At 45.4% G+C, this 57,671-nt stretch carries 45 protein-coding genes and 1 riboswitch (2 of these 46 cut by a window edge); of the genes, 38 read left to right on the forward strand and 7 right to left on the reverse strand.

Annotation, left to right across the window (positions count from 1 at the left end; all coding sequences use genetic code 11):
• The 10 genes from J2T20_RS11315 to J2T20_RS11360 all read left to right on the forward strand — a co-directional run.
• A protein-coding gene (locus J2T20_RS11315) for a glycosyltransferase family 4 protein (RefSeq protein WP_307588355.1) crosses the window boundary here: on the forward strand, positions 1–909 show its 3' portion. 285 nt of this gene lie to the left of the window's left edge; 909 of the gene's 1,194 nt are visible here — the last part of the coding sequence; the start codon falls outside the window, past its left edge; the stop codon is at positions 907–909.
• Positions 903–2,042 carry a glycosyltransferase family 4 protein gene (locus tag J2T20_RS11320; protein ID WP_307588358.1) on the forward strand — a complete coding sequence of 380 codons (1,140 nt, stop codon included), beginning with the start codon at positions 903–905 and terminating at the stop codon, positions 2,040–2,042. Before J2T20_RS11315 ends, J2T20_RS11320 begins: the two co-directional genes overlap by 7 nt.
• Positions 2,043–2,138: 96 nt before the next feature.
• On the forward strand, positions 2,139–3,239 hold the full coding sequence (locus J2T20_RS11325; RefSeq protein WP_307588360.1) for a glycosyltransferase: 1,101 nt from the start codon (positions 2,139–2,141) through the stop codon (positions 3,237–3,239).
• A gap of 4 nt (positions 3,240–3,243) precedes the next feature.
• Positions 3,244–4,584, forward strand: a complete 1,341-nt coding sequence (locus tag J2T20_RS11330) for a UDP-glucose dehydrogenase family protein (RefSeq protein ID WP_307588362.1) — start codon at positions 3,244–3,246, stop codon at positions 4,582–4,584.
• Between the two features lie 390 nt (positions 4,585–4,974).
• Positions 4,975–6,348: a sugar phosphate nucleotidyltransferase gene (locus J2T20_RS11335; protein WP_307588364.1), complete on the forward strand. Its 1,374-nt coding sequence runs from the start codon at positions 4,975–4,977 to the stop codon at positions 6,346–6,348.
• Between the two features lie 137 nt (positions 6,349–6,485).
• Positions 6,486–6,566, forward strand: a riboswitch (cyclic di-GMP riboswitch).
• Between the two features lie 16 nt (positions 6,567–6,582).
• Entirely contained in the window at positions 6,583–8,832 is a 2,250-nt protein-coding gene (locus J2T20_RS11340; RefSeq protein ID WP_307588366.1) for a PA14 domain-containing protein, read from the forward strand.
• A gap of 172 nt (positions 8,833–9,004) precedes the next feature.
• Entirely contained in the window at positions 9,005–10,579 is a 1,575-nt protein-coding gene (locus J2T20_RS11345; protein WP_307588368.1) for a glycosyl hydrolase, read from the forward strand.
• A 183-nt stretch (positions 10,580–10,762) separates the two neighbouring features.
• Positions 10,763–13,300 carry a discoidin domain-containing protein gene (locus tag J2T20_RS11350; RefSeq protein ID WP_444939701.1) on the forward strand — a complete coding sequence of 846 codons (2,538 nt, stop codon included), beginning with the start codon at positions 10,763–10,765 and terminating at the stop codon, positions 13,298–13,300.
• Positions 13,301–14,074: 774 nt separating this feature from the next.
• Positions 14,075–15,514 (forward strand): potassium/proton antiporter, encoded by a 1,440-nt coding sequence (locus J2T20_RS11355; protein ID WP_307588372.1) that lies wholly within the window; start codon positions 14,075–14,077, stop codon positions 15,512–15,514.
• A gap of 180 nt (positions 15,515–15,694) precedes the next feature.
• The gene (locus tag J2T20_RS11360; RefSeq protein ID WP_307588374.1) at positions 15,695–16,150 is read left to right on the forward strand and encodes a Dps family protein; all 456 of its coding nucleotides are present in this window, start codon (positions 15,695–15,697) and stop codon (positions 16,148–16,150) included.
• 80 nt (positions 16,151–16,230) lie between these two features.
• Here the strand turns inward: J2T20_RS11360 and J2T20_RS11365 are convergent, their stop codons facing one another.
• Positions 16,231–16,938, reverse strand: coding sequence for an AIM24 family protein (locus J2T20_RS11365; RefSeq protein WP_307588376.1), 708 nt, complete (start codon positions 16,936–16,938; stop codon positions 16,231–16,233).
• A gap of 50 nt (positions 16,939–16,988) precedes the next feature.
• The gene (locus J2T20_RS11370; protein ID WP_307588378.1) at positions 16,989–17,477 is read right to left on the reverse strand and encodes a hypothetical protein; all 489 of its coding nucleotides are present in this window, start codon (positions 17,475–17,477) and stop codon (positions 16,989–16,991) included.
• Between the two features lie 158 nt (positions 17,478–17,635).
• Here J2T20_RS11370 and J2T20_RS11375 point away from each other — a divergent pair, with 158 nt between their 5' ends.
• From J2T20_RS11375 to J2T20_RS11450, 17 genes are all read left to right on the forward strand, one after another.
• Complete coding sequence (locus J2T20_RS11375) at positions 17,636–18,337, forward strand: M50 family metallopeptidase (RefSeq protein ID WP_307588379.1); 702 nt, start codon at positions 17,636–17,638, stop codon at positions 18,335–18,337.
• Positions 18,338–18,369: 32 nt separating this feature from the next.
• Positions 18,370–18,993 (forward strand): hypothetical protein, encoded by a 624-nt coding sequence (locus J2T20_RS11380; RefSeq protein ID WP_307588380.1) that lies wholly within the window; start codon positions 18,370–18,372, stop codon positions 18,991–18,993.
• A 51-nt stretch (positions 18,994–19,044) separates the two neighbouring features.
• Positions 19,045–19,428, forward strand: coding sequence for a LytTR family transcriptional regulator DNA-binding domain-containing protein (locus J2T20_RS25765; protein ID WP_373457787.1), 384 nt, complete (start codon positions 19,045–19,047; stop codon positions 19,426–19,428).
• Positions 19,429–20,175: 747 nt separating this feature from the next.
• Positions 20,176–20,889: a hypothetical protein gene (locus J2T20_RS11385; protein WP_307588381.1), complete on the forward strand. Its 714-nt coding sequence runs from the start codon at positions 20,176–20,178 to the stop codon at positions 20,887–20,889.
• A 203-nt stretch (positions 20,890–21,092) separates the two neighbouring features.
• The gene (locus J2T20_RS11390) at positions 21,093–22,058 is read left to right on the forward strand and encodes a helix-turn-helix transcriptional regulator (RefSeq protein WP_307588382.1); all 966 of its coding nucleotides are present in this window, start codon (positions 21,093–21,095) and stop codon (positions 22,056–22,058) included.
• 1,359 nt (positions 22,059–23,417) lie between these two features.
• Complete coding sequence (locus J2T20_RS11395; protein WP_307588384.1) at positions 23,418–24,407, forward strand: ABC transporter ATP-binding protein; 990 nt, start codon at positions 23,418–23,420, stop codon at positions 24,405–24,407.
• Entirely contained in the window at positions 24,404–25,399 is a 996-nt protein-coding gene (locus tag J2T20_RS11400; protein ID WP_307588385.1) for an ABC transporter ATP-binding protein, read from the forward strand. The genes J2T20_RS11395 and J2T20_RS11400 overlap by 4 nt, the downstream gene beginning before the upstream one ends.
• Before the next feature lie 91 nt (positions 25,400–25,490).
• Positions 25,491–27,158 (forward strand): ABC transporter substrate-binding protein, encoded by a 1,668-nt coding sequence (locus tag J2T20_RS11405; RefSeq protein ID WP_307588386.1) that lies wholly within the window; start codon positions 25,491–25,493, stop codon positions 27,156–27,158.
• A gap of 80 nt (positions 27,159–27,238) precedes the next feature.
• The gene (locus tag J2T20_RS11410; protein ID WP_307588387.1) at positions 27,239–28,243 is read left to right on the forward strand and encodes an ABC transporter permease; all 1,005 of its coding nucleotides are present in this window, start codon (positions 27,239–27,241) and stop codon (positions 28,241–28,243) included.
• Positions 28,244–28,254: 11 nt separating this feature from the next.
• Positions 28,255–29,154, forward strand: coding sequence for a nickel transporter permease (nikC, locus tag J2T20_RS11415; protein WP_307588389.1), 900 nt, complete (start codon positions 28,255–28,257; stop codon positions 29,152–29,154).
• 188 nt (positions 29,155–29,342) lie between these two features.
• Positions 29,343–30,140: a molybdate ABC transporter substrate-binding protein gene (modA, locus tag J2T20_RS11420; RefSeq protein ID WP_307588391.1), complete on the forward strand. Its 798-nt coding sequence runs from the start codon at positions 29,343–29,345 to the stop codon at positions 30,138–30,140.
• Positions 30,141–30,172: 32 nt separating this feature from the next.
• Positions 30,173–30,835 carry a molybdate ABC transporter permease subunit gene (gene modB / locus J2T20_RS11425; protein WP_307588392.1) on the forward strand — a complete coding sequence of 221 codons (663 nt, stop codon included), beginning with the start codon at positions 30,173–30,175 and terminating at the stop codon, positions 30,833–30,835.
• 812 nt (positions 30,836–31,647) lie between these two features.
• Complete coding sequence (locus tag J2T20_RS11430) at positions 31,648–33,021, forward strand: hypothetical protein (RefSeq protein ID WP_307588394.1); 1,374 nt, start codon at positions 31,648–31,650, stop codon at positions 33,019–33,021.
• 98 nt (positions 33,022–33,119) lie between these two features.
• Positions 33,120–34,130: a CapA family protein gene (locus J2T20_RS11435; protein WP_307588395.1), complete on the forward strand. Its 1,011-nt coding sequence runs from the start codon at positions 33,120–33,122 to the stop codon at positions 34,128–34,130.
• Positions 34,131–34,202: 72 nt separating this feature from the next.
• Positions 34,203–34,889: a hypothetical protein gene (locus J2T20_RS11440; RefSeq protein WP_307588397.1), complete on the forward strand. Its 687-nt coding sequence runs from the start codon at positions 34,203–34,205 to the stop codon at positions 34,887–34,889.
• A gap of 37 nt (positions 34,890–34,926) precedes the next feature.
• Positions 34,927–35,250, forward strand: coding sequence for a hypothetical protein (locus J2T20_RS11445; RefSeq protein ID WP_307588398.1), 324 nt, complete (start codon positions 34,927–34,929; stop codon positions 35,248–35,250).
• A 157-nt stretch (positions 35,251–35,407) separates the two neighbouring features.
• Entirely contained in the window at positions 35,408–35,536 is a 129-nt protein-coding gene (locus J2T20_RS11450; RefSeq protein WP_307588399.1) for a DUF6254 family protein, read from the forward strand.
• 148 nt (positions 35,537–35,684) lie between these two features.
• On the opposite strand, the gene J2T20_RS11455 is transcribed toward J2T20_RS11450, so the two are convergent.
• Positions 35,685–36,695, reverse strand: a complete 1,011-nt coding sequence (locus J2T20_RS11455; RefSeq protein ID WP_307588400.1) for a helix-turn-helix transcriptional regulator — start codon at positions 36,693–36,695, stop codon at positions 35,685–35,687.
• Positions 36,696–37,118: 423 nt separating this feature from the next.
• On the opposite strand from J2T20_RS11455, the gene J2T20_RS11460 reads away from it, so the two are divergent.
• Entirely contained in the window at positions 37,119–38,528 is a 1,410-nt protein-coding gene (locus J2T20_RS11460; RefSeq protein ID WP_307588401.1) for a deoxyguanosinetriphosphate triphosphohydrolase family protein, read from the forward strand.
• Between the two features lie 441 nt (positions 38,529–38,969).
• Here J2T20_RS11460 and J2T20_RS11465 read toward each other — a convergent pair whose 3' ends face one another.
• Positions 38,970–39,926, reverse strand: coding sequence for an NAD(P)-dependent oxidoreductase (locus tag J2T20_RS11465; protein ID WP_307588403.1), 957 nt, complete (start codon positions 39,924–39,926; stop codon positions 38,970–38,972).
• A gap of 91 nt (positions 39,927–40,017) precedes the next feature.
• Here J2T20_RS11465 and thpR point away from each other — a divergent pair, with 91 nt between their 5' ends.
• The 3 genes from thpR to J2T20_RS11480 all read left to right on the forward strand — a co-directional run bounded on the left by thpR (position 40,018) and on the right by J2T20_RS11480 (position 42,274).
• Positions 40,018–40,623, forward strand: coding sequence for an RNA 2',3'-cyclic phosphodiesterase (gene thpR, locus J2T20_RS11470; protein WP_307588405.1), 606 nt, complete (start codon positions 40,018–40,020; stop codon positions 40,621–40,623).
• A 75-nt stretch (positions 40,624–40,698) separates the two neighbouring features.
• Complete coding sequence (locus J2T20_RS11475) at positions 40,699–41,532, forward strand: cell wall hydrolase (protein ID WP_307588406.1); 834 nt, start codon at positions 40,699–40,701, stop codon at positions 41,530–41,532.
• A gap of 58 nt (positions 41,533–41,590) precedes the next feature.
• Positions 41,591–42,274 (forward strand): metal-dependent hydrolase, encoded by a 684-nt coding sequence (locus tag J2T20_RS11480; RefSeq protein WP_307588407.1) that lies wholly within the window; start codon positions 41,591–41,593, stop codon positions 42,272–42,274.
• Positions 42,275–42,318: 44 nt separating this feature from the next.
• On the opposite strand, the gene J2T20_RS11485 is transcribed toward J2T20_RS11480, so the two are convergent.
• A complete protein-coding gene (locus tag J2T20_RS11485; RefSeq protein WP_307588409.1) occupies positions 42,319–43,500 on the reverse strand; it encodes an MGDG synthase family glycosyltransferase in 1,182 nt (393 codons plus the stop codon).
• Between the two features lie 256 nt (positions 43,501–43,756).
• Here J2T20_RS11485 and J2T20_RS11490 point away from each other — a divergent pair, with 256 nt between their 5' ends.
• From J2T20_RS11490 to J2T20_RS11510, 5 genes are all read left to right on the forward strand, one after another.
• Positions 43,757–44,332, forward strand: a complete 576-nt coding sequence (locus J2T20_RS11490; protein WP_307588411.1) for a TetR/AcrR family transcriptional regulator — start codon at positions 43,757–43,759, stop codon at positions 44,330–44,332.
• Between the two features lie 224 nt (positions 44,333–44,556).
• Positions 44,557–46,911, forward strand: a complete 2,355-nt coding sequence (locus tag J2T20_RS11495) for a YhgE/Pip domain-containing protein (protein WP_307588412.1) — start codon at positions 44,557–44,559, stop codon at positions 46,909–46,911.
• Positions 46,912–47,316: 405 nt separating this feature from the next.
• Entirely contained in the window at positions 47,317–51,912 is a 4,596-nt protein-coding gene (gene gltB / locus J2T20_RS11500) for a glutamate synthase large subunit (protein WP_307588550.1), read from the forward strand.
• A 165-nt stretch (positions 51,913–52,077) separates the two neighbouring features.
• Positions 52,078–53,004, forward strand: coding sequence for an ABC transporter ATP-binding protein (locus J2T20_RS11505; RefSeq protein ID WP_307588413.1), 927 nt, complete (start codon positions 52,078–52,080; stop codon positions 53,002–53,004).
• Positions 52,997–53,782, forward strand: coding sequence for an ABC transporter permease (locus tag J2T20_RS11510; protein ID WP_307588551.1), 786 nt, complete (start codon positions 52,997–52,999; stop codon positions 53,780–53,782). The genes J2T20_RS11505 and J2T20_RS11510 overlap by 8 nt, the downstream gene beginning before the upstream one ends.
• A gap of 20 nt (positions 53,783–53,802) precedes the next feature.
• On the opposite strand, the gene J2T20_RS11515 is transcribed toward J2T20_RS11510, so the two are convergent.
• Both J2T20_RS11515 and J2T20_RS11520 read right to left on the reverse strand, forming a co-directional pair.
• On the reverse strand, positions 53,803–54,252 hold the full coding sequence (locus J2T20_RS11515) for a bactofilin family protein (RefSeq protein ID WP_307588414.1): 450 nt from the start codon (positions 54,250–54,252) through the stop codon (positions 53,803–53,805).
• Positions 54,253–54,294: 42 nt separating this feature from the next.
• Positions 54,295–55,347 carry a peptidoglycan DD-metalloendopeptidase family protein gene (locus tag J2T20_RS11520; protein ID WP_307588415.1) on the reverse strand — a complete coding sequence of 351 codons (1,053 nt, stop codon included), beginning with the start codon at positions 55,345–55,347 and terminating at the stop codon, positions 54,295–54,297.
• A gap of 222 nt (positions 55,348–55,569) precedes the next feature.
• Here J2T20_RS11520 and cls point away from each other — a divergent pair, with 222 nt between their 5' ends.
• Both cls and J2T20_RS11530 read left to right on the forward strand, forming a co-directional pair.
• The gene (gene cls, locus J2T20_RS11525) at positions 55,570–57,000 is read left to right on the forward strand and encodes a cardiolipin synthase (RefSeq protein WP_307588417.1); all 1,431 of its coding nucleotides are present in this window, start codon (positions 55,570–55,572) and stop codon (positions 56,998–57,000) included.
• Positions 57,001–57,110: 110 nt separating this feature from the next.
• A protein-coding gene (locus J2T20_RS11530) for a YitT family protein (RefSeq protein ID WP_307588553.1) crosses the window boundary here: on the forward strand, positions 57,111–57,671 show its 5' portion. It continues 330 nt past the right edge of the window; 561 of the gene's 891 nt are visible here — the first part of the coding sequence; it begins with the start codon at positions 57,111–57,113; its stop codon lies beyond the right edge, outside the window.

Below are 57,671 nucleotides of genomic sequence, written 5' to 3' on the forward strand. Positions count from 1 at the left end.
ACCCACTTTGCTCCTTATGGAATTGGTCCTGCGATGGAAGCGAAGAAACGCGGAATACCTGTAGTGATGACGTTTCACGGACCTTGGAATGAAGAAATGAAGATCGAAGGTCAGGGCATCAAACACCGGGTCAAAACAACGATTGCTAAATCTATTGAACATAAAGCCTATAAGCTGGCGGATAAGTTCATCGTTCTCAGTGAAACGTTCCGCGACATGCTTCATGATCTGCACGGAGTTCCTTTTAATAAAATCATAGTCATCCCGGGTGCTGCCAATGTAGATAGATTCGTTCCGGCAACCAATCGCTTAGCCATCCGGAGAACCTTGAATCTGCCGGAAGGCGCAACTACCGTCTTGACGGTTCGAAGACTTGTGAACCGAATGGGACTACTGCAGTTGCTAGAGGCTTGGAAGCAGGTATCGGAGCGTTTCCCCAATGCGATCCTGCTGATCGGGGGTAAAGGCCCACTGCGTGGAGAGTTGGAAGAGAAGATAGCCGACTACGGCCTAAGCAATAAAGTAAGGCTGCTCGGATACATTCCGGATCATGAACTAACAGGGTATTACCAAGCAGCGGATCTCTTTGTAGTTCCTTCACAGGCGCTTGAAGGCTTTGGACTCATTACCGTGGAAGCACTGGCGACAGGATTGCCGGTTATGGCTACACCTGTCGGGGGCAACAAGGAAATCCTGCAGGGCTTCAGACCGGAACTGCTGTTCAAGAGTCCAGCCAGTGAAGATATGGCAGAAGGCATCATCCATATGCTTAGCAATCGGAAGCTCCTTCCAACCCGTGATGAATGCAGAGATCATGTGCTCGAGAAGTATACATGGCAGCATGTAGCTGATGGAGTGGAAGCTGTATTCCGGGAAGCACTTGTAAAGGATGTGGCTGCAGGATGCTAAGAGTAGCTTATATAGACCATACCGCTAAGTGGAGCGGGGGCGAGGTAGCCTTGTTTAACATCCTAACGAACATCGGAGAGCAGATTAATCCGCTGGTCATATTGGCGGAGGAGGGTGTTCTGGCTGAACGGCTGAAGGAAAAAGGGATAGATGTACGTATTATCCCCCTGGATGAAAGTGTTCGGTCACGCGGCCGGAATGCCGTTAATATCGGCGCTCCCGGTGCACTGTTCAAACTTTTGGCTTACGGCCGGAAGCTAGCTCCTCTACTGAAACAAGAAAAAGTAGATTGTGTTCATACCAACTCATTGAAATCGGCTCTATACGGTACCATTGCTGCCAAAAAGGCCGGTATACCCTTAATCTGGCATATCCGTGATCATATCGGTGCTCCGTATTTGAAGCCCGTGGTTGCGAAAGCCATACGCCTGTTGTCACGTTTGCTACCTAACGGTGTTATCGCTAATTCCCACTCGACGCTAAATGCCTTGGAGCTACCGCGTTCCAAAAAAACACTGGTTGTCTACTCCGCCTTTGCGAAAGCCATAGGCGGCGGGATTGGGAAGAGAGATCAGAAGGATTTCAACGTATTGCTTGTCGGTCGTTTGGCGCATTGGAAGGGCCAGCATATTGTGCTGGAAGCTGCTAAGAAATTCAGCCAAGATGGACGAGTGAAATTTTGGTTGGCCGGTGATGCCTTGTTTGGAGAAGAAGAGTACAAGAAAGAATTGGTCCAAAAGATTGAGCAGGATGGATTAACTAATGTGAGCCTACTGGGTCACGTTGAAGATATACAAGGTCTCATGAACACTGCGGATTTACTGATACACACCTCAATTACACCCGAGCCATTTGGCCAGGTTATCGTTGAGGGAATGGCGGCGGGACTTCCCGTTATCGCTTCGAACGAAGGGGGTCCAGTGGAAATCGTCATCCCCGGCGAGACGGGAATGCTGATCCAACCTGGTGATCCTGACCTCTTGGCAGAATCCATTACATGGATGCTGGAACACCCTGAGGAAAGAAGAAAGATGGCGGACAATGGCATGAAGCGGGTGAAGGAGCATTTTGTAATCGAGAACACGGTCAGGGATATTGTGGACTACTACAAAGGCTTGCTGGCAAGCACCTGACCTTACGCTTCGGACAACAGCAAGGGCTTCCGAGGTAAAGCTTATTACGATGTGGTAACTCTGATGATGCTCCATAAAACTTTGAGGATGATTCACATGAAAATTGCGATAGCGCACGATTACTTAATCCAAATGGGCGGAGCGGAAAGAGTCGTGGAAGTATTCCACCATATGTATCCGGATGCTCCGATCTTCACGACGGTTTTTAACGGAAGCCGCCTGACTGACAATCTCAAAGATGCGGATATCCGAACCTCCTGGCTGCAAAAAATTCCGGGAGTGAAGACTAATTTTAAAGGGATGTTGCCACTTTACCCTATGGCCATCAAGGATTTGGACTTTAGCGGATACGACATCGTGCTCAGCTCCAGCAGTGCTTTTATGAAAAGCATTCAAGTGCCGAGTCATACATTTCATCTGTGCTACTGCCATACTCCAATGCGGTTTGCTTGGGATTATGACACTTATATGGAGCGGCAGTCCAATTCCGGGTTATTCAAAAGGCTACTTAAGGTATATATGCAGCAGCTCAAAAATTGGGATCAGCGGACATCCAAGAATGTGAATCAATTTGTAGCCAACTCTTCTGTAGTGAAGAAAAGGATTCAGAACTACTATCATCGGGACTCTGATATTATTTTCCCGCCGATTAACACAGCACGGTTTACAAGTTCAACCTCTATCGGGGACTACTATTTAATTGTTTCACGATTGGTCTCCTATAAACGTATTGATTTGGCAGTCGAAGCTTTCAGTAAAAACGGTCTTAAGCTGTACATTGTTGGCGATGGACCGGATCGTAAGCGGCTGGAAAGTATGGCTAAGAGCAATGTGTCATTTCTGGGCAGGCTTGAGGACGATCAGGTGACAGGTTTAATGGCACAATGCCGTGCGCTTATCTTTCCCGGGGAGGAAGATTTCGGTATTACTCCACTGGAGGCAAATGCTGCCGGCAGACCGGTTATCGCTTATCAGGCCGGCGGCGCACTGGATACAATCATCCCTTATGTCAACGGAGTGTTCTTCCAGCATCAAGAGGTTGACGATTTACTCGCTGCGATTCACGAAGTGGAGTCTTATTCATGGGACATCGGACAAATCATAAGTCATGCGCAAAAATTTGACGAAGAGTCATTCATGGTTAATTTCAAGCAGTACGTCGAACAGGCCTACGTAAACTTTTTAAAAGGAGGATGATTGTATGAAGCTGGCAGTAATCGGTACCGGCTATGTCGGTCTTGTATCTGGCGTATGTTTTACACTTAACGGAAATCATGTCATTTGCGTCGATAAAGATGAGGAAAAGATTAATAAGCTGAACCGCATGGAATCTCCCATTTATGAGCCGGGAATCGAAGCCTTGATTGATGTGAATCTTCGTGAGGGGCGCTTGTCATTCTCCTCCGATCTTTCGGATTCGGTACGGCGTTCTGATATCGTCATCCTTGCTGTAGGGACACCTTCCCTGCCGAACGGAGAAGCGGATCTTCAGTATATCGAAGGTGCGGCGGCTGAAGTCGGCAGAGCTATGGAAGGCTACAAAATTATTATGACCAAGTCTACCGTTCCCGTCGGAACCAATGAGAAGATTCGCAAGATGATTGCTTCACACACAACTCATCCTTTTGATATCATCTCTGCGCCGGAATTTCTTAGAGAAGGCTCAGCCATCAGTGATACGCTTCATCCCGATCGAATAGTCATCGGATTGGATAATCCGGACCTCGAGCCGGTTATGAGAAAGCTTCACCAAGGATTTACGGAGAATGTATTCGTGACCGATATTCGCAGCGCGGAAATGATTAAATATGCTTCAAATGCCTTCTTGGCTACTAAAATCTCGTTCATTAACGAGATTGCTAATATTTGCGAAAAAGTGGGAGCTGATGTAACCGAGGTAGCCCAGGGTATGGGGATGGACCGCAGAATTGGTTCCTCATTCCTGCAAGCTGGTATCGGGTACGGCGGCTCCTGCTTCCCTAAGGACACCAATGCGCTGATTCAAATTGCCGGCAACGTCGATTATGAGTTCAAGCTTTTGGAATCTGTGGTTGAGGTCAACAAGGGTCAGCGTTTTATGATTATCTCGAAGCTGCATGAATCGCTAGGAAGTCTCCGAGGAGCGGTAATCGGAATATGGGGGCTCGCTTTCAAGCCTAATACAGATGATGTACGTGAAGCCCCGGCCCGTGAAATCGTTGAGGCGCTTGTAGCAGAGGGTGCCATCGTGAAACTCTTCGATCCGATTGCTGCCGATAACTTCAGGAAGCAATACGATCATCCGCAACTCCGTTGGTGCTCCTTGCCGGAAGAAGCGGCGAAAGACAGTGATGCTGTCTGCCTGCTGACGGATTGGAGCCTGTTCAAGGATATCGACTTGCACAAGCTGGCGCAAAGCATGCGTAAGCAAATTCTGATAGACGGCCGAAACCTCTACACCAAGGAACAAATCGAGGGCACTGGCCTAGAGTATCACTCTGTCGGACGCCCGCAGATGGGCGGCCTTAGCGGTTATTCGCAGAGTGTGGCTGGCGCGGTGTAAGGTTGGTTTAATCTCTTTATCTGTTATCTGTTATCTCTTATCTCTTTGTCTGTTATCTCTTTGTCTGTTATCTCTTTATCTGGATTAACTCTTTAGCATTTTCTAGTGGCTTTCCCAGGCAGTGTTGCCGCCGGAAAGCTTTAGAGGTCGATCGCGAAGCGGAGATAATGGGATCTTTATAAAAACACAGTGTTATGTAAAGGGACGAAGAGGAATTTTGGAACTGTAGAAGCGTTAGCGTTCGCCTTTATCCTTGGATTTCAACCGCGAGGAGCGGTCACAATTCAGGAAATCCAAGGATAACAGCGATCGGAAGTCCAACATTCATCGCAGTCCCCCAGCCATAACAATCCCACTCTTTTATAACAATCCCATAAGGAGGGTTCACTTATGAAACTTGTACTATTGTCAGGCGGTTCAGGAAAACGGTTGTGGCCTTTGTCCAACGATTCACGTTCAAAACAATTCTTACGAGTATTGGAAAGTCCGCAAGGTGAGCCGGAGTCCATGGTACAACGGGTCTGGAGACAGCTGAAAGAAACAGGTCTTGAGAGTTCCTCCTATCTGGCAACAGGTCGCGGTCAGGTGGAAATGATACAAAGTCAGTTGGGCAGCGAAGTGCCGATCATTGTAGAACCCGAACGGCGTGATACATTTCCGGCGATTGCGCTCACGGCCTCCTATTTGTATTCGGTGGCAGGGGTTTCGCCCGCTGAGATTGTAGCCATTTTGCCGGTAGATCCTTATGTGGAATCATCCTTCTTCGAGAGTGTTGCGAAATTGGAGAGCACAATGGAAGAGAGCGGCGCGAATTTGGCGCTTATGGGTGTTGTCCCTGAACTGGCATCAGAGAAGTACGGGTACATTATTCCGACTCGTGATGCGGCAGGGGAAAATGGATTCCTGCGTGTGAGTCATTTTCAGGAGAAACCGAACCGCAAACAAGCCGAGGAGTTAATCAGTCGGAATGCTCTATGGAACTGCGGCGTATTCGCCTTCCGGTTGGGGTATCTGCTGGATATCTTACAGAGCAAGGGGCTTCCCTTGGGATATGAAGAAATGCAGAAGCAATATAAACTGCTTGCATCTATCAGCTTTGATTATGAAGTGGTTGAAAAAGAGGATAATATCGTAGTGCAGCCGTATGACGGGTTCTGGAAAGACTTAGGTACGTGGAATACCCTGACTGAGGAAATGTCCAGCAATCACGTAGGTAAAGGATTTATTACGGCTGACTCTGAAGGAACTTGCCTGATTAATGAATTGGATATTCCGATTACCGTAATCGGTGCTAAGGATCTAATTATTGCAGCAAGCCCTGATGGAATTCTGGTTACCCATAAAGCGGAAAGTCCGCGTATCAAGGAAGTATTGAAGACTTTTGAGCAAAGACCGATGTACGAAGAGCGCCGTTGGGGACATTATCGAGTGATTGACTATGTGAAATACAATGAGGGCAATGAGGTTCTTACTAAACGGATTTTTATTTCTGAAGGCAAAAATATCAGCTACCAGCTTCATCATAAACGCAGCGAGATCTGGACAATAATCAGCGGTGAAGCCAGTATTGTTCTGAACGAAAAAATGCATAACGTAAAAGCAGGCGACGTAGTCCGGATACCAGAGGGCACCAAGCATGCCATATTGGCTCTGACAGATCTCGAATTCATAGAGGTACAGACTGGCTCTGAGCTGGTTGAAGAGGATAACATTCGGATCACGCTGGATTGGAATGATATCGAATTACAACAGTTTATTTCATAGCACAAACTAACTATTTAAACCATTTAGTATAGTTCTGAAACAGGTACAAGGAACTATTTATTAAGGAATTTTCATAATTGCACTAAACTAAAAACTAAGTACAGTCGATATTTACGGTAAGAGGGATAAATCCTTCCAAACGACAAAGGCAAACCTATCGAAAGATAGGGACGCAAAGCTACAGGGCCTTTCGCAAGAGTGGCAGCCTGGCTACCGAAAGGAAGATGAATTTTGATGGCTCACCGTAAGTATCGACTGTTATGTTCGTTGTTGTCTTTTGTTTTGTTCTTGACTGCCATTCCGTTAGGTTTGAGCATCGCGCCACTGTCTGCAGAAGCTGCTGTAAGTTTTGCCCCGGTTAATCCAAATGCTTCACCTGAAGCGATCAAGCTGCTGAAGTATGTATCCGATATTTCCGGGAGAGGAATTTTAACCGGCCAGCATGACTATTTGGAAAGTCCGGATGAATTCAGCAACAAGCTGCAGGCAACCAGTGGAAAATATGCTGCGCTACATGGCTACGAGCTGGGTGCAATAAGCGGTCAGACGGAAAGCACTACGGCTTGGCAGCGGCAAAATGTGGTCAACAGTGCAATCAATTGGAACAAAAACGGCGGCATCGTGGCAATGACATTCCATGAGAACCTTCCGGGAACAACATATGACTGGTCCAATGTTCAAAAAGGTATTAGTCAAGCAGACTTTGACAAATACGTTACGCCAGGAACAGCGCAATACAACAGCCTGATTACAGAGCTTGATAAGGTGGCAGTTTCCCTGAAAAGCTTGCGCGATGCGGGTGTACCTGTATTGTGGAGACCCTATCATGAAATGAATGGCGGTTGGTTCTGGTGGGGCCAAAAGAATAACTTTTCTGCCCTTTGGAACATTATGTATGACCGATATGTTAACTATCACAATTTAAACAACCTGCTGTGGGTATGGAGCCCGAATGCACCGAATGCCTGGGCTAATCCTTATGCCTCGACCTATCCGGGTGCTAGTATGGTAGATATTCTGGCAGCAGATATATATGAGAATGATTTTAAAAAAAGCTATTATGACAGTCTGCTTACTCTTGCTGCCGGCAAACCGATCGCGATCGGGGAAAACGGTGAAATGCCCGACACGGGCACAATTCTCAAAACACAGCCTAACTGGGCATTCATGATGAATTGGGGAAAGATGCTTTACGAGAAAAATACTACTGCTACCATTACTGGTTTTATGAATAATAGCTATACCCTTACACGGGATGAATATAGTACAGGAGTAATTCCTACCGCTACTCCAACACCAACACCAACACCAACGCCAACACCAACACCTGTACCCACAGCGACACCTGCAGTAGGACTTCTACTTCCGGTCCAAAATGGGTTGCAGGGACAATATTATACGAATATGAATCTTTCGGGAACACCGGCGCTTGTCCGGAATGACAGCGCAATTGATTTCAATTGGCGACTGACAGCACCCGCCAGTTCACTTGGCATCAACTACTTTTCCATACGCTGGACAGGTAAAATCAAACCTCTATATAGCGAGACCTATCAGATTTACACCGCCTCGGATGATGGTATTCGTGTATGGGTAGATGGGAAGATCGTGATTGACAGCTGGATTAAACAGAGTGGAGCCGAACGTGTTGGAAGTATCCCTCTGCAAGCAGGACAGTTGTACGATATTAAAATTGAATATTATGAGAACGATGGAGATGCACGGGTTCGTCTAATGTGGGAGAGTCCTAGTCAAATTAAGGGAGCAGTTCCCTCTAGTGCGTTGTTTTTAGCTTCAAATGCATTAAATGTAACAGTATCGACTGTTACGCCAACACCGACGCCAACACCGACACCGACACCGACACCGACGCCAACACCGACACCGACACCGACACCGACACCGACACCGACACCGACGCCGACGCCAACACCAACACCGACACCGACGCCGACGCCAACACCAACACCGACACCGACACCAACACCGACTACGGTTACATCGCAAAATCAGGAGCCCTTACAAACAGTTACGCCCGTATATGAGAATGGACTGCAGGGAGAGTATTTTAGTAATATCCAGCTTTCGGGAACCCCTGCCATTGTGCGTAAGGATGCTGCTCTTGACTTTAACTGGCGGTTATTATCTCCTAATTCTGCAATAGGTGTGGATTTCTTCTCTGTTCGGTGGAGCGGTAAGATCAAACCGCGGTACAGTGAGACCTATCAAATCTATACGGGTTCAGATGATGGAATTCGTGTGTGGATCGATGGGAAGTCTGTTATTGACAGCTGGGTGAAGCAAAGTGGCACCGAGCGTCAGGGAAGTATAACTCTGAATGCAGGTCAGCTCTATGATATCAAAGTAGAGTATTACGAGAACCAAGGAGACGCCAGAGCACGTCTAATGTGGGGAAGCCCGAGTCAGCTTAAGGAGACCGTGCCTTCGAGTGCACTATTTCTTCCTTATGCTACCCTGAACTAAAGTTACAAGCCTTCCATAAAAGCCAATATTGTTCCGGGCACTTTTGATAAGAAGCAAATATATTCTTTTCAGTCCATCCCTTACTGGCCCTGCTAATCAGCAGGGCCAGTAAGCTATAGCCCTCATTGGTGAATCGGTTGCTTGTCCTTTTAGTAAAGGAAGGTCACCCCTTATGCCTTTTGACGGCAGCCTGGCTACCGAAAGGAAGATTACTTTGAACACTTACCGTAAGCTCCGGTTATATAGTGCTATATTGCCACTGATATTGATTATGTCTTTTATCCCTTGGGGTGAGGTTAACAGCCTGCCTGTAACCAAGACGATAGTTGGACCGGTTAACCCTTCTGCTTCGGTAGAGGCACAGGAACTATTAAGTTATTTGGTTGGGCTTAGCGGCAAGGGTTTGATATCCGGGCAGCATGATTATCTGGAGAGACCGGATGATTATAATACCAAGCTTAAAGATACCAGCGGTCAATATGCCGTATTGCATGGCTATGAGTTAGGTGCTATCAATAATCAAACTCAGAAGACTGTAGCCTTAGAGCGGCAAGCTGTCGTTAAAAGCGCAATAGACTGGTATAACAGCGGTGGAATTGTAGCGATGACATTTCATCAGAATCTTCCGGGAACGTCAGCAGCTTGGTCCAATGTTTCCAAGGGATTGAGCCAAGATAATTTCAACGCCTATGTAACCCCGGGAACACCGCAATATAAGAGTCTAATTGCCGATTTGGATCAGATTGCAATTTACCTGAAACAGCTGCGCGATGCTGGAGTTCCAGTGATATGGAGACCCTACCATGAAATGAATGGTGGATGGTTCTGGTGGGGAAAGAAGAGTAATTTCAAAGAGCTTTGGAATATTATGTACGACAGGTTTGTAGAGACTCACAAGCTGAATAACCTCTTGTGGACATGGAATCCTAATGCGCCGAACGAATGGTCCGACCCTTACTTACCTTATTATCCCGGTTCAGATAAGGTCGACATATTGGCTGCCGATATTTACAACAATGATTATAATCAAATGTACTATGATAGTCTGTTGGAACTGGCCAATGGGAAGCCGATTGGGATCGGAGAGAGCGGAGAGCTTCCAGATCCGGAAATGATGGCACAATATCAGAGTAAATGGGTATATATGATGACATGGGGCAAAATGTTGACTGAAAATAACAGCTCCCAAACAATCAAAAGCTTCATGAGCAGTACTTACACAGTTTCCAGAGATAAGCTAGTAAGCAGGTTGCCAGTAAAGAGCCCAGCAACGGTTAAACCGACGGTTAGACCAACGAACCAACCTACGAAGAATACAGCCCTTAATAACCTAAGCGCTGAATATTTCAACAACGTGGATCTGGCCGGAAAACCGGCTTTAAGTAGAAAAGACAGTAGGATCGACTTTAATTGGCGGAGGGGTTCCCCGAGTTCTGCCATTGAAAACGACTCTTTCTCCGTTCGCTGGGAGGGGAAAATTAAGCCGCAGTACAGTGAAAAATATACCTTTTATGCTTCCTCGGATGACGGAGTAAGGGTGTGGGTCGACAATATACTTATCATTGATAGCTGGAACAAGCAGAGCGGTGTTACTCGTCAGGGAAGTATAACTCTTAAATCAGGAACTTTATACAATATAAAGGTTGAATATTTTGAGAATCATGGCGATGCCAGTATACGATTGAAATGGAAGAGCCCGCATCTGAAAGAGGCTGTCATCCCTCAAAGTGCCCTGTTCTCTCCTTAATGAAAGGGCGATTTCAAATTGCCAGACATTCCGGATGAAAGAGAGGACAATGAGATGAGCGCTTATAAACTTAAAAAACTTCTACATTTGACACTGAAATTAGCAGCCCTAACAATCTTGTTTCTGTTGTCCACCTCCCTTTTCGGTTCAGAAGGTGGAGAGGATGGCGCAGTGAAGGTGGATATGTCCAAGTTATCCTCAGGACAAATTACCGCACCGAACCAGCCATCAGGTACGGTTTTATGGGAACTGGGCAAGCATGACGGGTCCTCCGGGGAATTCGCGGCAGCGAGTTCCTCGAGTGCTAATAATAAGGCTATTTCTGTCTCAAGCAAGGTGATTGCCCCGGGGAGCATTCCCTCAGGTTTGAATGGCGCAACCAATCCAGAACTGCGTATCTCGTATTCATTAGACAAGATCCCGGCTAACGGGGTCTTATTTCACGTAAGTATTCTGGATGCTTACAAATCCATCCCGCAAATGAGTGTTTTTTCAAATAAACAATTGTCGGGCATTATCCAAATTTCAGGTGTATCCGGGACGAACAGTGAGTATACCTTTCGCAAAACGTATGAGCTTTATATCCCCAAGGAGCAGTTGAAGACCGGTTCAAATGAGCTTAAGCTCCAGACAACCCGATGCTTGTACTGTTCTAATGCAGAGGATAAATACCTATGGTGGACCTGGGATAATCTTAGTCTTGAATCGTTGAACGCTCCGGCCACAGAACCTATTCATGGAAGCTACTCCTTAACGGGGACTATGGTCAACAACAATCAGTTTTACTTCGATAGCGGTGCAGTTACACATCTACCTTATATTATGAAATGGCTTGGGATAGCTTACAGTGGCAATATCATGCGGACTTCCTGTGTCAGTGATGTAGGGAGATCCTGCTCCAACATGCTGGATTACTATAAAGTTCTAGAGGATTATAATATGCAGTCCGTGGCAATGTATCTCTACTCCGGTGATATTAAGTTGAAAAGTGACGGTTCCTTGCCGGACGCTGCGGCAAAAAAACTGTCGGAGTACTTCCGCAATTACAGCCCTTATTTTCAGTTCTATGAGGTGGATAATGAGCCTGGTTTGTTCAATCGATCCAAAGCCGTCAATCTGGCGATTGCGAATTGGCTGAATAAAGAGGGCAAAACAATTGCTCCCCATTTGCAAACTGTTGCTCCGGGCTGGGCTTATTGGCCGGGCTTTAAAGAACATTCCTGCGGTAATCAGAGGGGTTCGGTAAAACAGTGCGGTGACCCTGATGGTTGGGAGAGGGATCCGAAGCAGCGATTGGAGCTGGAGAAGGTTACGGATCTAACCAACGGTCATTCTTATGGAGAGTCGTACATTTTCACCAACGGGGGAAGCTTCACGGAGAACCTCAAAACGTTCGAAGGAGCGGCGGACGGTCTGAATAAGCAGATGCTCACCACTGAATTTGGTACTTCTGACAGTCATACGGATGCTCCGCAGTATGGAGCGACCGAACGGAAAGCAGCTGTTTTCGACCGAATTATGCGTGCACACATTGGTTACGCAGATATGTTCGTTCAGCATGCCGCTTTTTTCAAGGACTTCAGCTTATTCAAATATGGCTTTAATCTGGAAGAGCATGACCCGGCCACCACTGAGATTTATTATACCTCTGCAAATGAAGATTCCCGTGTAAGTATCATGCGGAGATTAAGCCTGGCATATGCAACACACGGAGCTCCGTTGACATACCAGATTTCGAACAAGACAGCCCTGGCAGATAAGAGTGTCTATGTCCGGGCGGTTGATACCTCAACGCTTACTCCGCTGGCAGGAACAGGAGCAACTTCGAATAAGGTGCTGGTCAATTTCGTTAACTTTGAAGACACTACGCAAACTGTAAATGTAAATGTTACAATGCCGAAAAAAACTGTATATGAGGGTGAACGCTTCGGCAACGGCGATACCTATGAAAAGGCTCGCAGCTATATAGCAGGTAAAAAAGCCAGTCCCATACTGACCTTTACGGAGACCTTGGCCCCGGGTGAAGCCGTGCAATATATTTTGCAGCCTTCCCAGGAAGTGAAGGACGTTGCCCCCCAAGGGTTCGGAGCCTCCGCAGTAAAAGGCCCTGCCGTTCATTTAAGCTGGTTGGAGACCCCTGGAGCAAGCTATGAAGTGCTTCGGGATGATGGTGGCGGAAAACTGAGTGTAGTAGCGGCAAAGGTTACGGAAACGCAATACACCGACCGAAATCTGCAAGACGGAACATTGTATACGTATGCCGTAAGAGTGACCGGATCACAGGTCATGTCCCAGACGCTAAAGATTACAGCCACCGGGTTGGTTCCGCTTAATCGGACGGATTGGAAGGTATCCTCCAATGTAAACCAGGACGCTTCAAACCCTAGGAGTGCTATTGACGGGGATCGCCGTACTCGCTGGGATACGGGGAAACATCAGACATCCGGTGAAACTTACCAAATTGACTTGGGAAGTACCCATAGCATAGAAAATATTGATTTAGATTACACGCTGTCTTCATATGACTATCCTAGGGGTTATGAAGTTTACGTGTCAGATGATGCGGTTAACTGGAGACTGATTACTTCCGGTAAAGGCCAGAAGGAAAGGACAAAGATACAATTTACACCCGTTAGAACCCGCTATGTGAAGATTGTACAGACTAGCTCCGGTGGCAATTATTGGTCAATTCAGGAACTGCAAATTTACTCGAGAGAATAAGATCTCATTATAAGAAAATAATACAATCGAACAGGAATAAGACCACCGTTTGAGCTTTTAGAGGGAAAAATTCCTACTAATTCTGCCGTTTCCGCTCAAATGGGGTCTATATCCTTGTGTATCTCAACATTAGGGGAAAAATCCCTCTAATTCTGGGTAGAGACCGCCGGGTTACGGAGGTAGTCAGTGAAATAGATGTATTTTATACATTTATTTCTAGCTTTTGGCGCTTGGATGTATGGATAGATGTACTTTGTGCAACTAAAAACACGAATATGCCGGTTAAACCCTGGAATACCCAAAAATAAGTGTATAAAGTGCAATTAAATACCCTAAAGTGTGCTAAGGGAGAAATATAAGTGTACATTCTGCAACTATATATATTGAAACTCATGTAGGTAGAAGATTTGCCGTATCTGTTGCGGATACCCGAGGAGATAACTTCTACTCTCATACACAAACTTCTTGACGCTACCGCCGTTTGAGCTTTTAGAGGGAAAAAATCCTACTAATTCTGCCGTTTCCGCTGAAATGGGGCCTATATCCTTGTGTATCTCAACATTAGAGGGGTTTTTTTCCTGCAAATTGGTCAACCCAACCCAACCCAACCCGGCATATTCAACTGATAAGCAATAAAAAAACCGCCGAACAACCCGGAGATCCTGTCGATCTCCGGGTTTTCTGTCGTCACTGTACCACCCGTATATTCTTACTGCTCAGTGCCATACTATTTTGGGTAATAAAACTACGAATAAAGAAAGGGATGAGGTTACAATGAGCCCCCTTGCAGATAATGTTATCTTATTATCGGCGGTCTTATTACTAATAGGTGTTCTATCCACTAAATTTTCAACAAAGTTCGGGATGCCGTCATTAGTCCTATTTATTGCGGCAGGTATGATTCTTAGTCATTTTATTTATTTTAATAATGCGTCCTTAACACAAATAGCCGGCATCTTTGCCTTGATTATCATTCTGTTCGAGGGAGGAATGCAGACGAGTATGAGGGATATCCGGCCTGTTATTGTACCGGCTTTGTCCTTGTCAACTATAGGCGTACTATTAACCACAGGAATCGTAGGATTATTCGCCAAGCTTATCCTTGATGTTCCTTGGGCGGAAAGCCTGCTGTTCGGGGCGATTGTTGGGTCCACGGATGCGGCAGCGGTATTCTCTGTATTGGGCGGTAAAAACATAGATAAACGCATCACTTCTACACTGGAAGCAGAGTCCGGCAGTAATGATCCCATGGCTGTGTTTCTTACGGTATCCCTTATAGAGTGGATTCTTCAGCCGGATATGGCTTTGTGGAGTCTGATATTCTCTTTTATATGGGAGATGGGTATAGGGCTGGTATTGGGATTTGTGTTGGCTAAGCTGGCTGTATTTCTAATCAATAAAATAAATCTGGAATCTTCCGGTCTTTACCCAGTTATGGCTATAGGATTTGCGGTATTAACCTATGGAGTGGCTGCTCAAATTCATAGCAGCGGATTGCTTGCCGTATATGTACTTGGACTTGTTATGGGCAATTCCAAATTGATTTATCATCGCACCATTATGAGTTTCAACCACGGCTTTGCCTGGATGATGCAGATTGCCATGTTTATCCTTCTTGGCCTGCTGGTCTTTCCGCAAGAGCTCGTGAACATCGCCTGGCAGGGTCTGCTCCTATCTTTTATTCTAATGGTGGTAGCGAGACCGATAGGGGTATATCTAAGCCTTCTATTCGCCAAATTCTCTTTTCGTGAAAAGACATTGATCTCCTGGGCCGGCCTGCGCGGAGCGGTTCCGATAGTACTGGCTACCTACCCTTTATTAGCCGGGCTACCGCAGGGAAGACTTTTCTTCAACGTCGTATTCTTTGTTGTATTAACCTCAGCGGTCATTCAGGGTACTACAATTTCTCCGTTGGCTTCCCGGTTAAAGCTCGTGGGAAAACACAGTCCGGCGCTATCCCTAATGGAGTTAGTAGCACTGGGCAAAACGGACTCGGAAATCAACCATATACGAATTGATGAGTATATGCCCATTGCCAAAAGGCAAATTTCCGATCTAGAGCTGCCAACTGATATTCTGTTTACGGCTATCATTCGCAATAATCAAATCGTTGCACCTCACGGGAATACAGTGATTGAACCGGGTGATACCTTATACGTGCTTAGCCCTAAATCAAAGAGTGAGATGATGCAGGCGCTTTTTCGTACCCAGTGATTAAGAAAACTAATTAAGATGTGACACAAATTACAGGCATATTAAGGGGTTTATGCTAATATCTACAGCAACAAAATTCGGATACTTGATTGCAATAAATGGAGTTTCGTGTTAAGTTGTATATAGATTTAGAATAAGTCTAAATACATCTGAACAACATATATCTTAGGAGGTTTATTAATGACAACACAATTGAAGAGTGCTACAGAACTGCAAGCTGCGTTGAACCGCCAAACAGCCAACTGGTCGGTATTAGGTGTCAAGCTGCATCATTATCACTGGTATGTGAGCGGATCCCAATTTTTTACGCTGCATGCGAAATTTGAAGAGCTTTATAACGAAGCTGCCGGTTACGTGGATGAATTGGCAGAGCGCTTGCTTGCTATTGGCGGACAACCGGCTTCTACAATGAAGCAGTACCTGTCCTTATCCTCAGTGCAGGAAGGGCAAGGCGGCGAGGATGCCAAAGAAATGGTGGGTCAATTAATTAAAGATTTCACTACCGTTGCGGCGGAATTGCAAGGTGCGATTGCACAAGCGGAAGAACTTGGCGACCAGCCTTCTGCAGACCTCTTGATTGGCATCAGAAACAGTGTGGAGAAGCATGCTTGGATGCTGAATGCATACCTCGGCTAAGAAATTTCTCTAATATCGGAATAAAAAAAACCAGCAGGTCTCGCGTTGTCTGAGACTTGCTGGTTTTGTTTATGGCCTATTCACTTAATAAATACACCGCCAAAAGGCAGAACCTCCCGTAAGAATCGCTTGAAAATTCCATCCCCATCATTCGTATCCCGCTCAAAACGTCGGCTTTGCCGTCCTGCCTGAAATAGAACTGGGCCTTGGCCTGTCATTTTCCAATGATAGCTCATATGCTGACTGGCGAGATGATTACCATATACGGTAAGCTCCAGCTTGGCGTTCTCAGGATAAGCGATCACACTACCAGCGTCTACAAAAAGCGGTTCGAACGGATGGAGTGTTGCTTCACATACCGTTCCCTCTGTGAGAATACCGATGCTGCCTTTACCAGAAAACTTAACCTTCACGGTATCTCTTGTGATGAACATATTCTTTACACTTAGCACTCGTGTCTGCATTGTTATACCTTTACTATAAAAGAATAAATGTCTGAAATCGTACAGGAGATCACTTTTTCCGTCAAGCTGAAGGGTTTTGATCCTGTACCCAGGGGGAAGTGCAGTAACAAACCGGCAGGGCCCCGACATATCTGCGCGGATCAGCTTACGCTTACGATACATACCTTTTACATCCATAAACCAGTCAGCCCGTCCTGACGAGGGACCTTGATATGCAATAATTTGCTGCGGGTGGAGTACATGCACTTCTTCGTTCTCCGCAATGGTAAAGGCTACAGCCTGTCCACTGCCGCTGTCGCCTTCATCCTGGACATCGACATTCATTGTTATACCCCCTCGTCCTTTAGTGTGTGACTGGCTGTATATCTCCTTAGTTAGCGAAATCGGTCCCCTTTTCTGGAACGGCGGCGCATCCCGAAGCGAATTAGACGAATTAGGAGGAAGTAGCCAACTAAAAGGCCAAGTCCTGTGTAAATTGTGATTTTGATTTTACGCAGGTAACTCTCTCGTGCTGCACGTTCGTCCCTTAGTTGGTCTACTGCCTTTGTCAGCTGGAGGTTTTGCTCAATCAGAGCAGTGTTCTCTGAACGGTAGCTCTCCATGTCTTCTATCGTCTGTCCTAATTGATCTTTAGTTTCTCCAAGTTCATTTTTTGTCTTCTCCAGCTCCTCTACCGTTTGCTGGTAGCTCTCCTGTAATTGATTAACCTCATCCGGCAGCTCTGAGAATTGCTGAAGGCCATTATATAAATCATTGAAATAATTCGCCTCTGCAGCAGGTGCCGGAAGAGTGGACGACAAAACCAGCAGAAGAAAAACGGAAACCAACAAGCGGATAATTGTATGATAATAATAGGGTTTCATTAAGCTCACCACCTAGTATATTCTAATCTAGTTTCTATCTTCTATTTTATCATAGCATGACAGGGTTCGACAGCGGATGTGTAACTTGAGGCAGTAGGAATTCATTGAGAAGTAAGGTGGCATATCGTATACTTTGGACGAAAGGGAGATGAAATTTCATGAATAAATGGCTCAAAACTATACTTTTTCTAGCAGGATCAGCCTTATTAACCCGCTTAATTCCCTTTTCCTCCCTGTTTCGTAATCTGGACACCATGATCCATGAGTTTGGTCATGCTATGGTTACACTGCTTGTATCCGGTTCGGTACTGAGGATTGAATTATATGCGAATCATAGCGGTGTAACCTATTCAGTAATTCAAGCGGGTGGGAGGGCTATACTGGTTTCATTGGCGGGTTACACCCTGGCTTCGTTGTTCGCACTCTTGTTATTCTATCTATATGCCCGGGGACGTGAGAAATGGGGGCTTATACTCACCAGCGGGGTTGCACTTGTTATGCTCCTGCTCTATGTACGGGGCGGCTTTGGCATACTTTGGTTAAGCGGGTTCATTGTCTTAAATATCTTGATCATTCTAGCCGGTAAGAAGGTGCAGAAGTTTTATTACCTGTTGTTGGCATTTCTAACCTTGGAAGAATCGGTACTGGGGCCACTTTTTCTGGTAACGATGTCCTTACATTCACCAACTCGCGCAGGAGATGCTAGTAATCTCGCTCAGTACACTCCGTTGCCTGCGCTTTTATGGGCAGCTATATTCTTTTTGTTCTCTCTGCTATGTGCCAAATGGGCGTTGGGATTCTTTATGCAGCATTCACGAAGTCAACTTTCGACAAGGGCAGATCGGAAATGGTTTAATTAAAGCAGGTAAAGAGGTTATGAGGAGGATTTATAGTGTTTTTGGAATCATTAGGGTTTATGTTTTTTTCAACGATCGAAACGATCTCGGTATATTATTTAATTATGTCGCTATTCAGACTTAAGGCTAGGGATTATATATGGGAAGCCTTGTTTATTGTTCTCTTAATCAATTTACAAAGCTATGTACTCAGAAATGAGTTCTCACTTGCTTATCTCGTTCCAGTAATCGGCATTTTTATCTTCATTTTTTTATTCGCAGTGATAGTGAAAATACCGTTGGTATGGTCGATGATAAGCACCATCCTGGGTTATGCCATATTTGGCATCCTGCAGACAGGCTTGGCGATCCTGTTATTCGGGTCTATAGCGGGAGCTATTTCTACAACTTCGAACGGGTACCTTCTACAGTTTGCCAGCGGGCTTATCACAACATTAATAGCATGGTTTCTATTTAAAATAGGTTGGGGATTTAAGTTTGATTTTGAAAGACTGCGCTTTAGGTTCGATGATATTCTTGTCATTGTTTTAATCTCTGTATTCCTAGTGTTCATTTCTGTTATTTTGTACTATAACCAAATTTTTATTGATATCATATTCTTTGTTTCTACAGTAGTTTTCTTGCTCTATTATGCAATCTGGAAGGAAATGGGCAAATAATTAAAGTAAAGCACCTTAAGAACTGCTTAAACAGCGATGGAGATGACACATATGAAATGCCTTAGTGTAACTAAAGATCAGAATGGACTGTCAGGCATAGTACAACTAAATATTGACGATATAGCTTTTTTAGAATTCGATAGCCGATCAGGCAAAATTTTTATTCATACCATAGATAACAACATATTCTACACAGTAGGATCACTGAAGTATTGGACGGAGGTTTTGAATAACACCGGTTACAGATTTTTTGTTGCTGACCGGAATAATTCGGTTCATATCGACAATATTGTTGAAATGAACGGATTCCTGAAAGTAGCTTATTTTGAAAGGAACAGGACGGAAAATTCAAGGCAGTGCACGATGTCTAAAAGTGGATATAAAGAGGTTTCGCAGTTATTACACATTAGAAAATCTAGTGCGGTTTACACCTAGAGTTGCCACTTGGCAACTCTTTTTTGTTGTGGGGTAGAAGAATTATATTTCATATAGACTGAAATCGGAATGTTCTGAAAAATTTTGTGGAATGCGTTATGAACAACATCGCTTTTCAGCCCATTCTGGATTTTCGGCCGCTGTTGTCACCAGATTTCTTGACTTATTCCGCTTTTAGCACTTGAATCCGGATACAAAGCGGTCGCTATCGCTCCTAAAGTTGCAAAATTACCTTTCGTTCCTTTTCGCTTTTTGTTATTTTCTTTTGTTCAGCTTAAATTAGAAGGAATTTTTCCTACTAATTAAGGATTGAACCACTTATCTAGTTATTTAGTGGGAATATTTCCCTCTAAACTCAGGTTTTAGCCTCAAAAAGCATCAAAGTGGATGATTTTCTAGAATTTATAGGGAATATTTCCCTCTAAATGTTGATTATAAGGTTTTATTTATGATTTACAGGTAAATTTTCCTCTAAAACTTTATTTCCTACGGTTGTCCAACATGAACACCTAATTATTTTCGTATGGCTGCTCTCGGCTCGAAGTCTAAACATACTCCATAGTTACTACCACACTCCCAAGGAGTAAATCTTAAGTACAATCTATATAGATGTTTTTTTTGTTACATAAACAGGCTTTTTGTGTATACTCCTTCTATATTATCAAAACGAACATACGTTCCATGACAAGGAGTTGTCCACCATTATTGGTACATTAATAAAAGACAAAAAAAGAAAGAGGTGGAAATATGCAAGCGAGTATTCAACCAGACTTTACATGGAGCAAGAATCATATTTTTGCCGGTGGAGCGCAGAATATTGTTTTGCTTGTAGAATGGCGCGGCGCTCCGTCAGCAGAACAGGGACGTAGAAAAAATCATAAAATAGCAGCACGTGAGATAGAACTGCGTTTATGGTTGGAACCTCACATCGTCTTAACCAGAATGTATGGTTGTCGGGCATTAAGTGTAAGTGGTGATGATAATCGCTCGGTACTGTTGCCTCTGGGTAAAATTCAGACTGGACAACGTAAATATATTGCATTGGAATTCGCATTGAAACCGGCGCATGCAGGTAAACATGATGCGGTCTGGCTACACTGGCAATTTAAACAGCCCTATGGCGAAAAAATCTGCGAGCTTCCCATGCAAAAATTAAGCCTAGAATATAGTCATCATACCGGTGTGTTGCAGGAGTCTTGTTGCTTTCATGTAGAAAAGCACCTTGAACTGCTTCGAACGGAAGAGGTATTAGAACAGGCGGATCTGCTCAGTAGCAAGGGGAAGCTAGGGGAAGGTTTGGAGTTGGTTCGCCGACATGCCGACAAGTTGCTGCTCTTAGCAGTGAGAACCGGGGATAGGCTGCTGACAAGAGAAGCTGAGAGCCTGTATAGAAGATGCGCACTCACACCGCCGCTGAACAAATTGATAGAGGAACAAGATATACGAACAGGGTGTATATAAATATATTTAAATATATAGAGACTTTGTTCCTATTCCCAATTACGTAAATATCACAAAATACATAACATGAAATTGTGGAAATATAGTAAAATAGTTCTATTGTAGATTTTTTATATCGTAGAATATGTTCCTGTTATAGATACATATGACTATTAACACTAATATTCTGAGCCTATTTTACTAAATATCAAGGGGAACTGAAAATGACAGACAGATTAATTCGGCTAATGCGGATAATAACGCTTGTTCAAGCCAAGCCAGGAATTCTGGCTCGTGAGTTAGCCGAACGCTGCAGTACGAGTGAGAGAACAATTTATAGGGATATGGATGCTCTTAGCGCCATGCATATCCCTATAACCCATTTGGGACATGGTAAAGGGTACACCTTTATTGGGAATTTTGCACTGTATCCCTTAGATTGGTCGGAAGAAGAAGCCGCAGCTTTTTTAGAAATAAGAGCTAGAATAGAAGATATAAAACTTCTTATGCCAGATGGCTTTGAAGGTGCCTATGAGAAAGTAATGGCAGCGGGATACAAGCTAAAGGTGGACAAGGAAGAGAAAATGGAGAGTACTAAAAAAGACTCGGGTTTAAATTGGATGGAAAAAAACAGCTACCAACAGGAGCAATCCACTTTTCTGACTCAGATTCTGGCGTCTGTGTTGAAACAGAAGAGCATTCAAGCAGATTATAGCGAAAATGCTTTTGAGGAGTACGGGACATTGATAGATCCGTACTGTTTGGTTCCTCTTGAGAATCGTTTTCACCTTATAGGTTATTGTCATCGGTTTGGACGTATTCGAACCTTTCATATAGGCGGACTTTCAAATGTTAAGACTAAATCCAGGGCATTCACCAAAGAGCATTTTAATTTGCAAACTTTCCTGAAGCAGAAATGGTCCTTGGATCAAGACAGTCTTCAGGTAGAATTTAAAGTGAAATTCGATGAGCATACGCTGCTGAGAGTAATAAAGGAGGAACCGACATTTCAACCGATAAAAATAGATCAACAGGGCCGGTTCCTTCATTTTGTGGTTGATATTGAACAGGATATTCACTTTATCCGCTGGATCACTTGTCTTGAAGAAGAAGCTGAAATCATAGAACCTCAATATTACCGTGAAGTTATGCGTTATCAATTAGAGAAATGGCTGTCGCTGTATAAATAGCGCAGCCTTTCCTTTTTTATAGGGCCTAAGCCTATATAGATTCGTTCCTTCTCGATTTTAGTTGTTTTCTTTTGTTCAGCTTATATACATGAAAACTAGCAATTAAGCTGAGCTAAACAGCAGCAGCTAAAGTAAATCTATAGTAAGGCAGATTGGGTGAAGAACCCTATGCGGACTACAGATCCCTTATTGTCTATAAATTGCTCTATAAGAAAGTTATGCGGACACAGATGTCGTTATTTATGAATACTGGGCTATATATAGCTGAATTCTTGTAAATAAGACCTCCTGAGTCCGCATAGATAAGGAATTCAGATAAATGGAGTAAATAGCGTCCGCTGGGTCCGTAAGGCTTACGCATTCATCTTCAGCAGATATCCACGCGTGATCGTACATCAAGAGGTCTGAATCTCTCCTGCGTGATCGTACATCAAGAGGGGAGTGGGTGGCTATTCATGCGGAGCAGAGATCTAAGCCAGTTCATTCATCCATCCAGAAAAACACTTTACTCTATAAATCGAACTTTATAACTAGAGAAAAGGCAATGGAGTGACGAAGGGGGATTTTGGAACTGGAGGAGCGAGAGGGACCGCCCGAAAGACTTCCGTAGGAAAGCTAGCTTCGAAAGCATAGGTTTTCTACGGATTTCATCCGCAGAAAACGGTATAAATCAAGAAATCTGTAACACAACAGCGGCCGGAAGTCCAAACATTCACCGCGGTGCGACGAATCCTTTATTCTAAAAATCTTAAGTTCAGTCTATATAGATGGAATTCACTCGTCTAATTTCATATTTTTAATTAATATGGATAATTTTACTGAAATTATAAGGCGTTTTTCCCTCTATATGTTGATTAAGAGGTTTTATTTATAATTTACAGGGAAGCTTTACCTCTAAACTATATTTATCACAGGAAAAGAGTCCTAGTAGCAAACTGGTTCTAAAACAAACTTGTAATTATCGGTTACTAGAGAACAATCAAATCTGTGCGTGGTTCGCCCCGAGTGGTTCCATTAACGCTAATCATTTTCGTAAGGCCGTTCATGGCTGGAAACTCAAAGTCTAAATATACTTCATAGATACCACTTCATTCTCAAGGAGTAAACTTAAGTACAATCTATATAGTGAAAATATTCGATTGAATATTTCAAAAATTTCCCTTGTAGGACACGGGATTATATAGTAATGTAATAAAAAATAACATCTGTGGTGGTTTAAAGCGTTATTTCTTTCATGCGATGTCAGATTAACGAGTCTCTCTGATCCAGAGAGTTTTTATTTCTCGGAATTTGACCATAGTTCAATTTTAGAAAATAAAATTTTAAACAGAAGATTTTCATCAGAAGAGAGGTATTACCTTGATACAGCCAATTCTGAAAATAGAGGATTTGCACACGCACTTTTTTACTGATCGCGGTGAAGTGCCTGCCGTTGACGGCGTTGATCTTTATGTAAATCCCGGTGAGGTGCTGGGGATCGTTGGAGAATCAGGCTGCGGGAAGAGCGTTACGTCCTTATCGATCCTGAAGCTTGTTCCGAATCCCCCCGGTAAGATCGTGAGTGGGAATATTTATTTCAAAGGAAGGGACATTGTCCCGCTGAAAGAAAAGGAAATGCGTAAGATTCGTGGAGATGCGGTATCGATGATTTTTCAAGAACCTATGACCTCTCTTAACCCGTTGTTTACGGTAGGTCAACAAATCATAGAAACAGTGCGATTGCACCGCGGACTCTCGAAAAAACAGGCAAGAGAGCATGCTACCGAGATGCTTCGTAAGGTTGGAATACCACGCCCGGAGGCTATTATTGACGAATACCCTCACCAATTGTCAGGCGGGATGCGTCAGCGTGTAATGATCGCAATGTCGATTTCATGCAGTCCTGAGCTGTTGATTGCGGACGAACCAACCACGGCACTTGACGTAACGATTCAAGCGCAGATTCTGGATTTGATTCGAAGGCTTAATGAAGAACAAGGTACGGCGGTTATGTTGATTACTCATGATTTGGGTGTAGTTGCGGAAATGTGCCATCGTGTGGCGGTTATGTACGCTGGAAAAGTAGTAGAAGAAGGCAGTGTCCATGATATTTTCCATAATCCCCTGCATCCCTATACAAGAGGCCTTATCGAATCTGTTCCTAGAATGGATGAGACTCGCGAGCGGCTGTATTCCATTCCCGGGAATGTACCTATACTCAGCAATGATTTGAAAGGCTGCCGTTTTGCGCCAAGATGTCCGAATGTTATGGATATTTGCCAGCAGTCGATTCCGCAGCTTACATTGCAGGAGAAAAGTCACAGCTGCAGATGCTGGCTGCATGAAAGTCAACAGGAGGATGCAGTATGAGTGAGAGTCTTCTAGAGGTTAAGAACCTCAAAAAATATTATCCGATTAACAAAGGATTCTTCAATAGAGCCCAGGGCTTCGTTAAAGCAGTGGATGATATTTCTTTCTCGGTAAACAAAGGGGAGACCTTTGGTTTAGTAGGTGAAAGTGGTTGCGGGAAATCAACGACAGGACGTGCGCTCTTACGATTGATTGAGCCTACAGCAGGAGAAATATGGTTTGAGGAACAGGATATTACCAAGCTGTCTATGGAAGAAATGCGTAAACGGCGCCGGGAAATGCAGATTGTGTTCCAGGATCCGTACTCCTCTCTTGATCCACGTAATACAGTACAGCGGATTTTGGAAGAGCCGATGATTGTACACGGCGTAGGTAATGCAAAGGAACGCCGGGCTGCTGTTAAACGGCTGGCCGATGTGGTTGGACTGGCGAAGGCACATCTGCAGCGATATCCGCATCAGTTCTCGGGTGGACAACGTCAGCGAATCGGGATTGCCCGAGCACTTGCTCTCCAGCCTAAGCTTATCGTTGCGGATGAACCTGTATCAGCGCTGGATGTATCTATCCAGTCTCAGGTCATTAATCTGATGCAGGATTTACAGCGTGAATTTGGATTGACCTACATATTTATTGCACATGATCTCAGTGTTGTGAAGCATATTTGCGACAGAGTAGCTGTAATGTATCTGGGCAGAATCGTTGAAATTACGGACAAGAACAAGCTGTATGCTCAACCTATGCATCCCTATACACAGGCTTTATTGTCAGCCGTGCCTGAGCCTAATCCGGATATTCGTAAGGAACGGATTATTCTGCAGGGTGAGGTACCAAGTCCCGCGAACGCACCGATCGGCTGCGCATTTAACACACGTTGTCCAAAGGTGATGGATGTATGCCGGAATGTTAGACCGCCGTTGTTAGAAACAGATTCTGGACATCTAACAGCCTGTCATTTGTATGATAAGGAACCGATAATAACGCGGCTTGCCTAAAAAAACAATATTTCAACATTGGTTTATAGCTGTTGACACAGCCACATATAAACGCGTTATTACTTTCTATTAGGAGAAGGGAGTTTTCTAGATGAAGAAGTGGAGTAGTCTTGCATTGGTATTAATGCTGAGCGCGTCATTTGCGCTGAGCGGTTGCGGAGGAAACAATAACGCAAGCACAGAAGGAAACACAGGGGGAAATGCAGCGGCTACTAAAGCACCGGAAAGCTCACCGGATGCTGCAGCAACAGCACAAGACACACTGATATTAGGACGCGGCGGAGATTCGGCTTCACTTGATCCTGCTATCGTAACCGATGGGGAATCCTTGAAGATCGTTCATCAGGTGTTCGACTCCTTGCTGGAATACAAACCAGGTACTTCTGAAGTGCAAGCTTCTCTGGCTGATAGCTGGGAAGTATCTGCAGATGGATTAACTTACACGTTCAAACTTCACCCAGGAGTGAAGTTCCATGATGGTACGGACTTTAACGCTGAGGCTGTAGTATTTAACTTTACCCGCTGGAGTGACCCGGCTAGTGCATTCAAGTTCGAAGGTGATTCCTTCGATTATTACGATTCCATGTTCGGTCCTGAGGGAAGTCGCGCAATTAAAGAAGTGAAAGCTGTTGATCCAACTACCGTTCAATTTACTTTGAATCAGCCGCAATCACCATTCTTACAAAATATTGCAATGACCTCTTTCGGTATCGCAAGCCCGACAGCCATTCAAGAAAAGAAAGAAAACTTTAAGAATGAGCCGGTAGGAACAGGGCCATTTATCTTCAAAGAATGGAAACATAACGATTCCATCACACTGGATAAGAACCCTAACTACTGGAAAGAGGGACTGCCGAAGCTTAACAAAGTTATCGTGCGCTCCATTCCTGATAACTCTGCACGCTTTAATGCACTACAAAGCGGTGAAATTGATCTGATGGAAGATTTGAGCCCGGATGATTTGTCGACGCTTGAAGGCAACACCGAATTGCAAAAGATTGAACGTCCACCGTTCAACGTAGCTTACTTGGGCTTCAATTTTAAGAAAAAGCCTTTTGATAATGTAAAGGTAAGACAAGCGTTGAACCATGCAGTAAACAAACAAGCTATCATTGATGCCTTCTTTGCGGGTCAAGCAACAGCAGCTGTCAACCCAATGCCGCAGTCACTATGGGGCTATAACGATAGTGTGCAGGATTATGAATATGATCTGGACAAAGCTAAGGCGCTGTTGGCTGAAGCTGGTTACCCTGATGGTTTGCCTGATACTGTAACCTTGTATGCAATGCCGGTATCCCGTCCTTACATGCCTGATGGCAAGAAGGTTGCAGAAGCGATTCAAGCAGATTGGGAAAAAATTGGTGTGAAAACAGTTATCGAATCTCCGGAATGGGCTACTTATCTGGATGACACGAAAGCCGGCGAAAAGGATGATATCTTCATGCTAGGCTGGACTGGCGATAATGGCGACCCGGATAACTTTATTTATACCTTGCTTGATAAGGATGCTATTCCTGGTAACAACCGTACATTCTATGCCAACGAAGAACTGCACACGATCCTTGTGAACGCTCAAAAGGAAACGGATCAAACTAAACGGTCAGACCTGTATAAGAAAGCCCAAGAAATCATCAAAGCAGATGCGCCTTGGATTCCACTTGTACACACAACACCGCTTTTGGCAGGTAAAGCAAACCTCAAAGGATTCGTTCCAGGACCAACAGGCACAGAGTATTACAGTGAAATATATTTCGAATAGTTAATAGAAGAAACCAGCTTGCCGTCGCGATAAGCGGCGGTAAGTTATTTTTCAAATACACCTTTGGAAGGTGAGCCAACTTGAATTCCTACTTATTAAAACGTGTCATGGTTCTAATCCCTGTTCTAATCGGGATGACGATTATCGTGTTTTCCATCATCCATGCCATTCCCGGAGATCCGGCAGAAACGATTCTTGGGCAAAAGGCGACAGAGCAATCCAAGCAAGCACTGCGTGAGCAATTAGGTCTCGACAAGCCTTGGTTGAATCAGTATATCAACTATATGGGTGATTTATTACAGGGTGATCTAGGCACTTCCATCCGCACCAAAACACCGATTGTCAAAGAGATTTTGCCTTATTTGGCGGCTACGCTGGAGCTTACAGCTGCCAGTATGATATTTGCGACTATTGTAGGTGTAAATGTAGGGATTCTAAGCGCTTGGCGGCAAAATTCATGGTTTGATTATACGGCAATGGTTATTGCCCTTATTGGGGTTTCGATGCCGATATTCTGGCTGGGGCTTATGGAACAGTTGATTTTTTCATTAAAGCTGGATTGGCTTCCCTCGATAGGGAGAATGGATCAGCGAAATCCGGTGGAGAGCGTTACCAATCTGTATGTGATTGATACCATTTTGGCGGGAAACTGGAGTCAGCTCTGGACCGTTATTAAACATCTAATATTGCCAAGTATAGCTCTCGGGACCATTCCAATGGCGATTATCGCCCGTATGACCCGCTCCAGCATGCTGGAGGTTATGAATTCAGATTACATCCGTACGGCAAAGGCAAAGGGATTATCGCAATTTCTTGTCGTGTATAAGCATGCCTTGAAAAATGCACTTATCCCCGTACTGACGGTTATTGGCTTGCAAACGGGCGCACTGCTCGGCGGGGCCGTACTGACAGAGACGATTTTTGCTTGGCCGGGCGTGGGACGGTATATATTTGAAGCGATCAGCTCGCGTGATTATCCTGTAATCCAGACGGGAATTCTGATCATTGCTTTTATTTTTGTATTTATCAATTTGCTTGTGGATCTCCTGTATTCCGCTATAGATCCACGTATCAACTACAAGTGAGGGGTGAACCTATGACACAGGCAGCAACAAACGTGAATGCAACTCCCCCGAACGTTCCTGAGGAAAAGGTATCCGGTCCTTGGCGTGATGCGTGGAAGGCATTCCGTAAGAATAAGACGGCAATGGTTGGGCTTGGCATCATCGTATTTTTTGTGCTGATTGCACTTTTGGCGCCATTTATCGCGCCTTACGGTTTTAAAGAACAGGAACTAGTTAACAGATTGAAGGCCCCATCTTCCGCCCATTGGTTCGGCACGGACGATCTTGGACGGGACCTCTTCACACGCGTGATCTACGGAGCTCGAATTTCGTTATGGGTCGGTTTCTTCTCTGTAATCGGATCGATCGTTGTAGGTACCTTTCTTGGTGTATTGGCCGGATTTTACGGAAAATGGATCGATATGCTGATCTCTCGCATGTTCGATATCTTGCTGGCATTCCCAAGCATTCTGCTCGCTATTGCTATCGTAGCGATTCTTGGCCCTTCCTTGCAAAATGCACTCTATGCCATTGCGATTGTGAACGTCCCTACATATGGCCGTCTTGTGCGGTCTAAAGTGCTCAGCTTGAAGTCAGAGGAATATGTTACCGCAGCCAGAGCGATTGGAATGAAGAACAGCCGCATTCTGATCAGCCACATCCTGCCGAACAGTATAACACCTATTATCGTGCAGGGGACGTTAGGCATCGCGACTGCAATTATCGAGGCAGCCGCTCTTGGTTTCCTTGGGCTTGGTGCACAGCCCCCTGATCCGGAATGGGGTAAAATGCTGTCCGATTCCCGACAGTTTATCTCAAAGGCCCCTTGGACCGTACTGTTTCCCGGCCTGTCCATTATGTTGACGGTGATTGGCTTCAACCTTATGGGTGACGGTCTGCGTGATATCCTGGATCCGCGGATGAAAAACTAAAGATACTTAAACAGCCTTTCAGACGGGAAACCGCTTGAAAGGCTGTTTTTATTCAGGTATCTTCGAACTTGTTATGCTTCATTATGTCTAATTATAATCAAACATAATAAAACATATAGAATAATCCATTTTTCTATGCTAGAATGACTCCTAAATAAAGAAAAGAAGCATATTTGGGAGGAATGGATATGTTAAAGAGATACCTACTAGGAATACTTACAATTGTACTATTTGTAGTTCTAGCTGTAGGCTTGTCTTCAATATCATCTAACGATAACGTAGAGGCAGCATCCAAGAAAACAGAGATTATTGTGTCTGCGGCAGCAAGCCTGCAAGACAGTCTGGACAAAATTGCTGTTCAGTATGAGAAGCAGCATCCCGATATCGACCTTGTTTTTAATTACGGAGCATCCGGTACACTGCAAAAGCAGATCGAGCAAGGTGCGCCGGTGGATATTTTCTTCTCAGCAGGAGAAAAACAAATGAACGTTCTGGTTGACGGTGACTTGATTACTGATCATAAAGTGCTGTTAAAAAACCAATTGGTTATTGTTGTTCCTTACGATTCAAAGGTAAAGCTAACGACGATTACACAGCTTACAGATGATAAAGCTTTCAAAAAAGTGGCTGTTGGGCAGCCGGAATCGGTTCCCGCGGGGCAATATGCACAGCAGTCGTTGACAGCCAAGAAAGTATGGGATATGCTGCAAAGCAAACTGGTATTTGCGAAGGATGTTCGGCAGGTACTAACTTACGTGGAGACGGGAAATACGGATGCAGGGTTCGTCTACAAGACAGATGCACTAACTTCCAAAAAGGTGAGAATAGCTCTTACGGTAGGTGCACATGTACACAAAGCAATTAACTATCCGGCGGGTATTGTGAAGGATTCTGGGCATCAGGTCGAAGCCAAAGCCTTTTACAAATTTCTTCAATCCAAGGAAGCACTCGATGTTTTCACTAGCTACGGGTTTTTACTTCCTTAATATACAAATTGAGATAAGCGGGTTGAATGGATATGGACATCAATTGGACTGATTTTTTAGCTCCGGTGTGGCTTTCATTAAAAATCTCGGTGATTACGAGTATTATCGTCTTCATTCTTGCTACTGCTGCAGCCAAGGCGATGGCAAATCGCAGGTTTCGCGGCCGAAGCCTTGTGGAAACTGTACTTCTGCTCCCACTCGTCCTACCGCCAACCGTAGTCGGGTTTATACTTCTGGTACTTCTGGGTCGGCGAAGCTGGATTGGAAGGCTGTATGAGCAATTAACAACGCAGACGATTCTTTTCACGTGGGTAGCTGCAGTTATTGCTTCTATTGTAGTAGCCTTTCCCTTAGTCTACCGTACAGTTAAGTCCGGGTTTGAAAGTGTAGAACGCGATTTGGAGGATGCCGCCCGGGCTCAAGGAGCCAGCGAGCTTCAAGTGCTGCGTTATGTGTCGCTACCACTAGCCAGCCGTTCACTTGCAGCCGGATATGTCTTGGGTTTTGCCCGCGGCCTTGGAGAATTCGGAGCAACGATCATGGTAGCTGGCAATATCCCGGGCCGTACACAGACCGTTCCAACGGCCATCTATGTAGCCGTAGACGGGGGCAACATGATCCTTGCCTGGATGTGGGTATGCTCCATCATCGCCATTTCTGCAGTCATGCTTATGATCGTTAATCGGAATTCCTAATCATGTTGTAAATAAGCCTTCAGCTTACCAAGTCTCTTTGGTAACTGGAGGCTTTTCTTTTTAATGCAGTCATACTGAAATTATAGGTATTAACTTATAGCTGGCTCAGGCGTTGCTACCCTGAAGAATTGGACTTCCGGCCGCTGTTGTAGTAAGACTTTTTTTGGTTTAACCCGCTGTTAGCGGTTGAAATCCGGATACAGCTTATGCTTTCGAAGCGAGCTTTTCTACGGAAAGCTTTCGGACGGTCGCTACCGCTCCTACAGTCCCAAAATTCGTAGATCGGGTAAAGAACTCTATGCGGACTACAGATCCCTTATTGTCTATAAATTGCTCTATAAGTAAGTTATGCGGACACAGATGCCATTATTTATGAATACTGGGCTATGCATAGCTGAATTCTTGCAAATAAGATCTTCTGAGTCCCTATAGATAAGGAATACAGGTAAATGGAGTAAATAGCGTCCGCTGGGTCCGTAAGGCTTACGCATTCATCTTTAGCAGATATCCACACCTCGTGTTCGTACATCAAGAGGGAGGGCATTAGTAATACTGATTCTGAGTCTCTGCTGCGTGTTCGTACATCAAAAGGGGAGTGAGGCAGTCTATGAATTTCTACCGCTAAAGAGCGGTATGATTCAAAGAAATCTGTAGACAACAGCGGCCGGAAGTCCAAACACTCACCGCAGTGCGACTAATCCTTTATTCTAAAAGTCTTAAGTTCAATCTATATAATTACTATTTTCAGCCGGGACTGTCGCCTAGAAGTCCTTCACTGAATACATCTGAAGTATAAGATGATTCAGGAGAGGATGTTGGCCGTGCAAGCTGTTCCTCATGATTTCGTTCAAGGATGGATCGCCTACACGTCGGACCGCGGTGGAATGTTCGACATTTGGCTGTACCGACCGCACGGCGGTTTTAATTTTCAACTTACACAGGGGCTTGGTGCGGAGTTTTCCGTTCCCTATTGGTCTCCGGACAGCAGGAGAATCGCCTTTATTGGCATTGGCAACGTGGTACACCTGCTGGATGCCGTTACGCTCACCGTTGCCCGGATTGATCAAATCGAACCCTACACGCTGCTGGACTGGTCCCCGGACAGTAGGACTCTCGCGTATGTCAAAAACGGGCAAATCATCATCTATGATACTTTCTCACATATCAGCTATGCCATTCCGCAGCCGGGCGCCAGCGATGTCCAGTGGTTCCCTTCGGGTACGGAGCTTCTGTTCGCGGCTCCTGACTCTACCGGTAATACCCAGCTCTTCCGCATCCGGGCCGATGGCACAGACCGGAGACAAATCACGCAAAATACGGACGGACCGCTCCATGACGTTCGGCTTTCTCCGGGCGGAACGTTTGCTCTTTACACGTTTCCCGGTGCTAGCATCTCCCTCATTTCTACGGTGGATCTGGCCACAGGCACCATCTATACACTGGAAGGAGGACCGCTTGCCAAAAACTATTTTCCGGCATGGTCCCCAGACTCCCGGAGCATCGCCTACAGCGCAACCGTATATAAGGAACCAAATTATTATTCTCTTATCCAAATCGACAGTCGTACCGGTAAGAATCAAAGGACGCTCACGACCTCCGACTGTTTTGCCACTCCCGTCAGCTGGTCGCCGGAAGGTGGCAAAATCGCGTATTTATCAGGGTGCACAGGTGAAGGAAGCGCAAGTCAGCTCTGGATTGTCGATATCAGGGAGCAGATGCCGGTGAACGTCCTCAGCGGCGGTCGGATTACGGCCTTGCAGTGGTCTCCTCGCGTCAGAAAGGTTCCGGAAAACATCTACACAAGCTACGTGTACCGGGTATCCTTTCCGTATCCAGCAAACTGGCGCCCGGTCAGCGAAGAAAGGTACGAAGGGCCCGGCGGTTTTTTTCAGGTATCCGCGATTTCAGCAGGCGACCGGATTTCCGATGTATGTAACTCTGAAGCTTTTCACCCGTTGATGCCTTACGGCTCTTCTCCTCGGATTGTCATGAGGACCATACAAAACCAAGAGGCTTGCTTCATTTTCCCATCGGCCGACCAACCAGCGGAAATGAACAAACAGGCAGCACTCATAGTGAGATACCCCCGTCCTGTACAAATTCGGGATACGTTCTACAATTATTTTATTCTTTGGGCTGACGTCAACCACATCCGTCAAATTGGTGGGCGGCTGTCGTTCCTGTAACCAATTTACCCTACCGCCGAATGACGCCTTAACGCAGATAGCACACCATAACATCTTTCGGCCATATTCTAATGAAAATGACAAAAAGGTGGATAACGATGACGGAAATACAGATAACTGCTGTGGGAGACCTCATGGTCAAACGTTATATTATTTCGGATGCTAAACAGTCTGACGGAACCTATTCGTTTGATACCCTGTTCGCAAGAGTGGCTCCTTATCTGAAACAGGCGGATTTGACGATCGGGAATCTCGAAACGACCTTTGCCGGAAGCGGGCGAAAATCCCGGAAAAGTCTACGATCTGGCGGTCCGATATTCAAGTGTCCAGACGAACTGGCCCCGGCGCTTAAGGAAGCTGGATTCGACGTATTAGTAACAGCGAACAATCACTGCATGGATCATGGTTCCCCGGGTCTGATTCGGACGATACAAGTACTGGACCGCAATGGAATCTACCATACTGGTACATCTAAGTCATTCCAAGAATCCAAGAAAACGCTGATCCAAAACGTAAAAGGGATTACGATCGGAATCCTCTCCTACACGTCAGGTACCAACAGAATTCCCGTACCGGCGAGTCGACCATGGCTGGTCAATCGGATAGAAACCGAGAAAATCATTCGGGAAATTCGAGATTTAAAAAAGAAAGTCGATCTGGTCTTGCTTTATATGCATTTCGGAAACGAATATCGGTACACTCCAAACAAAAGGCAAAAGCAGTTGGTAAACCTCTTCTTTAAAAATGGTGCCAACATCATACTGGGATCTCACCCGCATGTTCTTCAACCGTTAGCGGTTCGGGGAAAGAAACAATTCGTTATTTATTCGTTGGGTAATTTTGTTTCGACTAAACTAAAGAATAATCCTTATACACAAAGCGGAATCATCCTTACTCTTAAAATCAAAAAGGATCAAAAAGGAAACACGAGTATAACGAACATCGATTACATCCCGACTTGCGTAGATCGAAGAGTGACAAGCGGTGGCAAAATTACAGAGGTCATCCCCATCCGCGATGCGTTAAAGGCGAGCGTCTTAAAAACAGGGCAGATAAATCTCCTGAATCGTATGTTGAAACATACGACGGCAATTTTAAAGAGGGAATAGGTAATTTACCCCATAAAATGGACACCCATGTTAAAATATAGATATGAATTTATACATGGGGGAAAGTATGCAATGGTTACAGGAGAGTTTCTAGAGAACGTAAAGTTATTAATACAAATGCATTCCGAGGGACATCTTGGTGGTGAAGTAATGCCTGAGGATGTTCTCTTGGGCGTTGTTCCAGAGGAAGAATTAATGAACGTGCTGACTCTTGGGATGTCTCTAAATTACCAAAGAAACTCTTATGGATTATGGCGATCGATTGCACAAGCTTATCTCGATGAAGGTTCACGATGGGTATTTGACCCAAGAATTGTCTCTCAGAGCAAAATTGAAGATTTACGAAGTGTTTTGCTATATCACCGTGTTGCTCTTCAACCCAATCGTCACCCGGAAATCTGGAAAAGTGTCTCTAATGGGATAAATGATTCTTCTATAAGGGGAGATGTATTTGGTTTAATTGATTCCGTTCAATTCGATATTGCAGCTTTAAAAACCATTATGCAAATCAAGTGGAAAACTCGTGAACTTATCACAGTGGCGCCTGATACACATATTTTACAAGCAACCGTGAAATTAGGACTGTGTTCTTCGGATGTATTAAACGGGTCGGCAGATGATAGACAAGCAGTTGCTGAGGCTTGGGAGAAGGCGCTTCTGGGTAGTGGGTTGGCACCAATTGATGTTCACACACCTCTATGGTTATGGAGTCGTGCAGGATTTCCTGAACTTTCTTTAAGTGGTTCGCGACTAAGTTAACGAAAAACTTTTTTGAGGTATATGCAACTGAAGAAAGGTGGGTGTCTACTATGAAAATAAGAATGCTTATCGTGTTAACGGTAGCTATCCTGATTATCGAACGAAGGATGTGAATCCTTACAGGACTTTAGTCGATGGTGAGAAAAAGCGCTTTATTCACCTGCTGGAGAGTGGGAAAAATACACAAAATTACACCCCTCAAAATAAGGAAGGCGATCCGGAGTATTATAGGATAGTCTTTTATACTGACGAGCCGATTGCCTACACATTTACTATTGCTGATGATGGTATAAATGTCTTTTTTTCGCCTTGGGATACCAGAATTGTCGACATAGAAATTCGAACACTACTTCAGCCTTAGAATGGCGTATATCAGCGACAGCACAATAAAGAGTCATTACGCTGCGGATGGATCGGAAGCGGGGGTAGAAAGCAAACGCGTATGTATGAATAACTGTAATATTTAGCATTCTAATATTGTAGTATATATGATGCATTTCCAAAGGAGGCTACCCGTGATGAGCCAGCAGAAGCGTAGAAAAGAAGCTGAGTCGAAGTCCCGTAAGCAGGATCAGCATCCCCATGGTGAAATCAAGTCGCTGAAAGAGCTTTCCAGCGAGTACGATGCGGAACATACTACGTCTTAACCTATCTCAAGGCGGTAGGCTGCCGATTCCATTCGGCAGCCTATTTGAGTTTTATACTCTTATTGCAGATAAATTTGATTTTCAACTGACCCCGTTATATCCCTGAACAATGCTCCCTCGTCATTAAACCAATGGGAAGCGTTTGTTACTATATTAATGTTTCGTATACAACATTTCCTGATGCACTAAGATCATACCCGTGTATGGAGCCTAGCTCGCTTCGGAAGGTAGATGAACGCAAAACTTCAATAACGGAGCGGATCCAAGGCATATTCTCCGGTTTTTTTAGCATGACCAGATCGTACTGCTCTTGTATCAGCGGGATGAAATCAACACCATCCACAATTTTGGCTGCTTTCTCAATACCGATGCCAATGTCAGCCTCGCCTCGGGCAACCTTACCGGCTACCGCTAGATGACTGTTCTCTTCAGTTTCATAGCCACTCAGGTTTGCTGGTGAAATTCCAAGCAATCGCAGCTGTTCATCGAGAAGAACACGGGCTCCGGATCCCCGCTCGCGGTTAATAAGTCTGAGATCTGTCCGCTGTAAATGAGCCCATGATGTGATTCCTTTGGGGTTCCCCTTCTGCACATAGAATCCGGCACTCCGTGTAAGCATGTGGATAACAATATAAGGGAAGCCTACTAGCAGCTTACGGATGTAAGGGAGATTGTACTCACCCGTATCACCGTCCAGCAAATGTGTACTAACAATATCCGATTCTCCATGATACATAGCAATCAGACTGTCCAAACTGCCGGCGTAGGAACGAAGCGGGCGGTCTGCCGATAGGCTGCGCTCCAAATAGGTTGCTAATATATCCAGGGACATATCTTGTCCGGTGATTACGATACTGCGTCCGGATGACTTACTGAGGGGAGACGATGCCGAAAGCACCGGTAAGACCTGAACAGGAGAAGGCCCTGGTACTGAAGGGGGAGCAGCAGAGGGCGTTACTCCTGTAGTAGCATTCTTGGCAGACTGGCTGCTTCGCGAATGCTGCTTATACGTCTCCAGATCTGAGGCATCAACACGCATTTGTTTACCCACCCGATAGGACGGCAGCTCCCCTTTTTTGATCAAGTCATATACTTTCAATTTCGATATTTTCAGCAGCTGGGCAATTTCTTCGGTCGTATAGGAAGTATCTTGAGACATTACGTTCCTCCTGAGGGATAACGGTTATATTTTAATGGAATAAAACATGATTTAACTGTATTCTGTACACTTATTTTCGGGGATTATCAACCAATATGAGTTTAGTTGTAGTTTATACAGCTAAATCCAGGGAAACCCTCGCTTTTCGCCTTTTCCAAGGAAAATAACTGCAGAAAGTGCAATTAAAGCTGCGATCTGAGGCAAATGCGATGTTTTAAGTGTACAAACTACAACTATTCTGCAAGGTGCCTTCGGATGATCCAGTAGAAAGCTTTACTTATGGAAAACACTACTCTATTTACTCCCATGGCGCAATAAGGTGTGACCGCGTGTCTATATAATTTTGTTTTTAACGTGAAACTTTTTATGAAAATGACTTATAATGAATAACAAAATATGTTTGGACAGATTGGGGTGGCGGATATGACATTGATTGAGAAAAGAGAACACCGACAGTATCCGGAGATTACCCGCCTGGAAACTTCACGAGCCGCCTATGAGCGCGATTATTCACGTTTGATTCATTCGCCGACCTTCCGTCGGCTGCAGGGTAAATCCCAGGTGTTCGGGGCAGGAACGGGGGATTATTACCGTACACGCCTAACCCATTCACTGGAAGTGGCACAGATCGCCCGTGAAGCAGCCAAGAGCCTACTCCGCTCTTATCCGGAGGTGGAGACAGGTCTGGCTAAGAACCCTGGACTGGTCATAGATCCGGAGGTAGTAGAGTGTGCAGCCATTGCTCATGATTTCGGACACCCTCCCTTTGGACATAAAGGGGAAGAAGTATTAGATAGTATCCTGGATAATCTGATTGAAGAGAAGACGAATCAGCAGGCCATTTTAACAGAGGCAGGTCCAAAGCAAAAGCAGGTTATTCATGAGGGTATGAAGCGTAAATATGAGCACTTTGAAGGCAATGCCCATAACTACCGTTTGATTATGTTTCTGGAGAAACGAGAGAATATCGATGGGCTCAATTTATCTGATGCAGTACTGCTGGGGATTAACAAATATCCTTTTCCCGGCACGGTGCTCAAAAAAGGTATGTATCTGCATGAATGGGACTATATCTCGGAAATCCGCAGCCAATGGAATATACCTGACGGTAAAAAAACGCTGGAAGCCCAACTGATGGACCTTTGCGATGATATCGCTTATTCCGCGCATGATTTGGAGGATGGCATCAAGGCGGGCAAAATTGAGGTGCATGATCACTTCATGCATGATCCCTATATTCAGCGGTTGATAGTCGAGAAAATCACCACACTCGAGGATGCCTTCTGGGATAATTGGGAGGAGGATGGAATCCGAGCCAAAGTTGAAGAGGTTCTAACCTCGTTCTTACGTGTATGGACGGAGAAAATGCCAACCTGTGAAAATGATTACTCCCGAACCCGCCGCGAAGTTAAGGCTTATTGGGTCAGTACTTTTGTCGCCAGTCTTGGGGTTATTGCGGATGGAGACTGGAAGAAGGTTACCTTCATTAAAGAAGGAAAAGAAGATGAGGATATGCTGCGTACGGTGAGTGTACTCAAAAGCTTCGCCTGGGTGACGATGATCCGGGATCTGCGTGTACAGCGTCTGCAAAAAAGAAGTGAGTGGATTCTACGGCGTCTATGGAAGGCCTTTCTGGATCCCGACACCTCGAAGTCGATTTTGCCGACCGATTGGCTGCAGCGGTTTGAGAAGGACCAACGTCAAGCGAAGCCGATCTGGACTTGGGAGCATATGGTGATTGACTATATCGCTGGGATGACAGACGCTTTTGCCGAGAAAATATATAACGAGCTGTATGGTCTGAAGGTTGGATCGATCTATGATTTAGATTAAGCCGTTAGAGATTTGATTAAAGTTCTGGACGCTGCCTGCCGAAAGAAGTTCAGCGGACGGCCGTAGTTAACCATCTGCAGAATGGTGTCCGCAAGACAGAGGAAGGCAGTCGCCAAATCATCGAAACCGAAGAAGCGCTGGCCGAAATTAATAGATCCGTTAATGTAATGGCGGAGACCATAATTGAAGTGGGTAATGATCTGGAGCGGATGAATCAGTCCAGCGAATCTATGAACAGCTGCATGCTACCGGAGAAGTGGCCTCGGGTATGGAAAACTTAAAGTTGCTTTCGAAGGAACTAAAGGAATTGGTATCGCGTTTTCAGCTGTAAATAGAATAGAATAGAATAATTTCTATAACAAAAAAGCCCCGGGTGCATGTTTACTGAAAGGTAAATGCACATTCGGGACTTCTTTATTTTAAAAAAGGAGTCCTAGACTGTTAATATTGCCGATTATAATCTACAACATTGCGTGAAGGGGAACCTTCATTTATATAAGACTTCATATTCTCAACAAAAATATCAACAACCCGCTCGGAATATCGATCGGTATTCCCTGCGCGATGCGGTGTGATGATAACCTGTTTCATATCCCATAGAGGATGATCATGCGGAAGCGGCTCGGTCTCAAATACATCAAGACCTGCTCCGCGTAGCTGCCCGCTGTTCAAGGCATCCATCAGATCCGTAGTATTAGTGGTATCGCCCCGCCCAATATTGATATAGTAGGTATCCTGTTTAAAGACCGAAAAAACTGATTTATTAAATAGATTATGGGTCTCGTCCGTTAACGGTAGTGTATTAATAACAAAGTTTCCTTCACTAACTGCTTCCAGTAAGTTATCTGTGGTATACATCATATCGAAATCAGGCAGTGCGGAACCAGAGCGGCTAACACCAACTGTCTTCATGCGAAAAGCCTTGGCGATTCTAGCGGTTTCGCTCCCTATGGCACCAGTGCCTACAATAACGGCTGTTTTATCCGTCAACTCGCTTTCACTGCCGTCTGATTCCCAGCGGTGAGCCTCTTGATTACGGATGGCCGTGTGCAGGTTGCGCGTAAACATCAGCATATATCCAAAAATCACCGCAGAGATCGGCTCGGCATGCACTCCGCTGGCATTCGTCAAAAAAATGCCGCGTTCTTGAAATTGCAGAAGGGGTAATCTCTCAATCCCAGCGGACCAAGTCTGCACCCACCGGAGCGGTGAATCTGGAGCAAGCATTGTATCCGAGATGCCTTTGGCCCAACCAATTACAATTTCCGCTTGGCTAAGCAGCTGTAAATCTGGACTCTTGGCATCGCTCTGAACTAAGGTATACCCGGGGGCATTTTTCCGGATATTCTGTTGCTCTTGAGGTGTCAAAGTATGAAAACAAACAATTAATTTAGTCAAATAGGTGTCCCCCCTGGTTGTTGTGGGAAAGATGAAATTATAAATTCTATATAATAAGGATACCAAATCTGCTGAAAAAGGTGAAATGACGATGGAACAAAGAGGGATTAATATAGGCTCGGAAAGATTATTTATTGCAATCCGACTCCCCGAACAGCTGCGTGCAGCCTTGGGACAACGATGTCGGAGACTGGCTTCTGAGCTGGAGTTTTCCAAATGGGTTCATGCTGAGGATTACCATATTACTTTACAATTTCTTGGAGATACAGCACCTGAGAAAATTCCGCCTTTAATTGATGCTCTAAAAGTAGCAACCGTAGGAGTCACTCCTTTTCAATTGTCAGTACAACAATGGGGCACGTTCGGGCCGTCCTCTTCCCCGCGCGTACTCTGGTGTGGAATTACCGGTGATCTGTTGCCGCTGCACAATTTGCAACAAGCTGTAACCTCTGCAACCCTCCCACTGGGCTTTACAGGTGAAGAACGGAAATATAGCCCCCATATCACTTTAGCGAGGAAATATAAGGGTGAGCGGCCTTACAGCTCGGAGGGTCTTCATGCGTTACAGAGTACGGGAATAGCAGAGGATGGAGACATCGAAGATGTGCCTTGGACCGTCGATTCAATGGTTATATTTGTTACCCGAATGAATAAAAGTCCAATGTACGAGGTGGTTGAAAAAATATCATTTTTTTAGAAAATCGACATAAATGTTTTCAAACCTCCCATTTTCGGTTACATAGAATAGGAATGTGCTGATAGGAGGAATTATATGTCGATATTTAAACAAAGCCGCTATATTGCGCTGCTGCTTGGCGTTATTCTAGTGTGCTTCTCTGCAATAGTTTTACTGGATCAAGGGGCAGTCTCGGAGGGGAAGCAGAACAGAATACAACTGGTGAAACTGCAATCTTCGGGACTGTCGGCTAACATGCCGCTGACTTTAAAAGAAAAAGAAGATCAAAAGAGGACAGGGAACAAAGTTCACTCGAAGCTAGATATATTAGCAGCAGGGAAAGCAGAGTGGATCAATGCTGGGGACTTCATAACCAAGAGCAAATCAGCTCCTTCTACTGTACCGGTGAAGGCTGCTGTAATCACCACTCCTCCTGCGAAGGGGATTCAGGCCGTAAGCCAAAAGGTCACAACATCTCAGCAACATCCCCCCACTACCTTATTCTTCACACGGACGGAGCTATTAAGCCAGGAATTGCAGGACAAGGCGACCTGGCAATACGCGGTATCCGAAGAAGAAATGCATCTGCTGCAGAAAATAGTAATGGCAGAGGCAGAAGGCGAACCGTACCAGGGCAAAGTGGCAGTAGCCAACGTTGTTCTGAATAGGCTGCGGTCAGCCAATTTCCCAGACACAATTAAAGAAGTGATTTATCAGAGAAGCCAATTCAGTCCTGTAGCCAATGGGCGTCTTAAACGTGTAAAGCCTGATCAGGATAGTATTAATGCGGTCAATGCAGCGCTCTCTGGAGTTAAAAAGGTTTCCGATGATACTTATTTTTTTCTCTCGTTGAAGCTTGCTCAAGACCTTACCGTGCACCATACTCGGAAATATGCTAAAACCATTGGAAATCATACCTTCTATAAATAGTTCATTCTCTGGATATAGGGTAAACTAACTATATAAACCGGAGGTGGAATCAGAGCTTATGAAAATAACATATTACGGACATTCCGCATTGCTTGTCGAATCTTCAGATGCAGCGGTGATCATAGATCCTTTTTTGTCAGGTAACCCGAAATCCGGGATTTCACCGGAAGAAATTAAGGTAGATGCTGTTCTACTTACCCATGGACATTCGGATCACCTAGGGGATGCTATAGAAATTGCCAAAAACAATAATTGTCCTATCTTTGCGGTATTTGAGCTTGCGGAATATTGCAGAATTAAAGGGGCACAGGTCAAGCATATGAATATCGGTGGATCTCACACCTATGCAGGAATTACAGTGAAGTACACTCCAGCCATTCATTCATCTTCCTTTCAGGAGGGGGACACTTGGATTTATACCGGACAGGCAGCAGGAATTCTGTTGACTATGGGCGGTAAAACTTTGTATCATGCCGGGGATACAGCCCTATTCGGAGATTTGAGACTGATAGGAGAAAGAAATGCCATTGATATCTCGGCACTTCCTATAGGGGATATGCTGACAATGGGGCCTGATGATGCACTGCTCGCTGCGCGCTGGCTGCGGGCGGAGAAGGTTATTCCTCTACACTATAATACGTTCCCTGCTATTGCTCAGGACGGTGCTGATTTCTGTGATCGTTTGCGTCAAGAAGGAATTGAGGGTTTCCCGCTGCTTCCGGGGGAAAGTATAGAAATATAAAAAATAGGCAGACCCGGGATTGTTCTTCGGGCCTGCCTATTATTTTAGGTAACAATTGCAGCTTCTTCATTTCGGCTCTGAGCCCGTTGGGATCTGGATTCGGTTGATGTGACGGGATTACCAAGCATCTCAAGCACGGTAGAAGCGCAATGACCCGGTTGATGCCGGTCCGGAGCGAGGCGGCGTCTTCGCTGTTCCTCCAGAGCCGCATATTCACGAAGCAGCATGGTGTACCATTTATCCACTACGGTTGAATCAAGCACCTCTGCCAACCCAAGTTCGACAAAATACTGGCAATTCTTCTCCTCCTGGCCTGGAATGGCCTTGTAGAAAAGCATTGGAATTCCCTTGGCCTGGCCCTCTGTGCATGTCATACCTCCGGGTTTGGTAATCAGCAGGTCCGAAGCATCCATAAGCTTGTTGATCTCACTGCTGTAGCCCAGAATTTTTACATTCGGATGACGGAACAAAGGATTGCTTCGCATTTTAGCAACACGTTTGTTATTGCTTCCCATACAAAAAATAAGTTGAATATCATCTATCCTGGCCGTGAGCGAGTTCATCACATCTTTTCCGAACATCAAGCCCCATCCTCCGCCCATAATAAGCACGGTGGGAATATCGGCAAGACCCAGCTCCTTGCGCAGCTGCGTTTTGTTCGTGCGCTCCCAGAACTTAGGGTGCACCGGGATTCCTGTAACAGTCACCAGTTCTGGAGGTATTCCCCGCCCGGTGAGAATGGATTTGACTCGCGAGGTGGAGACTAGATAGCGGTTCACCTCTGCATTAACCCAGCTGCCATGCGCATCATAATCTGTAATCAGCGTATAGAGCGGTACATTTAATCCGCGTCGCTTCAAGCGGGAGATGACGGCGGCAGGGATCGGATGAGTGCAGATAATCAAATCGGGCTTAAGCTGATCAATGACCTGTGAGGCATGTGTATAAAAAATCCGGTGTAGCGCAAGCTTGGTTAACCGGTTCAGTGATTTATGATATTGTGTCTTATACATCATGCCGACCAGCTTAGGCTGGCTGCTGACTGTTTTTCTGTAGGCGGAAAGAATCCATGGAGCAACTGTTGGGTTAAGAAATTTACCCAGCTCAATTACTCTGCACTGGACATCCGGATTCAGCAGCTTTATACCTTCGGCGAGAGCATAGGCTGCCCCTGTGTGGCCCGTCCCGAAGCCTTCCGAAAACAGCAGTACTCTTTTCTTTCGCATAAGTTCACCTGTTTCCTTATCAATAGAATTGCGAATTACTTATATTATATACGAAATAAGTGCTTACTCTTCCCACATTATACAAATTAGACGTAAATAGAAAGTTAAAACACTGCAATAAATTAAAAATAAAAGATTTACATAGGTATTGCAAACATGAAGTATAAGTAGTAGACTAATCATTGACCGAGTGACCGGATTAGTAAATTAGTCATAATTCCGGTGACGACGTATTTCTGTGAAAGGAAGTGTACGAGTGACTGTGGTAGATCGAAGGCAGCAGGTGCTACAGGCTGCGACCAAATCCTTTTCATTGTTTGGGTACAAAGCAACCACAATGGATCAGGTCGCAAAGATTGCAAATGTCGGGAAAGGTACTATTTACACCTTTTTCACCAATAAGGAGCAACTGTTTGATGAGATTTTGCGCGATGTTGTGATTGAAATGAAGATTATTGCCGAGCGGGAGATCAGGCGCGATAAGCCCTTTTTTGATAATTTACACCGTGTTCTAGATGCCCTGTTAGAATTTCGAAGCGAGCACGAGCTGTTCATTAAGCTATCCCAAGAGAATCGTGAATTCGGAACACCTCAGGCCGGCGAAGGTCTCAACAAAATCGAGAATGTGGTGTTGGAATACTTGGAACGGGAGGTGGAACAAGCGATTCGGCAAGGGGAAATGAAACCGTGTGACCCCAAAATTGTATCGGTTGTAATGTTCAAATTATATATTGTACTGACCACCGAACTGAACAAGATGCACACACCCTTGGATAAAGAACAAATCAAAAACTATTTTCATTTGTTTCTGGCTGAAGGATTGGCAAAGTAATAATGGGCTAAATATTGGAATGGAATATCATGATATTAGCTTTCAGCTTTCCCTATAACGGGATTATATTACCTCAAAGGGAAAATAAGTCAACAACATGCCGCAAGGCATTTTTTTATAAAGCTAATTGACTGATTGGGGAAAGTGGTCAACCAGTGTTACGCTGTATTGCAGTTTTGTTTCATTGTAAGAGCATATAAAGAGATGATAAGGAGAGAATCAGAATGAAATCATTATCCGTTTTTATGAAGGACCTTGGTGCGGCTCTAAAAAACCCAAAGGTGCTAATACCAATGTTTGTAGTCCTCTTCATACCGGTACTGTACAGCGGGCTATTCCTGAAGGCATTCTGGGATCCATACGGTAAAATGAATGAGTTGCCTGTTGCTGTGGTCAATCAAGATAAAGGGGCCCTATATGAAGGGAAACAGCTCAGTGCCGGAAGTGATCTGTTAAATGAGCTGAAGAAAACGGATGGCTTCCAGTGGGAATTTGTCTCACGCGAGAAGGCGGAAGCAGGGCTTAAGGACAATACTTATTATATGGCGATTGTCGTTCCAGAAGACTTCTCAGCCAAAGCAACAACCCTGCTGGATACGGAACCCCAACCCGCCAAAATTATATTTGAACCCAATGAAGGATACAACTTCCTAGCTGGGCAAATCGGTGGTTCAGCCGTGAAGGAGATTAAGACTAAGGTTTCAGCTAAAGTAACAGAAGCTTATACCAATTCTGTATTCGATAAATTCACTGAGATTTCCAGCGGATTGGGTGAGGCAGGAGATGGCGCTACAAAGATTGCTGATGGCGCAGGTAAGCTTGATGAGGGTGCCGTTAAGCTGGAGGAGAATCTTCTTCTGTTGACAGATGGCACAGGCAAACTTCTTAACGGTGTAGAGCCGCTCACTAAAGGTGTTACAGATCTAAATACAGGTGCTGTAGCACTGGAGTCCGGTACCAATACCTTAGCTGATGGTTTGCAGAAGCTGTCCGCAGCACATCAGCAGTTACAGGATGGTGTACAACAGACCGCAGACGGCAGCAAGCAACTAAGTGACGGATTGCAGCAGACTGAAGCAGGTACGGTGAAGCTACAGGCTGGGACACAATCTGCGGTAGATGGCACAGCCAAGCTTCAAGACGGAACACAATCTGTTGTGGAAGGAAGCGGCAAGCTGGAAGCAGGATTGACTTCCTCCGTAGATGGAAGTGCCAAACTTGAAGCGGGTATTAAAGCATCGGCGGAGGGCAGTGTAAAGGTAACCGAAGGTGCGAAAGCAGTAGCCCAAGGCTTGCAGCAGCTAGCTCAATCCAATCCTCAACTGGCCGCCAGCCCAGATATGCAAAAGCTTCTGGCAGCTAGCAAAACCGTTGCAGCAGGCAATGAGCAACTGCAGCAAAGCCAGCAGCAACTAGTGCAAGGTGCAACTGTACTGCATAGCGGACAGGAGCAGCTTCTGCAGGGTGCAACTCAGCTGCATATTGGCTCTCAGCAGCTGGATGCCGGAGTATCCCAGCTGCATGACGGAGCTCAGCAGCTTAACGCCGGCAGTGCTCAGCTGCTGGAAGGTCAGCAGAAGCTGGCAGCAGGCGCAACCGCGCTGGAAGCAGGCGGCAGCAAGCTGGCCGCTGGTATGACCGAGTTTGGCATAAAGCTTAACGAGGCTGCGGCAGGCGGCACTAAGCTGGCTGACGGCGGTAAGGCGCTGGAAGCAGGGACTTCTAAGCTCCTAAGCGGTGTGGATCAGCTTGGGAATGGTATCAGCACTGTAGCGGACGGCTCAATGAAGCTGGCTAACGGAGCGGGTGAACTCAAGAATGGTATGGATGAGCTGAAATCAGGCTCGAACGAGTTGGCAACAAAGCTTGGCGATGCTGCTGAGCAGACAAGTGCAGTTAACAAAAGCGATTCAATGGTACAGATGTTTGCTCAGCCAGTGGAAATTGAAGAACATAAAGTAAATGAAGTGCCGAATTATGGCACAGGCTTCGCCCCATACTTCCTGTCTCTTGGATTGTTCGTAGGAGCGCTGATCTGCACCCTCGTAATTCCTATGCGTGAATCCGAAGTCGTTGGAGCCAGCCGCTTCAACCGCTTCATCAGCCGTACACTTTCCTTCTCGATGATGAGTCTATTGCAGTCATTACTGGCTGCATTCGTTCTCTTGTACGGACTGGGTCTGGAAGTTCAGAATGTACCCCTGTTCCTGGCCTTCACTTTTATAACCAGTTTGTCCTTCATGTGGGTCATTCAAGCGATCGTTACTTGGCTTGACCAACCCGGACGATTTGTTGCCATCGTGATTCTTATCTTCCAATTGACAACAAGTGCCGGAACCTTCCCGCTGGAGCTGATTCCGAACTGGATGAAATTCTTCAACCCGCTGCTACCAATGACTTATAGTGTCAGAGGTTTCAAGGCTGTAATCTCAACGGGCGATTATAGCGTAATGTGGGGAGATGCAGGTACGCTCGCATTATACGGGCTGGCTTTCCTGGCCCTTACTTTCACCTACTTCATGACTCGAGACCTCGAAAATGAAGCTGCCATGAAAAGTGAACAAGTTTTGACTGTATAATCAGGTCGAATTTAGTAGAATTTTAGAATAGTTTAAGTGCCTCCTTCGGGAGGCGCTTTTTTGGTATAAGGGATTAGAAAACCTTTTCTTGATAACAAATCACGGGGCATAAATCAGTTAAAACGCTTTCAACGCATAACTACTTATTCGTTTTTTGTGTATATTTATGCATTGCAAAGATTATTTACGCTTTTACCCACTAAAGCTGTGTCGCAAAAACAAATGTTAATCAACATCATAAAAAAGTTTAAATTGCGCTCATGTAAGGTCGATGATAAAATAATATAACGAATCTCTATGAATAATTATTAAGGTTTTGATACAAGCCCAAGAAATTTTCATTTTGTAATATCTTGTATATTTCTGGTGATAATGTCCTACTTTATAATAGAAAGGTTGCGTATGATGAGACACACTGAACTGCCCCCTAAACAGGGCCTTTACGATCCTCAGTTCGAAAAAGATGCTTGCGGAATGGGTTTTGTTGCCCATATTAAAGGTAAGCCCTCCCATGATATTGTAAGCAATGCTTTGACTATGCTCTTTAATATGGAGCATCGTGGAGGCCAAGGAAGCGAACCTAACTCCGGTGACGGAGCAGGTATTATGCTGCAAATTCCGCATAAATTCTTTGCTGCAGAAGCCAAGGCTATTGGCTTTGAGCTGCCTGAGCAAGGTCAATATGGTGTGGGTATGATCTTTTTGTCTCACAACGAAGAGATCCGTGCCCGCCATGAAGCCCAATTAAATGACATTATTGCCGAAGAGGGCCAGGAATTGCTTGGCTATCGTGACGTACCTACCTTTGATGAAATGTTGGGCAAAACAGCTAAAGCTGCAAAGCCTTATGTACGTCAGGTATTTATCGGACGTTCACTGAATATCACCGATGATCTTGCTTTCGAACGCAAGTTGTTTGTTATCCGCAAGCGTGCCGAGCTGGCTATTCGCTACAGCGGAGTGGAAGAAGGCGAGTCCTTCTATCTGCCAAGCTTATCTTGCCGCAAAATCGTATACAAAGGCATGTTAACCACTGCCCAAGTAGGACAGTTCTATATTGATCTACAGAATGAGAATTTGGAATCAGCGATTGCGCTCGTGCATTCCCGCTTCAGCACCAATACGTTCCCTAGCTGGGAGCGTGCGCATCCATATCGCTTCATGATTCATAATGGTGAAATCAATACCCTTCGCGGTAATGTGAACTGGATGCACGCCCGTCAGTCCCTGTTCAAGAGTGATGTGTTCGGAGACGATTTGGCCAAGATTAAACCGGTTATAAACCCGGATGGATCGGATACAGCAATGTTCGACAATACGTTCGAATTCCTGTACCTGGCTGGACGCTCCTTGCCGCAGGTAGCCATGATGATGGTTCCTGAGCCTTGGGGCAACCATGACAGCATGGATCAGAAGAAGAAGGACTTCTATGAATATCACAGTTCTCTAATGGAACCGTGGGATGGACCCGCTGCAATGGGCTTTACCGACGGTGTTCAAATCGGGGCCATTCTTGACCGTAACGGACTGCGTCCTTCACGATACTATGTTACTAAAGATGATTTGATTATTCTCTCCTCCGAAGCAGGTGTTTTGGATATCGCCCCTGAGAACATCCTTTACAAGGATCGTTTGAGACCGGGCCGTATGCTCTTGGTGGATACCAAAGAAGGCCGCATTATATCTGATGAAGAGGTCAAAGCGGCGATTGCTTCTGAGCAGCCTTACCGCCAGTGGTTGGATGAGCATTTAATCAGCCTTGACGAGCTTCCGGATGCACCTGAGCTTCCAAATCCTAAGCATGATAATGTACAGCAGCTGCAGCAGTCGTTCGGATATACTTTTGAAGATTTGCGTAAAGTGCTGGAGCCTATGGCATCTACCGGTCAAGAAGCTATTGGCTCGATGGGTTATGATTCACCTCTGGCTGTGCTGTCGGACCGTCCGCAGCGTTTGTACAACTACTTTAAACAAATGTTCGCCCAAGTAACCAATCCGCCGATTGATGCTATTCGTGAAGAGTTGGTTACCTCAACAACAACAACGATCGGACCTGAGCGCAACTTGCTCAAACCAGAACCGGAGAGCTGCCGTCAGATTTCGTTGGATACACCTATCCTTTCTAATGAGGATTTTGCCAAGATTCGTCATGTACGCCGTGCAGGATTCAAGTCCATGTCCATTCCTATTCTTTTCCCGGCAGAGCTCGGTGCAGAGGGAATGAAAATTGCGATTGACCGTTTATGCGAGGCTGCTGACCGGGTTATTGGCAAAGGGCATAACATTCTCATTCTGTCTGACCGTGGTGTAGACCGCGAGAATGCTGCGATTCCGGCGTTGCTTGCTGTGTCGAGCCTGCATCACCATCTGATTCGTCAAGGCACTCGGACGAAAGTGAGCATTTTGCTGGAGTCTGGTGAACCTCGTGAGGTTCATCATTACGCGGTGCTGCTCGGCTATGGTGTCAGTGCTGTGAATCCATATCTGGCCTTTGAAAGCTTGGACGACATGATCAGTCAAGGTCTTCTGCGGGGAATTTCCCACGAGAAGGCCGTGAAGAACTATATCAAAGCTGCGACTAAGAGCGTAGTTAAAATACTATCCAAGATGGGGATCTCGACTATTCAGTCCTATCGTGGAGCACAAATATTCGAAGCGGTGGGCCTCAACTCAGCATTTGTTGATCGTTACTTCACATGGACACCTTCCCGTATCGGCGGTATCGGTCTTGAAGAAGTGGCGGCAGAAGTCCTCTTTACTCACAACCGCGCCTTTACGGATAAGGATGGCAATGATAAAGTACTGGATTCCGGCGGTGAATACCAATGGCGCAGTGACGGTGAAGAGCATCTCTTCAACCCGCAAACCATTCATTTGCTTCAGCACGCGGTGCGCAGCGGAGATTTCGCTACGTACAAGAAGTTCGCTGCACTTGTTCAAGGTGAGAACGAGAAGCATTTAACGATTCGGTCCTTGTTGCAATTCAAGCCAGAAAATGCACCAGTTCCGCTCGAAGAAGTTGAACCGGCAGAGTCCATTATGAAACGCTTTAAGACCGGCGCGATGTCCTTCGGTTCGATCAGTAAGGAAGCCCATGAGACGCTGGCTATCGCTATGAACCGTATTGGCGGCAAGAGCAACACCGGTGAAGGCGGCGAAGATCCAGCGCGCTTCATTCCGGACAGCAACGGTGATTCACGCCGCAGTGCGATCAAACAGGTAGCCTCCGGACGCTTCGGGGTAACCTCGAATTATCTGGTAAATGCGGATGAAATACAGATTAAGATGGCTCAGGGTGCGAAGCCTGGTGAAGGCGGGCAGTTGCCGGGACGTAAAGTTTATCCTTGGGTTGCTGAAGTACGCGGCTCCACAGCAGGTGTAGGTTTGATCTCACCTCCTCCGCATCATGATATTTACTCTATCGAGGATTTGGCAGAGCTGATCTATGATCTGAAGAATGCTAATCCCCGTGCAAATATTAACGTAAAGCTGGTATCTGAGGTGGGTGTCGGTACGATTGCAGCCGGTGTTGCCAAGGGTCGTGCGGATATCATCCTTATTAGTGGATATGACGGTGGAACAGGGGCATCGCCGATGAACTCCATCCGTCATGCGGGCCTTCCTTGGGAACTGGGTCTGGCGGAGACTCATCAGACACTGATGCTGAACAATCTCCGTGATCGGGTTACTCTGGAAACGGACGGAAAAATGCTTAGCGGACGTGATTTGGCAGTCGCAATCTTGCTGGGAGCCGAAGAGTATGGCTTCTCCACTGCACCGTTAGTAGCTGTAGGCTGTATTATGATGCGTGTCTGTCAGATGGATACTTGTCCGGTTGGGGTAGCCACACAGAATCCTGAGCTTCGCAAGAATTTTGCGGGTGACCCACAGCATGTAGTTAACTTTATGACTTTTGTGGCACAGGACTTACGTGAAATTATGGCTAGTCTGGGTTTCCGCACTATTGAGGAAATGGTGGGACGTACAGATTGTCTGGACGCTTCCATAGTATCCACTCACTGGAAGAAAAAGGGCGTAGACCTTTCCAGTCTGCTGCACACACCACACTTGGCTGAGGGAAGCACACGCTTCCGCAGCAAGCGTCAGAATCACGGACTGGAAGAAACATTGGATGTAAGCCAACTGCTTGAACTGGCAGCTCCAGCACTAGAATCGGGAACTCCAGTAGAAGTTTCCTTACCGATTACGAACGTTAACCGTGCGGTCGGAACGATTCTGGGAAGTGAATTGACACGCAAATACGGCGCTGCCGGATTGCCGGACGATACCATTCAACTTAACTTCACAGGATCGGCTGGACAGAGTCTTGGAGCATTCGTACCTAAGGGCATCACAATTACGGTCGAGGGTGACTCTAATGACTATGTCGGTAAAGGGCTGTCAGGCGGCAAGCTGATCTTGAAGCCGTCTTCGAAAGCGACCTTTGCTGCTGAAGATAACATCATTATCGGTAATACCGCGCTTTATGGAGCTACTGGCGGTGAAGCTTACATCAGCGGAATTGCTGGCGAACGCTTTGCAGTTCGTAACTCCGGTGCCAATGTGGTAGTAGAGGGCGTTGGCGACCATGGTTGTGAATATATGACGGGTGGACGCGTAGTTGTACTGGGCGGAACCGGCCGAAACTTCGCAGCGGGAATGTCAGGCGGTATCGCTTACGTCTACGATGCGGATAATAGCTTTATTAAACGCTGCAATCTAGAGATGGTATTACTCGAGCGTGTGGAGGAGCAAGCGGAGATTGAAGAACTTCGCGGCCTGATTGTACAACATACGGAGCTTACTGGTAGTGCGGTTGGACAACGTATGCTTGATCAATGGGAAGAGCATCTTCCAAAGTTTGCTCGTGTAATTCCTAAGGATTACAAGCGGATGATGCAGCATATTCAGAAGGTTGAAGATGCAGGGTTAACGGGTGAGGCTGCGTTAATGGCTGCTTTTGAAGCAAACATGCGTGAACTGGCCCGTGTTGGCGGATAATAAGAGATAGCTTAAATCATCATATTATTTGAGCATTCATGTAAGAGGGACTCGATCTTTTTCCATAACGGAAGGGGTTGGGTCCCTTTTTTGCAATATATGTATATTGAAATTTCGGAAAAAGGGTAAATGTGGTAAACTGCTAAGAGAAAGGAAGTGAGACTTATGATTAAAACGACAGATGAGTTGGAGCCTGTAGCCCGCTTGCAGGGAGTCACTAAGAAAATAGGCTCCAAAACGCTGGTTGGTGACCTTACATTGGACATTCCGCCTGGCCAAATATTTGGCTTTCTGGGTCCGAACGGAGCAGGTAAAACTACCACAATCCGTATGATGGTAGGTTTGATCTCGATTAGCCGCGGGGATATACTGATTTGCGGTCGGAGCATTAAGGATGAATTTGAAGAGGCCATTGCGAACATCGGTGCTATTGTTGAGAATCCTGAAATGTATAAGTTCCTGACAGGGTATCAGAATCTGCGCCAATATGCACGGATGGTGCCGGGGATAACGAAGCAGCGGATTGATGAGGTAGTAGAGCTTGTCGGGCTTGGGAAAAGAATCAACGATAGGGTTAAGACTTATTCGCTCGGAATGCGTCAGCGATTAGGTGTAGCACAAGCATTGCTGCACCGACCAAAGCTGCTTATTCTTGATGAACCGACGAATGGGCTCGATCCGCAAGGGATCCGTGAGCTTCGGGATTATTTGCGCCGTCTTTGCCAAGAGGAAGGGACCACGGTATTTGTCTCCAGTCATCTCCTATCCGAGATGGAACTAATGTGCGATCGAATTGCTATTATCCAGAATGGTCGGTTGGTGGATGTGAAACAGCTTAAGGCAGTGGGGAATGCAACGGTGCCGATGGGTGAAACTTTGTTCGAGGTTGATAATGCAGAAGCTGCGCAGGAACTGATTGGCAGCGGAACATTAAAAAGCGGGGGACTTGTTGTTGAGGCAGCCCGTGAGGAAATAGCAGAAATAAATGCAAGGCTGGTGTCGGGCGGTATTAAGGTATACAGTATCAAGATGCTTTCCCGTTCACTCGAGGATCAATTCTTGGAGATTACTGGAGGTGAAGGCATTGGGTGAGTTCGCTGCTCTCATACATAATGAGAATATCAAAATTTATAGTCGTGTCCGCACATGGATTATGCTAGTTATTCTAGCCGTCATGAGTGCGTTGTTTCCGGTGTTGATCTATTACACAAGCGGAAGCGACTCATCAATTGAGCTATGGGGAAGCTTTCAAATCACAATAAGTATCGCTTTCTTCCTGAATACGATTTTCACCGTTGTTGTAGCATCCGACTCCGTTGCGGGCGAATTTACCTGGGGAACGATCAAGCTGCTGTTGATTCGCCCGTGGAGCCGCTCCAAGATATTACTGTCTAAATATATATCAGTGGTATTATTCAGTTTGCTAAGCACCGGGGTACTAATCGCCTTCGGTTTCGCATCTTCAGCTATATTTTCTTCTTCTACTGGAGAAGGAATGGCAACCGCAGCAAGCTGGAGTCCGGCTGAATATACTTTTTTGATTATTATGTGCCAATATATTGTACTGTTCCTGACCGCCGCAATTGCTTTTATGGTATCCACCGTATTTAGGGCTAGCGGTCTGGCTATCGGCTTATCGTTATTTATTATGTTTGCCAAGAATATTTTTATCTCGATCTTTAATCCGGAGCGTTACGAGTGGGCAAAGTATTTAATATTCACCCACATGGATTTACAGGGGTACCTAGTATCAAAGACAGGTCCGGGCGGAGTGTCATTAGGGTTTGCCGTGACCATACTTGCCGTCTATTATGTTCTATTCCTGTTGGTTTCTTGGATGGTCTTCCGTAAAAGGGATGTCTCCACCTAAGACTTGAAAGAAGTGCAGCCTTAACCGGCTTCCCGAGAGTCCTGCTGTTTAGAAGCACGTGTATTCTTCTTATTCATATTGGTTTCAATGTCTAACCCGCCCGTCTTGTCAGGGGCGGGTTGTTCTGTCATGGACACAGAGCCGTTCAACAGTCCGCCCTCCATAATGGAAAGGGTACAGGAGGTGATGTTTCCATAAATCTGTCCGCTCCCCAACATGAGGATATGGCGTTCTGCAGAGATATCTCCGAAGACTTTTCCAGCTATAATAATTTCCTCTGCGACAATGCTTGCATGAACAGTTCCTTGTTCCCCAACAGTGACGGTACCGCTGCAATGAATTTCACCGCTAAAAGACCCTTCAATCCGCAAATTCGTATCACAATGAACCTTACCCTCGAGAGTTCCTCCATGTCCGATCAGTGTGTCCGTTGACTTGAAAGGGGAGCGCTGCTGCCTCTGTATCCACATAATTAGTCCTCCTATACTTTCCATATGGCTCTGCATTGTACCCTATGAATTCTGCTGTATATACCCCATTGGGTTAACGGGTTTGTTCTGTTTAACGACCTGAAAGTGGAGATGAGGACCTGTACTGCGGCCTGTACTGCCCAGCCCCCCAATCTTCTGTCCTTTGACAACCTTCTCACCGGGAGAGACATTCATACTGCTGAGGTGCATGTACCAGGTTTCTAATCCGTTACTATGCTTGATAACGATGAATTTTCCCCGGGCACCCTTTTGATCTACCGTAATAACCTCCCCGTCCTGAGCTGAAAATACAGGATCACCGATATCGCCGGCAATATCAATACCGGAGTGGAATGCGGATGATCCCTTGAACGGATCGGTTCGATAGCCGAAGCTCGAAGTAATAACTTTAGAAAGAGTCGGCCACATCACGGCTGATGACAGCTTTGATTTCGGGGTGGTTATTTTTGTTGCTTGCAGAGTATCCGCCTTTTTCGCTTGTGAGATGGTAACAGGAATACTGTTAACCATTTCTTCTAAGATACTGCGTATTTCCGCAAAGTCATCTTTAGTTTCCTGCACCAGATTTACAGCTTCGCTATTGTACACGGCGATGTATTCACCGCCAACCTGCGAGCTGGAGGATAACTTAACGGGATGGTTTATAACCCCGGAGCTTGAGCTAGTGGTTACGTTATTGCTCTCTTTAGAGTCTGGGCTGTTTTGCTTTTGAATTAAACTCTGCAGTTGCTGTTCCAGCTCACTTACACTTTTCAGCTTGTCTTTGATATTGTCTGCCTCTTCGGAGAGATCAGTCACCTCCATTTGCAACTGCTGCAGCGCCTCCTCTTTGTCAGCGACCTGTATTTCCATACGTAGATTATGAAGTGAGAGAGCTGCAGCTTCTGCCTCGAGCTGGGCGATGGATTGGGAAGAATGATAATGCATGGAAGTGACCAAGCTGGAGATGGAGAGAGCGGCCGCGGCGGGAATGGCAAATGCCAATGGCTTCGAAATCCGAAGCTGTCTGACGGGACGCCCGGCATCCCGGACGACGAGCAGCGTAATCTGATTATGATCTGGCTGACTCTTCATGACGTCTCCTTCCTGCGGTTTCGAGAACCGCTAGAGTTGCAAAGTGTAATTATTTTTAACCTAAGGGCTCATCCGTTTTCTCTTACTACTCTATGTATTCAGTTATATTGAGGAACATGACAAAGGTTGCTTGAATAAAGGAAGGGAATCTCGGCAAAACCAATAGAGTATGGAGACAGGTTATTGCTATTAGTACCCGGTCACACAGGGGGAGTTGAGAGTATGAAGACAGTCGCGATTATTTTGTGCCTTTTTTACATCCAAATGGCTATTATTTTACTTCTGGAGTTTCGTCGTCCGCAAAGAACCGTCGCCTGGTTGTTTATTTTGTTATGCTGTCCGCCACTGGGGCTGCTGTTTTATTACTATTTTGGTCGTGATTATAGGCAGATCCAACAAATTAATAAGCGGAAAATCCCCTTGTTGCGAGAGTTAAGGGAACATGTAAAGAATAGATGTCTCGTGGTGGAAAATCCGGAGGATAGCGGCAATTCGGCTTTTAACAACCAGATGGATTTGCTTCAACTGCTCTCCCATCTGCCAAAGGGTCCAATTACCGGGAGAAATCAGAGTCGTTTTTTATTTAATGGTCATGAAGCGTTTGATGCCATGCTTGAAACCATGGAGTCGGCACAAGAGCACATACACTTGGAATATTACACCTTTAATTCGGATATTATCGGTGAGCGGTTTCAGAAGCTTCTGATTCGAAAGGCACGGCAGGGTATAAAGGTACGGCTTCTATGCGATGGTACTGGCAGTTTAAAGTTAAGTCGGAAGTTTATTAAGCAATTGAAAAGTGGGGGGGTGGAATTTCACTTCTTTCTTCCTCCACTTTTGAGTTTCATGGAGCGCCGATTAAATTACCGAAATCACCGCAAGATTCTAATTGTTGACGGTCTCATCGGCTTTACCGGGGGTATGAATGTGGGGGATGATTATTTATTAAAGGCTACCGGAATAGGGAGTTGGAGAGATACTCACTTACAGCTGGAGGGGGACTGTGTCTATTATCTGCAATTTGTATTCCTTAAGGATTGGAGACTTGCTTCCGGTGAGCGGCTTAGCCATCCCCGCTTGTTTCCTATTCACCCCTGCCAGGGTACAGAAGCCATTAAAATCGTCATAAGCGGTCCTGATGAGGATGTGGATGCATCAGAGGAGATCTGTTTTGCCTCGCTGTGTGCAGCCAAGCGCCGTATCTGGATTACCACGCCCTATTTTATTCCCGATTCCCCCATTATTCGGGCTCTTAAAACTGCACGGCTCCGCGGGGTGGAAGTAATAATTATGATTCCCGGTAAACCCGATGTGGAATTTGTATATCAGGCTTCACTGTCCTACGTTGAGGATTTACAGGATGCAGGTGTAAAGTTCTATAAATATCGAGGCGGGTTTATACATGCAAAAATTATCATTGTGGATGATCTTTTAGTGTCCGTAGGTGGCCCAAATCTGGATATGAGAAGTCTCTACACTAATTTTGAATGTTCTACAGTGTTACTGTCTCCAGAGAGCATCACTAAGATTGCTGCTCAATACCAGGTTGATCTGGAGAATTCGGACTTGATAGATCCGGAAATATTTAAAAAGCGGGGTCGTTTAGTTAAACTCAGGGAAAATCTGAGTAAATTGTTGTCGCCGCTGTTATGAGTGGATGGTTAGCATTCCTTCATGAAATGAGGTTCAGTATGATATAATAAAGTATATTAAAAAAACTATACTGTAATTTTAGGGGGAGTTCTATGAATGTAAGCCAACAAATGTTGACTAAAAAGGAATTCAACAAACCGCAAAAATCTGGGGCTTTTAAAACAGCTAAGCTGGCTCAGAGGATCATTATGATCATTATCGGAGCGGCTATGATGTCCGTTGCACTTGAGATTTTCCTCGTTCCCAATCAATTAATTGATGGCGGAATCACCGGTATTTCCATTATGCTTTCACATATTTTTGAAATTCCCCTCGGTATTTTATTAACCTTACTGAACCTTCCGTTTTTAATCATCGGGTATAAGCAGATTGGCAAGACGTTCGCTTTATCCACTTTGTTTGCTGTTGTGCTCATGTCTATCGGTACTCAACTGTTGCATCCAGTCCAACCTATGACGGTTGAACCGCTGCTTGCTGCGGTATTTGGGGGTGTGATTCTCGGAGTGGGTGTCGGACTTGTAGTGCGTTATGGAGGATCGCTGGATGGTACGGAAATTGTGGCCATTCTGGTCTCTAAGAAGCTTCCTTTCTCTGTAGGAGAGGTCGTTATGTTCTTTAACCTGTTTATTTTGTCAGGAGCAGGTTTTGTATTTGGCTGGAATAATGCCATG

The sequence above is a fragment of the Paenibacillus wynnii genome (genome assembly GCF_030812855.1).
Taxonomy (GTDB): domain Bacteria; phylum Bacillota; class Bacilli; order Paenibacillales; family Paenibacillaceae; genus Paenibacillus_AQ; species Paenibacillus_AQ wynnii_A.

What these genes read in the sequence shown, in the direction of transcription:
- J2T20_RS11460 (WP_307588401.1), top strand. Translation starts at nt 37,119, where the DNA reads ATGACATTGATTGAGAAAAGAGAACACCGACAGTATCCGGAGATTACC.
- nikC (WP_307588389.1), top strand. Translation starts at nt 28,255, where the DNA reads ATGACACAGGCAGCAACAAACGTGAATGCAACTCCCCCGAACGTTCCT.
- J2T20_RS11400 (WP_307588385.1), top strand. Translation starts at nt 24,404, where the DNA reads ATGAGTGAGAGTCTTCTAGAGGTTAAGAACCTCAAAAAATATTATCCG.
- J2T20_RS11495 (WP_307588412.1), top strand. Translation starts at nt 44,557, where the DNA reads ATGAAATCATTATCCGTTTTTATGAAGGACCTTGGTGCGGCTCTAAAA.
- cls (WP_307588417.1), top strand. Translation starts at nt 55,570, where the DNA reads ATGAAGACAGTCGCGATTATTTTGTGCCTTTTTTACATCCAAATGGCT.
- J2T20_RS11440 (WP_307588397.1), top strand. Translation starts at nt 34,203, where the DNA reads ATGGTTACAGGAGAGTTTCTAGAGAACGTAAAGTTATTAATACAAATG.
- J2T20_RS11360 (WP_307588374.1), top strand. Translation starts at nt 15,695, where the DNA reads ATGACAACACAATTGAAGAGTGCTACAGAACTGCAAGCTGCGTTGAAC.
- gltB (WP_307588550.1), top strand. Translation starts at nt 47,317, where the DNA reads ATGAGACACACTGAACTGCCCCCTAAACAGGGCCTTTACGATCCTCAG.
- J2T20_RS11350 (WP_444939701.1), top strand. Translation starts at nt 10,763, where the DNA reads ATGTCCAAGTTATCCTCAGGACAAATTACCGCACCGAACCAGCCATCA.
- J2T20_RS11455 (WP_307588400.1), bottom strand. Translation starts at nt 36,695, where the DNA reads ATGTCTCAAGATACTTCCTATACGACCGAAGAAATTGCCCAGCTGCTG.
- J2T20_RS11480 (WP_307588407.1), top strand. Translation starts at nt 41,591, where the DNA reads ATGAAAATAACATATTACGGACATTCCGCATTGCTTGTCGAATCTTCA.
- modA (WP_307588391.1), top strand. Translation starts at nt 29,343, where the DNA reads ATGTTAAAGAGATACCTACTAGGAATACTTACAATTGTACTATTTGTA.
- J2T20_RS25765 (WP_373457787.1), top strand. Translation starts at nt 19,045, where the DNA reads ATGAAATGCCTTAGTGTAACTAAAGATCAGAATGGACTGTCAGGCATA.
- modB (WP_307588392.1), top strand. Translation starts at nt 30,173, where the DNA reads ATGGACATCAATTGGACTGATTTTTTAGCTCCGGTGTGGCTTTCATTA.
- J2T20_RS11355 (WP_307588372.1), top strand. Translation starts at nt 14,075, where the DNA reads ATGAGCCCCCTTGCAGATAATGTTATCTTATTATCGGCGGTCTTATTA.
- J2T20_RS11520 (WP_307588415.1), bottom strand. Translation starts at nt 55,347, where the DNA reads ATGAAGAGTCAGCCAGATCATAATCAGATTACGCTGCTCGTCGTCCGG.
- J2T20_RS11515 (WP_307588414.1), bottom strand. Translation starts at nt 54,252, where the DNA reads ATGTGGATACAGAGGCAGCAGCGCTCCCCTTTCAAGTCAACGGACACA.
- J2T20_RS11385 (WP_307588381.1), top strand. Translation starts at nt 20,176, where the DNA reads ATGCAAGCGAGTATTCAACCAGACTTTACATGGAGCAAGAATCATATT.
- J2T20_RS11450 (WP_307588399.1), top strand. Translation starts at nt 35,408, where the DNA reads ATGAGCCAGCAGAAGCGTAGAAAAGAAGCTGAGTCGAAGTCCCGTAAG.
- J2T20_RS11435 (WP_307588395.1), top strand. Translation starts at nt 33,120, where the DNA reads ATGACGGAAATACAGATAACTGCTGTGGGAGACCTCATGGTCAAACGT.
- J2T20_RS11325 (WP_307588360.1), top strand. Translation starts at nt 2,139, where the DNA reads ATGAAAATTGCGATAGCGCACGATTACTTAATCCAAATGGGCGGAGCG.
- J2T20_RS11475 (WP_307588406.1), top strand. Translation starts at nt 40,699, where the DNA reads ATGTCGATATTTAAACAAAGCCGCTATATTGCGCTGCTGCTTGGCGTT.
- J2T20_RS11390 (WP_307588382.1), top strand. Translation starts at nt 21,093, where the DNA reads ATGACAGACAGATTAATTCGGCTAATGCGGATAATAACGCTTGTTCAA.
- J2T20_RS11365 (WP_307588376.1), bottom strand. Translation starts at nt 16,938, where the DNA reads ATGAATGTCGATGTCCAGGATGAAGGCGACAGCGGCAGTGGACAGGCT.
- J2T20_RS11330 (WP_307588362.1), top strand. Translation starts at nt 3,244, where the DNA reads ATGAAGCTGGCAGTAATCGGTACCGGCTATGTCGGTCTTGTATCTGGC.
- thpR (WP_307588405.1), top strand. Translation starts at nt 40,018, where the DNA reads ATGGAACAAAGAGGGATTAATATAGGCTCGGAAAGATTATTTATTGCA.
- J2T20_RS11320 (WP_307588358.1), top strand. Translation starts at nt 903, where the DNA reads ATGCTAAGAGTAGCTTATATAGACCATACCGCTAAGTGGAGCGGGGGC.
- J2T20_RS11335 (WP_307588364.1), top strand. Translation starts at nt 4,975, where the DNA reads ATGAAACTTGTACTATTGTCAGGCGGTTCAGGAAAACGGTTGTGGCCT.
- J2T20_RS11345 (WP_307588368.1), top strand. Translation starts at nt 9,005, where the DNA reads ATGCCTTTTGACGGCAGCCTGGCTACCGAAAGGAAGATTACTTTGAAC.
- J2T20_RS11405 (WP_307588386.1), top strand. Translation starts at nt 25,491, where the DNA reads ATGAAGAAGTGGAGTAGTCTTGCATTGGTATTAATGCTGAGCGCGTCA.
- J2T20_RS11430 (WP_307588394.1), top strand. Translation starts at nt 31,648, where the DNA reads ATGTTGGCCGTGCAAGCTGTTCCTCATGATTTCGTTCAAGGATGGATC.
- J2T20_RS11340 (WP_307588366.1), top strand. Translation starts at nt 6,583, where the DNA reads ATGGCTCACCGTAAGTATCGACTGTTATGTTCGTTGTTGTCTTTTGTT.
- J2T20_RS11375 (WP_307588379.1), top strand. Translation starts at nt 17,636, where the DNA reads ATGAATAAATGGCTCAAAACTATACTTTTTCTAGCAGGATCAGCCTTA.
- J2T20_RS11370 (WP_307588378.1), bottom strand. Translation starts at nt 17,477, where the DNA reads ATGAAACCCTATTATTATCATACAATTATCCGCTTGTTGGTTTCCGTT.
- J2T20_RS11505 (WP_307588413.1), top strand. Translation starts at nt 52,078, where the DNA reads ATGATTAAAACGACAGATGAGTTGGAGCCTGTAGCCCGCTTGCAGGGA.
- J2T20_RS11485 (WP_307588409.1), bottom strand. Translation starts at nt 43,500, where the DNA reads ATGCGAAAGAAAAGAGTACTGCTGTTTTCGGAAGGCTTCGGGACGGGC.